This is a genomic window from Streptomyces sp. NPDC002643, assembly GCF_053592555.1.
In genome coordinates, this window is sequence record NZ_JBSFVY010000029.1 from 57275 (window position 1) to 113782 (window position 56508).

Sequence of the window (56508 nt, forward strand, 5' to 3'; positions counted from 1 at the left end):
GTCATCGGGGTCGGGGTGGAGCAGACCGAACTCCATCAGGCAGGGGGCGGTCTCCGTGTCCTCACGAGCGATACGTCCGGCGCGCAGAGCATTCGCGTAGAGGCGGCCGCCTTCCTCACACAGTTCGGTCACCGCATGGGGATGTGTCGGCTTTATTCTGTTCGTCACTAAATCTCCACCCCCCAGGGTCCTGAACATGCAGGAACATGATGCACCGATTATGTGGCCATGACGTGCCCGAATGAGCCATCGTCGTAGCGACGGGGGAAGAGGGGACCTTCAAGTGAGGACGAAGCCGACTATGCGTAAGGGATTGCTTCGCTCGGTGCTTGTCGCCGCCTTCTCCGCCGTCATGGCCTTCGGAGTGGTGAGCGCTCACTCCGCTGCGAGGGGCGACGCGCCTGCGGACAGCTTCTGGGGTGGGGCGACGGTGGGGACGGCGGACAACACCGTGCTCGCCGATAGCATCTGGCCGCTGCTTCCCGAGGACGGGACTGCTGGGGCTTGATATGACGACTCCTCCCGACGACCGTTCCTTCCGTCGTGAAATGGCCACCGCCTACCGCTCCGGCTGGCACTTCATCGACCTGGCCACCGCCGTCCCCCACAGCGGTGACTCGTTGATGGTGACCGTGTTCGGTGAGCCGGTGGTGGTGACCCGGGACGAGGACGAGGACATCCGGGCGTATCGACTTCTGCGGCGACCGCGCGGTGCGCCGCAGCCCGTTCGGTGTGCCGTCCGGTACGGAATGATCTTCGTCAATCTCGATCGGCGTGACCACCAGCTCACCGAAGAGGAGACCCCGGCCTCCGCGGCCGTCTCAGCCACCCCCCGCAGTGCCTGAAGCGATTCCCCCGTCGTTTCAATCGCTCAGGCGCTTCCCCCCAGCAGCGGCGCCACCGTGACCTGAACACGGTGGCGCCGCTGCAGGTTTACGGCGATATATCGGGACAGGGGGTGCTTTCGATCCTTGCTCGCCCCCTTGGCTGAAAACCGTCGCCCCCGGCTCGCTCGCTGCCGAGGCCGCCCGGGCCGGCGCCACCCTCAGCCCCGCCCCATCGCCGCCGTCAGTTCGATCTCGATGACCACCCGGTCCGGGTTCGGGCCCGGCATCCGGCCGTAGCGGTCCGCGTAGCGCAGTACCGCGTCCTTGACCCGGTCCGGTTCCGTGCGTACGCGCGCCCGTCCTTCGAGTGTGGCCCAGCGGCCCCCGTCCACCTGGCAGACGGCGACCGTCGCGCCCTCGGGGCCAGCGGCGAGGACATGGGCGACCTTGCGGCTGCTCTTGTTGGTGATCACGCGAGCCAGCCCGGCCTCCGGATCGTATGTAACGCCGACCGGCACCACATGGGGTGTGCCGTCGGGGCGGAGGGTCGTCAGGGTGCAGAGGTGTCGTTCGCGCCAGAAGGCGAGGTAGGGCTCGTCGGGGGCGCTCGGGTCCACGGAGTAGGCGGCCATGCCGAGCAACCTAGCCATTTCACCTCCCCTCCGCCGCCTTGAGTGGAATAGACTCAACTTTGTGTACGCTGCTCAAGTCAGTGTGAGCGAGGGCTGACCCAAGGAGGAGAACGCGAACGTGGACGCCGAGCTGACCAACAGGAGCCGGGACGCGATCAACGCGGCCAGCAACCGGGCCGTGTCCGAGGGACACCCGGATTTCACCCCCGCCCATCTGCTCCTGGCTCTGCTCCAGGGTCAGGACAACGAGAACGTCATCGACATGCTGGCCGCAGTCGAGGCCGACCAGGCAGCCGTACGCTCCGGCGCGGAGAAGGTCCTCGCCGGGCTTCCCAGCGTCACCGGTTCCACCGTGGCGCCGCCCCAGCCCAGCCGTGAACTGCTCACCGTGATCCAGGCCGCCCAGGCCAAGGCCAAGGAACTCGGCGACGAGTACGTCTCCACCGAGCACCTCCTGATCGGGATCGCGGAGAAGGGCGGCCAGGCCGGCGACGTACTCTCCCAGCAGGGGGCGAACGCCAGGAAGTTGCAGGAGGCGTTCCAGAAGGCCAGGGGAGGGCGCCGGGTGACCACACCCGATCCGGAGGGGTCGTACAAGGCCCTGGAGAAGTTCGGCACTGATTTCACCGCCGCCGCCCGGGAGGGCAAGCTCGACCCGGTCATCGGCCGGGACCAGGAGATCCGGCGGGTCGTGCAGGTGCTGTCCCGGCGTACGAAGAACAATCCCGTGCTCATCGGTGAGCCCGGAGTCGGCAAGACCGCCGTCGTGGAAGGGCTCGCCCAGCGGATTGTGAAGGGTGACGTGCCGGAGTCCCTCAAGGACAAGCGGCTCGTCTCGCTCGACCTGGGCGCGATGGTCGCCGGGGCCAAGTACCGCGGTGAGTTCGAGGAACGGCTGAAGACCGTGCTCGCCGAGATCAAGGAGTCCGACGGGCAGATCATCACCTTCATCGACGAGCTGCACACCGTTGTGGGCGCCGGTGCGGGCGGTGACTCCGCCATGGACGCCGGGAACATGCTCAAGCCCATGCTCGCCCGTGGTGAGCTGCGCATGGTCGGCGCGACCACCCTCGACGAGTACCGCGAGCGGATCGAGAAGGACCCGGCGCTGGAGCGGCGCTTCCAGCAGGTACTGGTCGCCGAGCCGAGCGTCGAGGACACCATCGCCATCCTGCGCGGACTCAAGGGCCGTTACGAGGCACACCACAAGGTCGTGATCGCGGACGCGGCGCTGGTAGCCGCCGCCACCCTCTCCGACCGGTACATCACCTCCCGCTTCCTGCCCGACAAGGCCATCGACCTCGTCGACGAGTCGGCGTCCCGGCTGCGCATGGAGATCGACTCGTCCCCCGTCGAGATCGACGAGCTGCAGCGGGCCGTGGACCGGCTCCGGATGGAGGAGCTGGCCCTCGACAAGGAGACCGACCCCGCCTCCCGCGACCGCCTCGACAAGCTGCGCCGCGACCTCGCCGACAAGGAGGAGGAACTGCGGGGCCTGACCGCCCGCTGGGAGAAGGAGAAGCAGTCCCTCAACCGCGTCGGCGAGCTGAAGGAGAAGCTCGACGAACTGCGCGGCCAGGCCGAGCGCGCCCAGCGCGACGGCGACTTCGACACCGCGTCGAAACTCCTGTACGGCGAGATCCCGTCCCTGGAACGCGATCTGGAGGCCGCCACCGAGGCCGAGGAGGCGGCCGCCAAGGGCACCATGGTCAAGGACGAGGTCGGCTCCGACGACATCGCCGACGTCGTCGCCTCCTGGACCGGCATCCCCGCGGGCCGCCTCCTGGAGGGCGAGACCCAGAAACTCCTCCGCATGGAGGACGAACTGGGCCGCCGCCTCATCGGCCAGACCGAGGCCGTACGGGCGGTGTCGGACGCCGTACGCCGCAGCCGCGCCGGTATCGCCGACCCGGACCGGCCCACCGGCTCCTTCCTCTTCCTCGGCCCGACGGGCGTCGGCAAGACGGAGCTGGCCAAGGCGCTCGCCGACTTCCTCTTCGACGACGAGCGGGCCATGGTCCGCATCGACATGTCGGAGTACAGCGAGAAGCACAGCGTTGCCCGGCTGGTCGGCGCCCCGCCCGGCTATGTCGGCTATGAGGAGGGCGGCCAGCTCACCGAGGCCGTACGCCGCCGCCCGTACTCCGTGGTCCTGCTGGACGAGGTCGAGAAGGCCCACCCCGAGGTCTTCGACATCCTGCTCCAGGTACTGGACGACGGCCGCCTCACCGACGGCCAGGGCCGCACGGTCGACTTCCGCAACACCATCCTGATCCTGACCTCCAACCTGGGCAGTCAGTACCTGGTCGACCCGGTCACCAGCGAGACGGAGAAGAAGCAGCAGGTACTGGAGGTGGTCAGGACGTCCTTCAAGCCGGAGTTCCTGAACCGCCTGGACGACCTGGTCGTCTTCTCCGCCCTCGGCAAGGCCGAACTGGAACGCATCGCCCAGCTCCAGATCGACCGCCTCGCCCGCCGCCTCGCCGAACGCCGCCTCACCCTGGAGGTCACCCCCGAGGCCCTCGCCTGGCTCGCCGACGAGGGCAACGACCCGGCCTACGGCGCCCGCCCCCTCCGCCGCCTGGTCCAGACCGCCATCGGCGACCGCCTCGCCAAGGAGATCCTGTCCGGCGAAATCAAAGACGGCGACACGGTACGGGTGGACACCTTCGAGGAGGGCCTGCTCGTGGGCCCGGCGACCGGCCCGGCCATGGACAAGAAGCTGTAGTCCGCTGACAGCGGAGTGTCTCCCCGATGGGGCAGGTTGCCCGGTAGGGGCGAAGGGAGAGAGGGTGGGTCGTGTACGTCTGGTCTCAGCGGGCCGGACGAGCCAGACGACCGTTGGAGTGTCCAAGTATGTCCATCGACCCGTCCTCGATTCCGAACTTCGGGGGCCAGCCCGAGCCGCAGCCCGGCCCGCCGCCCGGCCCCGTCGTTCCGGATCAGGACCTCGTGAAGCAGCTCCTCGACCAGATGGAGCTGAAGTACGTCGTCGACGACGAGGGCGACCTCGCGGCGCCGTGGGAGGAATTCCGCACGTACTTCATGTTCCGCGGCGAGGGCGACCAGCAGGTCTTCTCGGTGCGTACGTTCTACGACCGCCCGCACCAGATCGACGAGAAGCCGGCTCTGCTGGAGACCATCGACGACTGGAACCGCCGCACCCTGTGGCCCAAGGTCTACAGCCACACCCACGACGACGGCACGGTCCGTCTCATCGGCGAGGCGCAGCTGCTGATCGGCACCGGCGTCAGCCTGGAGCACTTCGTCTCCTCGACGGTCAGCTGGGTGCGGGCCGCCATCGAGTTCGACAAGTGGCTCGTCGAGCAGCTCGGCCTCGCCGAGGACGTCGACGACGCGGAGAAGCCCGAGGACGACGGCGAGTAGTCCCGCCCGTTCGTCCCGCACAAACGGAAGAGAGCCCGGCCGTGGCCGCCCAGCAGCACAGGGCGCCCCACGGCCGGGCTCTCGCCGTCGGTCGTCGGAGGAACCGGCTCTCGGAGGAACCGGGCTTCAGCCCGCCAGGCCGCGTAGCCGGTCGGCGGCCTCGCTGAGGATCTCGTCCTTCTTGCAGAAGGTGAAGCGGACCTGGCTCCGGCCGGCCTCGGGATCGTCGTAGAACACCGAGTTGGGGACGGCCACGACCCCGCACCGCTCGGGCAGGGCCCGGCAGAACGCGTAGCCGTCCTTCTCGCCGAAAGGCGTGATGTCGGTGGTGATGAAGTACGTGCCCTCGGGCTGATGGACCTCGAAACCGGCGGCCCGCAGTCCGTCGCCGAGCAGATCGCGCTTGCGCCTCAGCTCCGCGCGGAAGCCCTCGAAGTACGCGTCCGGCAGCCGCAGCGCCTCGGCGATCGCGTACTGGAACGGGCCCGAGCTGACGTAGGTCAGATACTGCTTCGCCGTGCGGACGGCGGTGACGAGCGGGGCGCTCGCCGTGACCCAGCCGACCTTCCAGCCGGTGAACGAGAAGGTCTTGCCCGCCGACCCGATGGTGACCGTCCGCTCCCGCATCCCGGGCAGGGCCGCGATGGGGTGGTGCGCCCCCGCGTACACGAGGTGCTCGTAGACCTCGTCCGTGACGACGAGCAGATCGTGTTCGACGGCGATCGCGGCGATCGCGCCCAGTTCCTCGGGGGTGAGCACCATCCCGGTCGGGTTGTGCGGGCTGTTGAGGAGCAGCAGCCGGGTCCGTGGGGTGATCTTGGCGCGCAGCTCGTCCAGGTCGGGGCGGAAGGAGGGCGCGCGCAGGGTCACCGGTACGCGCCGGGCGCCGGCCATCGCGATACAGGCGGCGTAGGAGTCGTAGAAGGGTTCGAAGGCGATGACCTCGTCGCCGGGCTCCACCAGGGCGAGCATGGCGGCGGCGATCGCCTCCGTCGCCCCCGCCGTGACCAGGACCTCCGTGTCGGGGTCGAAGCCCAGGCCGTAGAAGCGGCGCTGGTGGTCGCTGATGGCCGTGCGCAGCTCCGGGACGCCCTGACCCGGCGGGTACTGATTGCCGCGGCCCTCGCGCAGGGCCCGTACGGCGGCCTCGCGGATCTCCTCGGGCCCGTCGGTGTCCGGAAAGCCCTGGCCCAGATTGATCGCGCCGGTCCTGGTCGCCAGCGCGGACATCTCCGCGAAGATCGTCGTCCCGAGCCCGTCCAGCCTGCGGCTCAGCAGCGGCCTGCCGCTCATGTCTCCACCGTCCTCACCCGGGTGACCGGGGTTCCCTCGATCTCGTCCGACGCCATCCTCGCCGATCCCCGAGCGCCCTCACCCGGCCGGCGCCCGGCGCGTTGCCGCGCGTGGTCGCGCGAGGGGGCGGGTGCTGCCCGATGGTACGGCTCCCGGGTGACCGTCCCGTCGCTTGACGGGGGTGGTCCCTGTGGTGCGGCGGTGGCTCGGCCGTGGCGGTGGTCGTCTGCGGCGACGGGCGATGGCGGCGACGGGCGATCGCGGCGAGGGGCGACCGCCGCGACGGCCGAGGGTGTCGCGGACGGGGGCGCCGCGGCTCGGGGGCGCGCAGAGCATGGCGGGGTCGTCCGGGTCGGAAGAGGCGTGGCGGGGTCGTCCGGGTCGGAAGAGGCGTGGCCGGGTCGTCCGGGTCGGAAGAGCTCGGTGGTCGTCCGCGTCGAACCTCTGGAGTTCCTCAACTCTGCTTTGGGGGGTCGGAGGCGAGGGCATCCCCCCGTCACGCACGGCCCACGGGGGGTCCGTGCGGGGGGAACGAAAGGCGGGTGACGAAGATGCCGATCGAGATCTTCTACGTCTTCTTCGGGGCCGTCGTACTGATCGGCCTCGTCTCGGCGGCGGGCCGCCGCTCGCGCCGCCGCCGTCGGAGCGGCAGTTGGTGGGCCGGCAGCGGCTCGTCGCACGGCAGCGGCTCCAGCAGCTCGTGGTACTGCGGGGGAGGCGGCGGCTCGTCCTGCGGCGGGGGCTCCTCGTGCGGGGGTGGCGGCGGCTGCGGGGGCGGCGGCAGCTGACCGGTCCGGCGCGGGTCGGCCGGGAAGCTCTGGACTTGCTCAACTCTGATGCGGGCGGTCGGCGGTGAGGGCATCTTCGCGGCACGCGCATGAGCGAGGCACCCACGGGGGGTCGCCTCGGGGGGACATCCACGAGAAGCAAGCGCGGAAGCGGGCGCGAGAAGCGAGCGCGAGAGGAAAGGGAGGGGAGTCATGGACGTCGGCGTGATCATGGCGCTGGTCTTCATCGGTCTGGTGGTCTTCGTCGGAAGCCTCGCCAGGGCTCGGCGCCGTGGCAGGCGCCGCAGCTGGTGGGCGGACGGAGGGGGCTCGTCCGGTGGGTCGTCGTGCGGCGGCAGCTCGTCCTGCGGAGGCGGGTCCTCCTGCGGCGGTGGCTGCGGTGGCGGCGGGGGCGACTGATCGATGGACGGGTTGACGGATCGATGGGCGGGTTGACGGATCGATGGACGGAATGACGGACCGATGGGCGGGGTGACGGATCGATGAACGCGGAGATCGTCGTGGGCCTCGGGGTCCTGGCCGTCCTGTTGTTCGTCGGCCTCGTGGCGGTGGTCTCGGTGATCGTGCCCATCGTTCTGCTGTTCACGCGGGGTGGGGGCCGGACCTCCGGACCGGTGCCGCACAGCCGCGTCCGGCGGAACGACAGCTGGTGGGTGCGGGCCACCCGCGCCGACTGGCCCGACGGCGACAGCCACGGCCGCGCCGACTCGTCGTCGTGCGGCGGAGGTTCGTCGTCCGGGAGCGGATCGTCCTGCGGGGGCGGCTCGTCGTCCTCCTGCGGGAGCGGCAGCTGACCGCGTACAAGGCGTACACACACGTACACGTACACACGTACACACACGTACTTGAGCGAGGCACCCACGGGGGGCGCTTCGGGGGAAACGGAAAGAGGGGAGGGCGACGCTATGAACGGATGGGTCGTGCTCGGAATCATCGTGGCGATCGTGGCCGTGGTCCTGGTGGTGGTCTTCACGGCCACCCGCCGCAGCAGCGCGAACGCCACACGATCGGGACGGCGTCCGTCGAGCGGCGGACGGGGCGGCAGCGGCGGACGGGGTGGCAGCGGCGGATACGGCGGCGGCCACGTCCGGCGCAGCAGCGACACAAGCTCCGCCACCCACAGCGACACCAGTTGGTGGGTGGCCGCCGCGGCGGCGGGAACGGCCGGAGACAGCGGATCGTCCGGGGACAGCGGCTCGTCGGACGACAAGAGCTCGTCGTCCGGCGGCGGTTCGTCCTGCGGCAGCAGCTCGTCGTCGTGCGGGAGCAGCAGCGGGGGTTCCTCCTGCGGTGGCGGCTCCTCGTGCGGCGGCGGTGGGGGCGGATGCGGCGGAGGCAGCTGACAGGCGGCCGAACCTGCGGAGACGGCCGACACGGGGCGGCCGAGCTCCACGGGACCCCTCCGGGGGACCCACGGGAACTCATGGGAATCCACGGGAATCCACGGGGACTCCACAGGGGACCCGCGTCCGGACGACGTTCCGGATCGCCATCCGGAACGTCGGAGCGTGTGCGCCCGCCAGGAGTCACCCTCCTGGCGGGCGCACACCTGTGACTGCTGTGCACGCCTGAGTACGCCGGGCGTCCCCGGTTGCCCGACGGGCGCTCCCCGGGAGTCACGCGCCCGGTCCAACAGGCGTGCGGGGAGCACGTTTACGGGCGGGGCGCACGCCCGGTTGAACAGTTGAGCAGTGCAGCCCCCAGGGGATGGAAAGCAAGTCAAGTTGGGTAAAAACTCTGTGGTGGCGGCACAGTTCATGATTCCCTATAAATCGCCAACGCAGCCCCCGGACGTCCCTCCCGGCAGGCCTGACCTGGCCGACCTGGCTGACCGGACCGACTGGGACGTCGTCCTCAACTGACCTGGCTGACCGGGCCATATGTCCTATGACCCGGTGGCGACCAACCCGGTGGCGACCGGGGCGCGCCGGACCACTCCTCTTCATCTTCTTTGCGTGCTAGCGGAGCCGACCCATGCTCACGACCCTGAACACCTCCTACACCGACACGCGCGCGGCCGACCTCGCGTGGGCCCTGGGCCGCGAACCGCTGCCCGCCCTCGCCACGCTCGACCTGGAACTGACCGGCGCCAAGCTGCAGTTGAGACTGCTGGGCGCCTCCCACCAGGTGCTGCTCGACGAGGAGCGGGGCAGCCACTGTTCGGAGACGGTCGCGTGCATCCCCGGTTCCAGCACGCCACTGCCGCTCGGCGTGGCGAAGCGGGTCGGCGACTGGGAGTACGAGTTCGCGGCACGCGTGGAGGTCCTCTCGCCCGGCTCCTTCGCGGGCCGGGCCCAGGAGTTGCTGGCCCTCGTCTCCGACCACCCCCATGGCCTCGCCGGCGTCTTCCCCGGCAGCCCGCACGCCTTCACCGCGATGCTCGCGCAGCGATACGAGGGCCAAGTGCACTGGCGTACGTGGCACGCGTATCCGCAGGACGGCCAACTGGTCGCCACGAGAACGAGGGTGGGGGTCAGGGTTCCGGTGACGCTGTGAGAGTGGGGTGACTTGGAGTGGGTGGGAGTAGGGGTGAGTTGGAGTGTGCGAGACGTGGGGTGAGTTGAGGGGTGGGGTGTCTGTGGTGGGTGGGCGAGTGCGGGTCGTTCGTGGCTGGTCGCGCAGTTCCCCGCGCCCCTTAAGAACCGGGCCGCACCCGTGCTTTTAAGGGGCGCGGGGCTGTGACATTCGCGGCTCCGCCGCGTGGGCGCGAGCAACCACGGACAACCCGCACCCGCCGAACTACTCCCGAACCCCCGAGCTATTAGGCGCCCGGCGAAGCGTCGCAGACAACCCGTGTGGGTGACCCAGCGGAGCGTAACCGTGACGTAGCGTGCCAGGCGTGATCGAGCCGCACGCCCCCGCACCCCCCGGCGCCCCACCCCCCTGGCGCGGCCGGGGCCGCGGCCACGCATGGCTCCCGGTCCGCCCGGCGGTGGGCCGCTTCCTCGTCCTGGCCGGCGTCTTCGTCTGCGCCGCCTGCGGACTCGTGTACGAACTCGAACTGGTCGCCCTCGCCTCGTACTTGATCGGCGACTCGGTCACCCAGGCCTCCGTCGTCCTCTCCGTCATGGTCTTCGCGATGGGCATCGGCTCCCTCGCCGCGAAACGGCTCCGCCCCCACGCCGCCCTCGGCTTCGGCGCCATCGAGGCCGCCCTCGCCCTCGTCGGCGGCTGCAGCGCCCTCGCCCTGTACGCCGCGTTCGCCTGGACCGGCGACTGGGGCGGTATGTGGGCCGGCGGCTCCCGCTATCTCCTCGTCGCGTTCTCCCTGGCCATCGGCCTGCTCATCGGTGCCGAGGTCCCCCTGCTGATGGAGCTGATCCAACGCATCCGCAGACAGGACGCCACCGGCACCGTCGCGGATCTCTTCGCCGCCGACTACGTGGGCGCGCTGGTCGGCGGCCTCGCCTTCCCCTTCCTCCTGCTGCCCTGGCTCGGCCAGCTCACCGGCGCCCTGCTCACCGGCACGGTCAACGTCCTGGTCGGCGGCGCCCTCGTCCTCGGCCTCTTCCGGCACGACCTCGGCCGGCGCGCCCGCCGACTGCTCCTGGCCGCCAACCTCGCCGTACTCGGCCTGCTCGCCACCGCCGCCGTCCACGTCGACGACTTCGAACGCGCCGCCCGCCGCGCCGTCTACGGCAGCGACGTACGCGTGGCAGTCCAGACCGGCATCCAGGAGGTCGTCCTCACCGGCGGCACCCCCGGCCGCCCCCTCTCCCTCTACCTCGACGGCCGACTGCGCATCAGCGCCCGCGACGAGTACCGCTACCACCAGGCCCTGGTCCACCCCGCGATGACCGCGGGCCCCCACACCCGGGTCCTCGTCCTCGGCGGCGGAGACGGCCTGGCGGCCCGCGAGGTCCTGCGCCACGAGGGCGTCCGCCGGGTGGACGTCGTGGAACTCGACCCGGGCGTCGTCCGCCTGGCCCGCACGGACCCCGCCCTCTCCGCCCTCAACGGCCACGCCTATGACGACACCCGGGTCCGGGTCTTCACCGCCGACTCCTTCACCTGGCTGCGAGACGCGAGCCCTTCCACGTCGTACGGCTACGACGTGGTCATCTCCGACCTCCCCGACCCCGGCATCACGGCGAGCACCAAGCTGTACTCGCAGGAGTTCTACGGTCTGGTCCGGGCCGTCCTGGCGAAGCACGGCCGCCTCGTCGTCCACGCGGGCCCGCCGACCCCCCGCCCCCGGGTCTTCTGGACGATCGACGCCACACTCCGCGCCGCCGGCCTCCACACCACCCCCTACCGAGCCCCCGCCCCCGACAACGGCTTCGTCACCGGCCCCGACCGCACGGCCCACACCCCCCGCGCCTCCCACGACTGGGGCTTCATCCTGGCCACCCCGGCCTCCGCCCCCCACCCCCCGACCCTCGACCTCGGCCCCACCGCGACCCTCCTCCCCGACACAGCCCGCTTCAGGAACCTCCCGCCTTCGACACTGGTCCATCCGAGATACACGGACTGAACGGCGGACGGATCGCGGGCCGAGTGCCGGACCTCGACGTGGACCGAGCGCCGGACCGAGCCCTGAACCGCCCCGGACCGAGCCCGCGACCCGGCAGGTGGCCCTTGCGGGGCCCTTGGGCGGAATCCCGAACGGAACATGAGCAATACCGGGCATGTACGGGTGCGGGGCCGTGGCCGGTGGGTAGGCTCGGCTCTCATGGAGCATGAGGTGTTCGTTCCGGTTTCTGTCGATCGCCTCCGGGAGGCGTTGTCCGATCCTGAGCGGGTGGCCCGAGCGGTGCCCGGGCTCCAGCAGGACGCGGGCACCACGCCCGTGGCCGGGCGTCTGAAGGTGCGGATCGCCGGCCACACCATCACCTACCGGGGCACCCTCCACATCACCGCCGCCGACGACGGCACGTACGCCGTCCAGGCCGACGCCGCGGAGTCCCGGGGCACCGGCTCCGCGAAACTCGCCCTCACCCTCCGCCTCATCCCCGCCACCGAGGGCACCACCCTCGCCGTCACCGGCACCACCACCGCCGAGGGCCGCCTCACCGAACTGCCCGAGGACGCGGTCAGGGCGGCGGGGGAGCGGCTGATGGCGAAGTTCGCGGACAACGTGGCGAAGAGCGTGGCCGCTGAGGAGGAGGCGAAGGCCGACGCCGACGCCGCCCGCCCCGTGGCCGAAAGCCCTGGCGCCGCCGCCGACGAGAAGGCTGCCGACGGCGACGAGGAGGCTGCCGACGGCGACGAGCGGGGTGTCGCCGACGACGAGCGGGGTGTCGGTGGTCCGGGCGTCGGCGACGACGAAGCGGTGGCTTCCCTCTTCGAGGCCGAGCTTTCGCCGTCCTCCCCGGACCCGTTCGCCGAGGACGACTTCGAGGTCGGGGGAGAGCCCCCGGCGGAGGCCGCGCACGCGCGTCGGACGATGATCGGGCGCAGCGCGGAAGAGGTCGACCACGCCCCGCCACGCGGCCGCTACGCCCCGGTTCCGGCCCCCGAGACCGTATCGGCCCGTACGACCCTCCGCTGGGCGGCCCCCGCCGCGGCCCTGGTCGTGGCCTCGGCCGTCATCGTGGGCCGCGCCCTGCGCAGGCGCCGCTGAGAGCTCCGCCGCTTGCCCTCGCGGAGCATCGGCCGGTGCGGCACCAAGCCCCTGCCGGTCCGCTTCACCATCCACCGCCCGGCCGGGCCGTGAACCCGGTCTCCGGCGGGTTGCGGTGGATGGAGATGAAGAGGTCGAGCGGCGGCGCTGCCAGGTGCTGGATGGCGAGGTCGTCCCTGGCGGCCGTGGTGGCGGCCACGGCCCTGGGAACGGCCATGGCCCTGCCCGCAGCGGCGGACGGACAGAGTTCCGCATCCCCGCGTATGGGGCCAGCCACGCGCCACCGCGTGGCCGTTACTCCCCGGCCCCTACCCCCCTGCCCCCGGACGGTCTCCGGCGGCACAACCCTCCGCCGGGCGACGCTGCGGCGTACGTCGCCGCGTCGCCCGAGCGGATCAGGCGCCCAGTCCCAGGAGCGCCGTATGCAGGGGGAGCGCGGGCTCCTCGGGCAGCGCCGGGGGCTCCTCGCCGCGCCCTTCGTGGGTCGGCGGGACGGGGCGGAGGCCCTTGATGCCGTCGGCGGCCCAGGGTGCGTCGGTCGACGGGAGCGACAGCGTCATCCGACGTCCGTCGGCGAGAGTCGTTTCGAGCTTGGTCGTGTCATCCATTCCCATGGCAACCCCCTGTGTCGCGCGCATCGCACACCACGAACGTGCATCTTCGCCTTCGCCTTCGCCAGGAACGACGTACGACCAGAGCCGAAAGTTCCGCCAGAACATCAAGTCGACCACCACCACGAACGGTTGACGTCCCGTCGACGGCCGACGCACCGCACCCCACCGACCGAGAGCGCGACCCCAGTACAGTCGTCGCGTGAGTAGCGAAGAGATCACCTTGGCCGCGGCCGACGCGGAGGCCGTGTTGACGCCGGGCAACGGCGGACGCGTGGCCGGTCTACGACTCGGCGGTACCGAACTGCTGCGCCAGGGCGAGCGTTTCGGCTGTTTCCCGATGGTCCCGTGGTGCGGCCGGATCAGGGAGGGCCGCTTCCTCAGCGGCGGCACCGTCCAGCAGATGCCCCTGAACGCCCCGCCCCACGCCATCCACGGCACCACCCGCGACGGGGCCTGGAAGGTCGCGAGCCACAGCGCCTCGGCGGCCGTCCTGACGTACGACCTCGTCGCCCCCTGGCCGTACACCGGCAGGGTCACCCAGGCCGTCACGCTCACCCCGGACAGCCTCACGCTCACGATGTCCGTGGAGACGTACGACGACTCCTTCCCGGCCCAGATCGGCTGGCACCCCTGGTTCAACCGCAACCTCGGCGGCGACGACGTACGCCTGGACTTCACCGCCGCCTGGCAGGAGGAGCGCGGTGAGGACCATCTGCCCACCGGCAACCGGATCGAGCCGAAGCCCGGCCCCTGGGACGACTGCTTCGGCATGCCCGACGGTGTCGACGTCACCCTGACCTGGCCGGGGCAGCTGGAGCTGAAGGTGGCGTCGCGCGAGCAGTGGGTCGTGCTGTACGACGAGCAGGCGGAGGCGGTGTGCGTCGAACCGCAGACCGGCCCGCCCAACGGCCTCAACACCAACCCCCGCCTGGTCACCCCCATCGACCCCCTCGAAGCGACGACCACCTGGAGCTGGCGGCGGCCGTAACAGGGTCATAAGGGGCCCCTTAAGCTGGCCGTATGACTGACGTGGACGTACGTGGAACGCTGCTGCAGCAGATCAAGGACAAGGCCGTGGTGCACGGCAAGGTGACCCTGTCGTCGGGTCTGGAGGCGGACTACTACGTCGACCTGCGCCGGGTCACCCTCGACGGCGAGGCCGCCCCGCTGGTCGGGCGGGTACTGCTCGACCTGACCGCGGATCTCGACTTCGACGCGGTCGGCGGTCTCACGCTGGGCGCCGACCCGGTGGCCGGCGCCATGCTGCACGCCGCCGCCGACCGTGGCCGCCGGCTGGACGCGTTCGTCGTACGCAAGGCGGCCAAGGCGCACGGAATGCAGCGCCGGGTCGAAGGGCCGGACATCGCCGGCCGCCGGGTCCTGGTCGTCGAGGACACCTCCACCACCGGTGGCTCCCCGCTCACCGCCGTCGAGGCCGTGCGCGAGGCCGGTGCCGAGGTCGTGGCCGTCGTGACGATCGTCGACCGGGCGACGGGTGCCGCCGAGAAGATCGAACAGGGTGCCGGAGTCCCGTACCGCTACGCGTTCTCGAAGGACGAACTGGGCCTCGACTGAGCGACGGGGGCACGGGGCGACAACGGCCGGACGCCGGGCCGGGGTTGGCGAAGGGGCCGCTCAGCGGCCCGAACCCCGAGGTCAGCGGTTACCGAACAGTTCCGGACACACTGGCCGGAGCATCCGGCCGGGTCTGGAAAGATGGGGCCGACGATGATGTCGCAACCCTAGGTCAGGGCTCGTAAGCACTACGCCACCCGCACATACAAGGAGCGGACCATGCCCATCGCAACCCCCGAGGTCTACAACGAGATGCTCGACCGGGCGAAGGCAGGCAAGTTCGCCTACCCGGCCATCAACGTGACCTCGACCCAGACCCTGCACGCCGCGCTGCGCGGCTTCGCGGAGGCGGAGAGCGACGGCATCATCCAGATCTCGACCGGCGGTGCCGAGTTCCTGGGCGGCCAGCACAACAAGGACATGGTCACGGGCGCCGTCGCTCTGGCCGAGTTCGCCCACATCGTCGCCAAGAAGTACGACATCACGGTCGCCCTGCACACCGACCACTGCCCCAAGGACAAGCTGGACGGGTACGTACGGCCGCTGATCGCCGTCTCCGAGGAGCGCGTCGCGCGCGGCGAGAACCCCCTCTTCCAGTCCCACATGTGGGACGGCTCCGCCGAGACCCTCGCCGACAACCTCGCGATCGCCCAGGAGCTGCTGCGCCGCGCCGCCGCCGCGAAGATCATCCTTGAGGTGGAGATCACCCCGACCGGCGGCGAGGAGGACGGCGTCTCGCACGAGATCAACGACTCCCTCTACACGACGGTCGACGACGCGATCCGCACGGCGGAGGCCCTCGGCCTCGGCGAGAAGGGCCGCTACCTGCTCGCCGCGTCCTTCGGCAACGTCCACGGTGTGTACAAGCCGGGCAACGTCGTCCTGCGCCCCGACCTCCTGAAGGAGCTGAACGAGGGCGTCGCCGCCCGCTTCGGCAAGGAGTCCCCGTTCGACTTCGTCTTCCACGGCGGCTCCGGCTCCACGGAGGAGGAGATCCGCACCGCCCTGGAGAACGGCGTCGTCAAGATGAACATCGACACCGACACCCAGTACGCCTTCACCCGCCCGGTCGCCGCCCACATGTTCCAGAACTACGACGGCGTCCTGAAGGTCGACGGCGAGGTCGGCAACAAGAAGACCTACGACCCCCGCACCTGGGGCAAGCTGGCAGAGGCATCCATGGCCGCCCGAGTGGTCGAGGCCTGCGCCAACCTGCGCTCTTCGGGCACGAAGATCAAGTAGTACGAGTGAGCAGGGTGCCCCTGTAACTTGGCCCGCAGCTGTTCTCAGCTGCGGGCCATCCGCACATAGCTGCGGGCAATCGTGCCGCTGGGGCGGCACGGGTGGGCGCAGCGGCACCCTGTTCGCGCCGGTAAGCGAAACCCCGGCCAAGGCTCACACCACCACCGGCCCACCACCCGACTCCGGCCCACACCACCCCCGGGCGCCCCCTAAGCACCGGCAAGTCCCCCCTGGCCCAACCCCCCGGTACGCGGGATGATCCCCCCATGGCCGACGTACGGCTCGCCACCCCCCAAGGCAAGTGGCTGCTCCTCACCACGATCCTCGGCTCCAGCATGGCCCTGCTGGACTCGACGGTCGTCAACGTCGCCCTCCCCCGCATAGGCAACGACCTCGACACCGACCTGGCCGCCCTCCAATGGACGGTCAACGCGTACATGCTCACCCTGGCCGGCCTGATCCTCCTCGGCGGCGCGTTGGGCGACCGCTTCGGCCGCCGCAAGATCTTCGTCCTGGGAGTGATCTGGTTCGCCGCAGCCTCCCTCCTCTGCGGCATCGCCCCGAACGCCCCCGTCCTGATCGCCGCCCGAGCCCTGCAAGGAGTGGGCGGCGCCCTCCTCACCCCCGGCTCGCTCGCCCTCATCCAGGCGTCCTTCCACCCGGACGACAGGGCGAAGGCGGTCGGCCTGTGGTCCGGCTTCGGCGGTATCGGCGCCGCGGTCGGCCCGTTCCTGGGCGGCTGGCTGGTGGACGGCCCCGGCTGGCGCTGGGTGTTCCTCCTCAACGTCCCCCTGGCCCTGATCTGCGTACCGATCGCCGCCCGCCACGTACCGGAGTCGGCGGCCGTACAGGCCCACGGCAGGGGCTTCGACGTCCTCGGCGCCACCCTCGGCGCACTCTCCCTCGCCTTCGTCACCTACGCCCTGATCGAGGCGGGCACGGGCTCCGTCCCGGTCGCGGTGACGGCACTGCTCGGCATCGCGACGGGCTGGGCCTTCATCCACGTCGAACGCACCCGCCCCGACCCGATGATGCCACTGACGATCTTCGCGTCCCGCCAGTTCACGGCGGTCAACATCGTCACCCTGTTCGTCTACGCGGCGTTCAGCGGCTTCTTCTTCCTGGCCGCCCTCCAACTCCAGGTGGTCTCCGGCTACTCGGCCCTCGGCGCCGGTACGGCCCTGCTCCCCATCACCGTCCTGATGCTGCTGCTCTCCTCCCGCGCGGGCGCCCTCGGCGAACGCGTCGGCCCCCGAATCCCCCTCACCGTCGGCCCCCTGCTGTGCGCGGCGGGCATCCTGCTGATGCTGAGGGTGGGCGCGGACGCGTCGTACGTACGCGACGTACTCCCCGCCCTCGTTGTCCTCGGCCTCGGCATGACCACGCTGGTCGCCCCGCTCACCGCCACGGTCCTCGCCTCCGTCTCCACCGAGCACGCGGGCCTGGCCAGCGGTATCAACAACGCCGCCGCCCGCGCCGCCGGTCTCATCGCCGTGGCCGCGCTCCCGCTCATCGCCGGGATGGGCCCGGAGGCGTACCGCACCCCCGCGCGCTTCGACGAGGCGTTCGAGACGGCCATGTACGTCTGCGCCGCCGCGCTGGTGGCGGGCGCCGCCCTGGCCTTCGCCACGGTCCGCCGGCCCACCCCCGACTGTCCCCACCCCGAGTGCCACACCCACTGCGCGGTCACGGCCCCGCCCCTGGAGGGCACGCGCAACACCGAGGGCGCGGAATCCGGCCCCGCGGACCCGGAGGACCGCCCCGGTTCCAAGGACCCGTCCGGCTGACCGGGGGCTGACCAGGGGAGAGGGGCAGCCCACCCTCACCAGCCCGGCTCACGCGTGGCGAAAGGGCTCGGGCGAGGCGAAGGGGCTCACGCCTCGCGAACAGGTTCACGCCTCGCGAAGCGGTTTGCGGTAGCGGACGTACTCGCTCCGCCGCTGGAAGCCCACGCTCTCGTAGAGGTCGTAGGAGCGGTACGGATCGGCGGTCCCGGTGTACAGCCGGGCGCTGTGCGCGCCGTGCTCACGCAGGCAGCGCAAGCTGTCGACCAGCAGCGCCCGCCCCAGCCCCGGCCGTCGGGCCTCCTCCCGGACGCTCAGCTCCTCGATCTCGCCCACGGTCCCGTCCCGCCCCCGCAGCCGGCACAGCGCGACCCCGACCATCCGTTCCCGGTGCCAGGCACCCCGCCAGCACCTCGGATCGGCGGTGGCGAGAAAACGCTCGTACGACCAGACGGGCGTGAAGGCGGCATCGTCGTACGAACCCACGACGGTCCGCCACGCCGCCCGATACCGGCTCGGCCCGATCCCGCCGAGGCGGATGCCGTCCGGCAGGGCTCGGCTGTCGGGCAACCGGGCGAGGTCGGCCAGATCCAGTTCCACCAGGCTGAAGACCTGCCGGTATCCGGAGTCGAGCAGCAGCGCGGCGGCGTCCGCCTCGGAGGCCATGGCGTTGGCGCCGAGTACAGCGGTGGAAGCGGTGCCGTGCAGCCGTACGAGGTCATGGACGCGTCTCTCCGCCCACGCGAGCATCGCCGACCCGACTCCCCGCCCCCGGTGCTCGGGCAGCAGGTGCCCCCGGTGCAGATACAGCCACGTACCGTCCGGCTCCTCCCACCACCGGACCGTCACATATCCGACGACCCGACCGCCGTACTCCACCAGGAGTGGGCCCTGACGCCGATCGACTCGATCGACCCGATCGCCCGACCGCGTGCCGCACTCCTCCGCGATCTCGTCGGCCGTGGGCACCCCCTCCACCAGCGACCCCACATCGATCCCGTCCCACTCCACGCAGCCGAGCCGTACCGCGGCCATGGCGGTGTGGTCCGCGTGCCCGGCACAGGCACGGAAGCGGTATCCGGCGGGCGGTGCCGGCAGTTCGGGAGATGTGGGCCGGTCGCCGTTGCCGATGTCCGCGTCGTCGCGGCCGCTCGTACCTCTCGCACGGTTCCCGCCGCCCGCGTCGTCGGCGCCCGTCGCGTCCATGGTCGTGTACTTCCCCTCGAAGCCGTTCACACCCCCACTTTTACGTGTGCCCGCTCCCGCCGTTCACCCGCCCCCACCCCGATCCCCCGCCCTCCCGTATGGGCCAGACTGGAACCCATGACGATTCACGAGAACCTCCTCGGGGGCCCGCCCCCGACGCACCTCCCCGACGACCCGGAGCCGCGCGAACTGCTCGCGGGCGGCACGGCCCCCGCCGACGTCGCGGCGAAGTACCCCACCTCCTCCCTCGCCTGGGCCCAGCTCGCGGACGACGCGTTCGAGCGGGGCGCGGTCGTGGAGTCGTACGCCTACGCCCGTACGGGCTACCACCGCGGTCTCGACGCGCTGCGCCGCAACGGCTGGAAGGGCCACGGTCCCGTCCCCTGGGAGCACGAGCCCAACCGCGGCTTCCTGCGCGCCCTGCACGCCCTCGCGCGCGCCGCGCAGGCGGTCGGTGAGCAGGAGGAGTACGAGCGCTGCTCCCAGTTCCTGAAGGACTCCTCGCCGACGGCGGCCCAGACCCTCGGCTGATCGAGTGCCCATCCCTTACGGGTCCGCCTGGTGTGACCAGGCGGACCTTGCGGTTTCCGGGGCCATCCCCGACCATGCGGGTGGGGACCGGGGCCCCCGTGTCGGTAACGGCAGGGGCGGACCGCTACCCGGAGTACACAACAGGAGACAGCGATGTCCCAGCAGGCTCAGCCCGTCGCGGCTTCGGAGCCCGAGACTCCGCATCTCGACTTCAAGGGAACGACTCCCTACGAGGACTACGTCCGGGCGGACGTTCTCACCCACCTCCAGCACCCCCTCTCCGACGACCCGGGAGAGATGGTCTTCCTGGTGACGACCCAGGTCATGGAGTTGTGGTTCACGGTCATCGTCCATGAGTGGGAGACCGCGACCGCCGCGCTGCGCGGCGACGACATCCCGACGGCGATCGCCGCGCTGAAGCGTTCCGTGCGCGAGCTGGAGGCCCTCAACGCCTCCTGGAAGCCCCTCGGTCAGCTCACTCCGGCCCAGTTCAACTCCTACCGTGGCGCCCTCGGGGAGGGGTCCGGGTTCCAGTCGGCGATGTACCGCAGGATGGAGTTCCTGCTCGCGGAGAAGTCCGCGTCCATGCTCGTACCGCATCGGGGCGCCCCGCGCGTCCACGCCGAGCTGGAGAAGGCGCTCCACGAGCCGAGCCTCTACGACGAGGTGCTGCGGCTGCTGGCCCGCCGCGGCCACGCCATCCCCGACTCCGTCGTACGCCGTGACGTCTCCCAGCGCTATGAGCCGTCCCCCGAGGTCGAGGAGGCGTGGACGGCGATCTACGCGGGCGACGAGACCGCCGAACTCGCCCGGCTCGGCGAGGCGTTGACGGACGTCGCCGAACTCGTCTGGCGCTGGCGCAACGACCACCTCGTCGCCACCCGCCGCTCCATGGGCGCCAAGCCGGGTACGGGCGGCTCGGCCGGCGTCGCCTGGCTGGAGAAGCGCGCCCGCAAGAACGTGTTCCCCGAGCTGTGGACGGCGCGGTCGCATGTCTGAATTCTCCAAACTCCCTGAACTCCGGGTGATGGCGGAGAAGTTGGACGCCGCCGATGAACTGGCCGCCAAGCGGGCGGAGTTCGTGCTGGACGACGCGGTCTACCTGGACGGCAACTCCCTCGGCGCCCTCCCCGCGAACGTCCCCGCCCACGTCGAGGACGTCGTACGCCGCCAGTGGGGCTCCCTCCGTATCCGTTCCTGGGAGGAGAGCGGCTGGTGGACGGCCCCGGAGCGGATCGGCGACCGTATCGCTCCGCTGGTGGGCGCGGCGCCCGGCCAGATCGTGGTGGGCGACTCCACGAGCGTCAACGTGTTCAAGGCGGTTGTGGCGGCTGTGCGTATGGCGGACTCCGCGGGTGGCGGTGGCGGTGCTGGTGGCGGGGGTGAGGGTGGCGGTGGCGGTCGTAGTACGGGTGCCGGTGGTAGTCGCGTCCGGGACGAGATCCTGGTCGACGCGACGACGTTCCCGACGGACGGTTATATCGCCGAGTCCGCAGCCCGTATGACGGGTCGTACGCTCCGCCCGGTGTCCCCGTCGGAGGTCCCGTCCGCGCTGAGCGACCGTACGGCGGCGGTCCTGCTGAACCACGTCGACTACCGCACCGGCCGCCTCCACGACCTGCCCGCCCTGACGGCGGCGATCCACGAGGCGGGGGCGTACGCCGTCTGGGACCTGTGCCACAGCGCGGGCGCCCTGCCGGTCGGCCTGGACGAACACGGGGTCGACCTGGCGGTCGGCTGCACCTACAAGTACCTGAACGGCGGCCCCGGTTCACCCGCGTACCTGTACGTACGCCGGGACCACCAGCCCCATTTCGACTCCCCGCTCCCCGGCTGGAACTCCCACGCGGAGCCCTTCGGGATGAGCCCCGAGTACGAGGCGGCGACGGGTGCGGCGAGGGGCAGGGTCGGCACCCCCGACATCCTCTCCATGCTCGCCCTGGAGGCGGCGCTCGAAGTCTGGGAGGACGTCTCGATCGAGTCGGTCCGAGCGAAGTCCCTCGCCCTGACGGACTTCTTTCTGACCTGCGTCTCGACGTACGTCCCGGACGACCGGATCACATCCGTGACCCCGACCGCGCACGCGGAACGCGGCAGCCAGATCTCCCTGCGCTGCCCTGACGCGGCAGAGGTGATGAAACACCTCATCACCGAGGGTGTCATAGGCGACTTCCGCCACCCCGACACCCTCCGCTTCGGCTTCACCCCCCTGTACGTGAGCTTCGCGGACGTGGAACGGGCGGCGAGGGCATTGGCGAGAACGCTGAGGTCGCTGGGTTGAGTCGGGGGTCGCTGGGTTGAGTCGGGGGTCGCTGGGGTGGGTTGGGGGTCGCTGGGGTGGGTTGGGGGGCGCTGGGGTGGGTCAGGGGTCGCTGGCCTGAGGCCGGATCTAGGGCACGACTGCCACGCGCGCCTCTTGCTGGCTGCGGGCAGTCGTGCGGCCGGGGCAGTTGCCCGCCCAGTCGTCGTGGCTGCGGGCAGTCGTGCCGCTGGGGCGGCGCCCATCCCAAAGAGAGCGGCACCCTGTCAGCGCCGGTAAGCGAAACCCACCCCCGCCCAGCCCCGGCACCGGCCCACGCGCTGGACCACCCCCACCCAGCCCACGCACCAACGCCCCCCGTACCCCCGAGCCACAAGGCACCCCGTACCCCCGAGCCACAAGGCACCCCCGGCGCCCTCAACTCCCCGCACGTCACCGGCCTGATACCGTCCCCGCCAACGGCAGGCAACAGTTCCCCAGCCTGCCCCCTCCTAAACCCTTCCAAATCCGTTTCACCCTTGAGAGGTTGGAGCATGCCGGACGACGACGCCGCAGCCCGCGATGCCGCCGAAGAAGCATCCGCCTTCTCACACCCCCCGGTGCCCCCCGACACCACAAGGTCCTACGGCTCCCACCCGGACCAGGTGATCGACTTCTACACCCCCCGCACACCGGACACCACGGCACCCACGACCACATCCACACCCACCGCCACGGCCCCCCTGGTCGTGATCCTCCACGGCGGCGCCTGGCGCTCCCCCTACGACCGCCACCACATCACCCCCTTCGCCGACTACCTGGCCCACCGAGGCTTCGCCGTGGCCAACGTCGAGTACAGAAGGGGAAGTTCACCACCGTCCCAGTCGGGCCCCTCCGGCCCGTCCGACCCCGTCGCGGGCCGCTGGCCGGAGACATTCGACGACGTGGCCGCGGCGATGGACGCCCTCCCCGACCTCGTACGAGAGGCCCTACCCCAGGCGGACCCCCACCGCACGGTCCTGACCGGCCACTCGGCCGGAGGCCACCTGGCCCTGTGGGCGGCAGCCCGCCATGTACTCCCGCCGGACTCGCCCTGGCGAACGGCCCGCCCGGCCCCGCTGCGCGGAGTCGTCGGCCTGGCCCCCATCGCGGACTTCGCCGTAGCGGAGAAACTCGACGTCTGCGGCGGAGCGGTAACCCAACTCCTCGGCGGCCAGGACAAGTTCGCCGACAGATGCCCGTACGCCGACCCGGCCCTCCTCCTGCCGACCGGCATCGCCACGACCCTCGTCCAGGGCCGCGCGGACATCGTCGTACCGCAACCCGTGGCCGAGGCCTACGCGGACGCGGCGGCGAAGGCCGGCGAGATCGTGGGGCTGACCCTGCTGGAGGACGTGGGCCACTTCCCCCTGATCGACCCGGCGGCGGACGCGTGCGCGGTGGTCGCGGAGGAGATCGCACAACTGGCGTGGTGAGCCGGGCGACCGGCGGTACGAAACCGTCCCGGGCCAACGAAACCGTCCGGGACAACGAACCACCCCGGACAACGAACCACCCCGGACAACGAAACCGCCCCGCACAACCCGCAGTGGGCACACTCGCCAGCGGTTCAACCTCACTGATCGAACCCCTGCCGGGGATACCCGTAATACCTGAGAGCTACCTCCCAGGTGAGCTCCCAGGCGGGACGCCGACCATGCCCCCCAATTCATAGCTTCCTTCCAGAACGGCCCGACCAGCGGCCGGACCGAACTGGAAGGGGCGGGGCGACATGGGGGCAGTGACGGGTCCGGACGACCTACGACGACGAGCCGGCCGACCGGACCGCCGCAGCGGGCCGAACCGACCCAGCCGATCGAGCCGACTCAGCGCATCAAGCCGACCCAGCCGATCCAATCCACCCGGCGGTCGGAGCGGCAGCAAAAACGACCGGCGCAACCCCCTCGGCGGACAAGACAAGCGGACCGAAGACACTGGCCCCAGCCGTCTCCTCGATCCCCACCCAAGCCGTCTCCCAGGTCCCTGCCCGACCCGTCTCCTCGGCCCCCGCCCGAGCCGTCTTCTCGGCCCCCGCTCTCACCGCACTGCCGCCCGCACCTGGCCACCCCGCCTGTGCCGCACGCTTCTCGCGCTCCTCGTGGCGGTCGCGGTGATCGCTCCCGTCTCGGCCGCGGCCCAACCCCAGATCCCGGCCCCACTCCCGGCAGCCGCGTCCCTCACCCCACCCACCCGAGCAACCCTGCAGTCGACCTACGCGGCGAACAGGGCGAACGCCCAGGGCGCGGCCCGCATGGCCGAGGCCCATGGCGACCGCACCCGCGCCGAGACGGACCGTTCGATGGCGTCCTCCACCCGCCAGTTCCTGGCCTTCGACGGCAGAGGCCCGGGCCGGACGGTCGAAGTCCTCGGCGACCTGCTGACCGCACAGCACATAGCGGTACTGATCCCGGGCTCGGACACAAGCCTGGACACCTACGACCGCTTCCAGAAGGCCGCCGAGGCCCTCCGCACCGAGGCGGGCCGGGACACGGCGGTCATCGCCTGGCTCGGCTACGAGACACCGGAGACGATCAGCTCCACGGTCCTCACCCCCACCAGGGCCGACGAGGCGGCCCCGCAGCTGCGCACGTTCATACGTGAACTACGCGGCCTGGTGGGCGACTCGGCAGACCTCTCCCTGATCTGCCACTCCTACGGCTCGGTGGTGTGCGGCCGAGCCGCAGCGGGCTTGGACGGCGTGAACAACATCGTCCTGATCGGCAGCCCCGGCACGGGCGCGAACACCGCGGAGGCCCTGCACACAACGGCGCGCGTCTGGGCGGCCAGAGGCTCCGACGACTGGATCGGCCTGGTCCCCCACACCCAGGTCGACCTCTTCGACACGACGCTCGGCTTCGGCACGGACCCCACGTCGAGGGCCTTCGGCGCCCACGCTTTCGCCGCAGGCGACGCGGGCCACAGCGACTACTTCACCCCCGGCTCCCTGTCCCTGAAGAACCTGTCCCGGATAACCACCGGCACCCCCACGGAGACCCCCCATGCCTAAGCCATCCACCGCCTGCCGCAGTGAGCCATCCGCGCTCTCCCGTACCCAGTCACCCGCCCCCTCCCGTCGACTCGAAGCGGCGGTCGCCGACGGCGCCAAGCCCCCACAAGGGCCATCCGCACCCGACCCCGATACCCGCACTGGCGGTGCGGGTGGGAAACCAATCCCGGCCGAAGGCCGGGCACCCGACCACGCACCCGCACCCGAAAACCACCACCCGCGCCCCCACCCCCGTCCCCCCAACCCCCTGCATCGCGCAGCGACCCGCATAGCCACAGCCACCCCACCCACCCGAGACCGAGCCATAGACGCCCTCCGAGCCCTGGCCATCCTCGGCATAATCCTGGGCCACTGGCTGGTGACGGCCCTGGTCCCGGCCCCCACCGGCACCCTCCACACCTCCAGCCCCCTCCAGCACATGCCCTGGCTGGCCCCCATCTCCTGGCTTTTCCAAACCCTGGCTGTCTTCTTCCTGGTCGGCGGCCACGTGGCAACGAGGAGCTACGCATCGGCCCGAGCCCGAGGCACGACGTACACCCAATGGCTGGCAACCCGCCTCGGCCGCCTGTTCATACCGGTCGCGGCGGTCCTGGCCCTCTGGACGGCGGTGGCGATCACCCTCCTGGTGACGGGTACAAACCTCGCGACGATCCACACGCTGCTCAAACTGGCCCTGTCACCCCTGTGGTTCCTGCTGGTCTTCGCGGCGCTGACGGCGGCAACCCCGCTGGTGGCGCGGCTGAACCCGTTGTGGCCGTTGGCGGTGGTGCTCCACGTGGATCTCGCCCGCTTCGGCCTGGGCGCCCCGTCCTCCCTGGGCTGGATCAACCTGGCGGCAGGCTGGCTGGTCCCGTACACGCTGGGCGCGGCCTGGACGCGGGGCGAGCTGGACCGCCGTCGGGCCGGCTGGCTCCTGCTCGTGTCCGGCACCACGGCGACGGCCGCCCTGATCATGTGGGCGGGCTACCCGGCGTCGATGGTCGGGGTCCCCGGTGCAGGGGTCTCCAACCTGAACCCACCCACCCTCGCGGCCGTGACCTTCGGCCTGGCCCAGTGCGGCATCGCCCTCCTGCTGCGCGGCCCCCTCCGCCGTACGCTCACACGTCACCCCCTGGCCTGGGCGGCGGTCGCGGTCGTCAACCTCTCGGCGATGACGGTGTTCCTGTGGCACCAGACGGCGTTGATGGCGACGACGGCGGTGGGGCTGACGGCAGGTCACCTCCCCGGCCTGCACACACCCCCCGACGACCTGACCTGGGTGGCGGCCCGGCTCACCTGGCTCCCGATGTTCACCCTGGCCCTCCTCGTGTGCTGGGCGGCGTTCCACACCTACGAGACCCGCGCCCCCCGAAAGAAGAAACGGCACACAGCCGCGCCGCACCCCCGCACAACTCCCGACCCCGAATCGGCCGGACCCGAACCGGCAGGACGCACATCGGTCGGACCCGAATCGGCCGGACGCAAACCGATCGGGCGCCCCAAAATCCCGCAGCCGAGGACGGTCCCCCATGCCTAGGCTGGTCCGAGTGACCGCAGTGGAGAGACGCCTGACCACGGGTCTGCGCATGCTTCGCGCGGATCTGTTGAGCGCCGAGCACCACCCCCTGCCGCCGTCCACCTGGCTCCGCTGGCTGCCCCACGGCCTGGTCTTCCTGGTCGCGTTCGTTCTCACCCTCGGCAACATCGACCAGATGGACGACCGCTACGGCATGGGCGCCGAGTACACGCTGCTGTGCTCGCTCGCCCAGGGCGCGGCGGTGGCGCTCGCCCTGTGGTGGCCGGTTCCGGCGTGGTGGGCGTCGATGGTGGTCACGTTCGTCGTGGCCCTCGGGGTACGGGCCGATCTGTCCTCGACGCTCGCCGAGGCGGACGTCCCCTGGCCGTGGAGTCCACCCGGTCTGATCGCCCACGCGCTGATCCTCTTCCTGCTCTCCCTGCGCCTGCCCGCCCGGGTGACGGTCGAGGTACTGACGGTGACCGTGCTCATCACGTACGCCCTGGAGTGGACCGCCGGTGACGCGCCCCATTCGCAGACGAGCGTCCTGGCGACGGCCCTCTTCGTCGGCGTCGTCCTCCTCGGCAGCACGATGCGCGGCCGGCGCGAGGCCCGTACCCAACTCGTCGAGCAGGCCGGCCTCACCGCGGAGGAGCGCGCCCGCCGCACCGTGCTGGAGGAGCGCAGCCGTATCGCCCGTGAGCTGCACGACGTCGTCGCCCACCACATGTCGGTGATCTCCATCCAGGCCCAAGTGGCTCCCCATCTGGTGGAGCACCCCTCCGAGGAGCTGAGGGAGAACCTCGACGGCATCCGGCAGAACGCCCTGGAGGCCCTCACCGAACTCCGCCGGGTCCTAGGTGTCCTGCGCGCCGAGGACCCGACCACCCCCGACGACCCCCACGGCATGACACCGGCCGCCGAGGGCGCCGCCCCGCACGCCCCGCAGCCCACCCTGGACCGCCTCGACGCGCTCGTCGAGAACACCCGCGCCGCCGGACTGGACGTCACCGTCGAGATCGACGGGGAGGTGCGTCCGCTGTCACCCGGTGTGGAGCTGTCGGCGTACCGGATCGTCCAGGAGGCCCTCAGCAACGCCCTGCGGCACGCACCGGGGTCGACCGTACGGGTGGAACTGACCCACTTCCCCCGTGGCCTCCAGCTCCGCGTCATCAACTCCCGCCCCCGTCGCCCGGCCCCGCCGTCACCCGGCGCGGGCCACGGTCTGCTCGGTATGCGTGAACGCGCCGCGATGCTCGGTGGCACGCTCATGGCGACCGAGACCTCCCACGGCGGCTTCGCGGTGGTCGCCTTCCTCCCCAGAAACGGCGATCCCGCCGAAGCCCCGCCCGATCTGACCGATACTCGCTCCGGGACCGCACCGGACACGACAGGAGAAGAGACCCCATGACGAGCGGCATCATCCGCGTAGTGATCGCCGACGACCAGCAGATGGTCCGGCAGGGTTTCTCGGTGCTGCTCAACACCCAGCCCGACATCGACGTCGTCGGCCAGGCGGTGCACGGCCTCGACGCCATCGACAAGGTCGCCGAACTCGCCCCGGACGTCGTCCTGATGGACATCCGCATGCCCGAGCTGGGCGGCATCGAGGCCACCCGCCGCATCACCACCGAACACCCGCACATCAGAGTGCTGGTGCTCACCACCTTCGACCTCGACGAGTACGTGTACGAGGCCCTGCGCGCCGGCGCGTCCGGTTTCCTCCTCAAGGACGCCTCCGCCGACCAACTGGCCGAAGCGGTGAGGGTGGTGGCGTCGGGCGACGCCCTGCTCGCCCCCGGGATCACGCGTCGACTGATCGCCGAGTTCTCCCGTATGGGGACCGCACCGCGCGGCCCGTTGAAGGCACGCGTGGGCGAGCTGACCGAACGGGAGACGGAGGTGCTGGCCCTGATCGCCCAGGGCCTGTCCAACGCCGAGATCGCCGAACGCCTCGTCGTCGCCGAACAGACCGTCAAGACCCATGTGGGCCGCATCCTGGTCAAACTGGGCCTGCGCGACCGCACCCAGGCGGCCGTCTTCGCCTACGAGTCGGGCCTGGTCCGCCCCGCCGGCTACTGAGACCCCCCGCCCTGTACCCGTAGTACCTGAGAAGGACGCCGCAGGACCCTCCTCACTGGTGACGACGGTGACCCCGGCCCCGACCTACCGTTTTCCATGTGACCGAGACGACCCACACGCAGACGATGCCCCCGCCCGGCGGGCCCCAGCAGAGCAGCCCGGAGTTCAGGTTCGCCATGGACGCGTGGCGAGGACTGCGACGGGACCTGTTCCACGACGCGTTCGCCTACCGGCCCCTGCCCCCGCTGAAGCTGGACGGCCTGTTCACCAGCAGAATCACCGGCCGCGTCCGCGCGTATGTGGCCTGGACCCCGCACGCGCTCGTGACGGTGGCCGCCCTGCTGGCCATGACCATCGCGGTCTCGGCCAGTGAGCGCGGCGGCGAGTTCGGCATCTTGGTGGCCGCTGTACTCGCTGGGGCTCCGATCCTGCTGACCCTGGTCCGGCCCGTAGGCGCCTTCTGGGTGTCCCTGGCCGCGACCCCGGTCGTCGCGGCGTTCACCTCCATGTGGAGCGACTGGCCCTGGGCCCCCGGCAGCTTCGCGGCCCATCTGGTGGTGCTGACGGTCGTGGCCCTGCGCACCCGCCCCCGCATAGCCGCCTGGATGTGGGCACTGACCGCGGCGTACGGAGTGGTCTTCGAGACCCTCCTCGGCGCCGGGCACTACTCGTCGAACACGGGCCCGTTCCTGGTCGTCTCCGCGATGTCCCTGCTGGCCGCCTCCGCGCTGAACATACGGCGCACGGCCGTGCGGGAGGTGACCGCCCAGCAGACGGTGACGGCCCACGAGCGCTCCAAGCGCACCCTGCTGGAGGAGCGCACGACCATCGCCCGCGAGCTGCACGACGTGGTCGCCCATCACATGTCGGTGGTCGCCATCCAGGCCGAGGCCGCGCCCTACCGCGTGGAGAACCCACCGCCCGAGCTGGAGCAGGCCTTCGCCACGATCCGGGAGAACGCGGTGGCGGCGCTGACCGAGCTGCGCCGGGTCCTCGGGGTCGTCCGCGCCGAGGACTACGAGGCCCCGGAGGCCCCGCAGCCCACCCTCGCCGACCTCGACGGTCTGCTGGCCAATGTCCACGAGGCGGGCCTGACCGTGGAGAAGACGGTCACCGGAGCGGTACGCGAACTCCCGCAGGGCGTCGAGCTGTCGGCGTACCGCATAGTCCAGGAGGCCCTCAGCAACAGCCTGCGGCACGCACCCGGCGCGACGGCCCGTGTGGAGCTGGGCTATGTCCTGGGCGGGCTGGGCCTGCGCATAGTCAACGGCCCGTCCCCGGAGGTGACCCTGGTGAAGTCCACCCACGGGGCGGGCCACGGCATCACGGGCATGCGCGAGCGCGTCACGATGCTGAACGGCGAGATGACCACGGGCGAGACGGAAGAAGGAGGCTACGAGGTGACGGTGTTCCTGCCGGTCGCCGGCGTGAGCGAGGCCGACGCATGACCGGCACCGGGGTCGGCACCGGCACCACCACCATTCGGGTGCTGATCGCCGACGATCAGATGATGGTCCGGGAGGGGTTCTCGGTACTGCTGGGCGCGATGCCGGACATCGAGGTGGTCGGCGAGGCGGTGAACGGCCGGGACGCGGTGGACCGGGTCCGTGAACTGGACCCCGATGTCGTTCTGATGGACATCCGTATGCCCGAGCTGAACGGTATCGAGGCCACGCGGGAGATCGTGGCGGCCGGCAAGGGCGCCAAGGTGCTCGTCCTGACGACGTTCGACCTCGACGAGTATGTGTATCAGGCCCTGCGGGCGGGAGCCTCCGGTTTCCTCCTCAAGGACGCCTCGGCGCGCCAACTGGCCGACGGGGTCAGAGTGGTGGCCGCCGGTGAGGCGTTGTTGGCCCCCTCGATCACCAAGCGTCTGATCACCGAGTTCTCCAAGCTCGCCGAGCCCTCCAAGCCGTCCGCGGCGGCCCAACTGGCCTATGGGGAACTGACCGAACGAGAGACGGAGGTGCTGATCCTGATCGCCCAGGGCCTGTCCAACTCGGAGATAGCCGAACGCCTGGTGGTGGCCGAGTCCACGATCAAAACCCATGTCAGCCGGATTCTGGTCAAACTGGGCCTGCGCGACCGCACACAGGCCGCGGTCTTCGCCTACGAGGCGCGGCTGGTCACGCCAAGCTGAGGCAGCACCCGGTGTCAAGGGGTGGAGCGGGCGGTCGGCATGACCGAGCCGGTCGCCGCCGCGTCGGAGGAGCCCGAGCAGGGAGAGGTGAAGATCGGTACGGACAGGTCGTGTTCGCCTGTCGCTCCGTCGGAGAGAGCCGCCCTGGGCGGGGCGGTCGAGGCGTGCGACGAGTTCCCGTTCGCGGGCTCCCTTCGCGGGAGGGACCGACGGCGCCCAGTGCGCCGACATCCTCCCGATGCCCGAGCGAGGCCCCGGAAAGCCGGTTCAGCCGTCGGTTCTGCCGAGGTCACGGTGCAAGTCAAGCCTGTTCATCCGCCCAGGGGCGGGTTAGCGTCCGGTCATGGCAGCTGCATCCGACCTCGCGTTCGACCCGTGGAACCCCGACTTCGTGGCCGACCCCTATCCGGCCTACGCCGAGCTGAGGGCGGGCGGCCGGGTGCGGTACTTCGAGCCGACGAACCAGTGGCTCGTCCCGCATCACGCGGAGGTGTCGGCGCTGCTGCGGGACCGACGGCTGGGGCGGACGTACCAGCACAGGTTCACGCACGAGGACTTCGGCCGCAGCGCGCCGCCGGCGGAGCATGAACCGTTCCACACGCTGAACGACCACGGGATGCTCGACCTGGAACCCCCGGACCACACGAGAATCCGGCGGCTGGTATCGAAGGCGTTCACGCCCCGCACGGTCGAGCGGCTGAAGCCGTATGTGGACGGACTGGCGGACGAGTTGGTCGCCGGGTTGGTGGAGGCCGGTGGCGGTGATCTGCTGCGGGACGTGGCCGAGCCGCTGCCGGTGGCCGTGATCGCCGAGATGCTCGGCATCCCGGAGGCGGACCGGGCACCGCTGCGGCCCTGGTCGGCGGACATCTGCGGGATGTATGAGCTGAACCCGTCCGAGGAGACGGCGAAGAAGGCGGTGCGGGCGTCGGTGGAGTTCTCGGAGTACCTCCGGGAGCTGATCGCACACCGCAGGGAGCACCCCGCCGACGACCTGATCTCAGGCCTGATCGCCGCGCACGACGAAGACGACCGGCTGACCGAGCAGGAGATGATCTCGACCTGCGTCCTGCTGCTGAACGCGGGCCACGAGGCGACGGTCAACGCCACGGTCAACGGCTGGTGGTCACTGTTCCGCCACCCCGACCAGCTGGCGGCGCTGCGCGCGGACCACTCCCTGGTGCCGGCGGCGGTGGAGGAGCTGATGCGCTACGACACCCCGCTACAACTGTTCGAGCGGTGGGTGCTGGACGACATCGAGATCGACGGCACCACCATCCCGAGGGGCGCGGAGATCGCGATGCTCTTCGGCTCGGCCAACCACGACCCGGCCGTGTTCGACACCCCCGAGAAACTGGACCTGACCCGCGAGGAGAACCCGCACATCTCCTTCAGCGCCGGCATCCACTACTGCATCGGCGCCCCCCTCGCCCGTGTCGAACTGGCCGCCTCCATGCGAGCCCTTCTCGAACAGGCCCCCACCCTCGCCCCGACCACGGAACCGAAACGCAAGCCGGGCTTTGTGATCCGGGGTTTGGAAGGGCTGGACGTGACGGCGGGGTGATCACCCGTTCGGATGATCGCGCGGATGATCCGGCCCGAGGTGCGCCGACCGGCAACCAAGCTGGTGTCTGCCTACGAAGGGAGGCACCATGACGGTTATGGCGCAGCACACGTCCCAGATGTCCGTGGAGGAGTTCGAGGAACTCGCCGCGTACGTGGCCAAGAAGTTCGACGCCGTCAGGTTGGAGTTCATCAACGGACGGGTCGGGATCAAGGGCATGACGGACGGCAACCACAGCGAGGTCATCAGGTGGCTGCAGGAGAGCTTCCTCGTGGCCGGCACGGGGCTGTGGCTGTATGGAGGCGGGGAGCTGGGGCTGCGGATCGAGAGGTACCGCAAGGGGCGGGCACTGCCCGACGCCGTGCTCGCGCCCCGGGGGACGTTCACGGGCAAGGGGGACTGGGCCGACACCGCCGGTGTGGTGATGACGGTCGAGATCACCTCGTACGACTCGGACACCCACCGTCGTGATCGGGAGGAGAAGCCCGCCGGTTACGCCGACTCCGGGATTCCCTTCTACCTGCTGGTCGACCGGGACGACCACTCGGTCACGCTCTTCAGCGATCCGGCCCCCGGCGGCGGGTATCGCAGCGCTGTCAGGAAGACCTTCGGCGCGAAACTCTCCTTGCCCGACCCGCTCGGCATCGAACTCGACACCGAGGAACTGAAGCACTACGTCGACTGACCGCTCACCGGCGCCGCCCCCAAACCCACCCCACCAGCAGGCAGGCAAGCGCCGGGACGGCGGCTCCCGCCGCGAGGACCAGGGGGAGTTCGGTGACGAGGACCGTGTAGTCCATGCCCTCGCCCTCGAAGCCGCCGCGCAGATGCCGCCGCGTACGGGCCGAGGAACTCCAGATCAGCGTGGCGGTCAGCGCGCCCACCACCGAGAGCGCGCAGCCCCCGCAGGCCAGCGCACTCTGCCGGCCGCCCGGCTCGTCCTCCCCCTGCCGCAGATTCAGCAGTTCCGGCTCGTCACCCGGGCCCCACCCGTCCGGTCGCTCCACGAACGGGAAGACGCGCCCCGCTCCACCGTGGTTCTCCACGAGGAAGGGACGCGCCCTCGACCAGCAGGGCACCCGGCCGCCCGGTCACCCGGCCATCGGCCCCCTCACGTCGCGGCTCACGTCGTGATGTCCCGCCTCCGCAGCCCCGCCAACCCCCCGGCCGCCAGCAGCACGGCCAGCCCGATCAGGGTCAGTACCGGCCCCCAGTCCATCTCCCCGCCCGGCAGCTTCGGCAGATGGCCGAAGGGGGAGAGGTTCAGGACGGCCTGGGGTGCGTTGAGGGCGGGGCCGATCCAGCCGATCAGAAGGACCGCTCCGGCCACACCCCACGCCGCCATCGCCGCCCGGGGCGCGAGGCCGTAGAGGAGTACGGCGAGGCCGCCGATCACCCACACCCCGGCCACCTGCACCAGACAGGCGCCCAGGATCGGCCCCACGTCCTTGCCGTGACCGGCGGCGAAACCGAGGCCGGTGAGGAGCATGAGCCAGACCGAGCCGCCGAAGGCGATGGCCAGATGGCCGCCCGCCCAGCGCAGCCGGCCCACGGCGTTCGCGAGCACCGGCTCGGCCCGCCCCGAGGTCTCCTCGCCATGCAGCCGGAGTACCGCGCTCACCACGTACAGCGCGGCGAACAGGCCCATCATGCCGATCATCGAGGCGAGGAACGCGTTGGTCAGACCGGTCTGGCCGCCCATGCGTTCGAAGACCTGTCGGGCGTTGTCGTTGTCGCCGACGAGGTCGGCCACGCCCTCCACCAGTCCGCCGTAGACGACTCCGGTGAGGAAGAAGCCGATGCTCCAGCCCAGTACGCCGCCCCGCTGCAGCCGCCAGGCCAGCGCGCCCGCCGTGGCCAGCCGGCCGTTCGCCGGGCCCGGCCGGGTCGGCAGGAAGCTCATGCCGACATCACGGCGCCCGGCGAGGACATACGCCACCGCGCCCTGGGCCAGCGTCGCCGCCACGAACAGCAGCAGCACCCACCACCGCTCATCCGCGAACGAACGCTCGTTTTCGAGCCACCCCAGCGGCGACACCCACGTCAAAAAAGACGAACCTTCGTTCGCGGAAGCATCCCCCGCCGCCCGCAACACGAACGCCGCCCCCAGCAGCCCCGCCGTCAGCCCCCGGGCCAGCCGCGCGCTCTCGGTGAACTGCGCGACCACCGCCGCCATCGTCGCGAACACCATCCCGACGCCCGCGAGCCCCAGCCCGAACGCCAGCGCGCTCCCCGCCCCGTACGGCGCGAGCCCGGCGGTGACCAGCAGGGCGAGTACACCGTTGGCGATCGCGGCCGTCAGCAGCGCGGCGGTCAGCGAGGCCCGACGACCGACCGTCCCGGACGCCACCATCTCCTGGCGCCCGCTCTCCTCCTCGTCCCGGGTGTGCCGGATGACGACGAGGAGGCTCATCGCGGCGGCCAGCGCCCCCGCGTACACACCGACCCGCCACGCCGTCAGCGCGCCCAGCGAGTCGTCGAACACCGGGCCGATCAGCGCGCGCAGCGAGGCGTTCGTACCCATCTGCCGCATCAGATCGGCGCGTTCGGCGGCGGTGGCGTAGAGGCCCTTCAGGCTGTTCGGCATGGAGAGGACCATCAGGCCGATCACCGCGACCCAGACCGGCACCATGACCCGGTCGCGCCGCAGGGCGAACCTCAACAGGGTTCCCGTACCGGCCAGTTGACGGCTCCCGCCGGGCCGGGCGGCGAACGGTGTGGGTGCGGTGGGTGCCGTCCGGGCGGTGGTGGTGCTCATCGCGCGACCGCCCCTTCCCGCCCGTCCCGCACATCACCCTGTACGGCACCCTGCGCATCGCCCTGTACGTCATCGCGCACATCGTCCTGGTAGTGCCGCAGGAAGAGTTCCTCCAGAGTCGGAGGCGTCGAGGTGAGGGACCGTACGCCCGACTCGCTGAGCGAACGCAGCACGGCGTCGAGCTTGTCGGTGTCGACCTGGAGGCGGACGCGGTTGCCCTGGATGTCGAGGTCGTGGACGCCGGTGAGACGGGAGAGGCCGCCTGGCGGGGCGGCGAGTTCGGCGGTGACGCTGGTGCGGGTCAGATGGCGCAGATCGGCGAGGGTGCCGCTCTCCACGGTGACGCCCTTGCGGATGATGCTGACGCGGTCGCAGAGTTCCTCGACCTCGCTGAGGATGTGCGAGGAGAGCAGGACCGTACGGCCCCGGTCGCGTTCCTCGTGGACGCACCGCTGGAAGACCTCCTCCATCAACGGGTCGAGGCCGGAGGTCGGTTCGTCGAGGATGAGCAGGTCGACGTCGGAGGCGAAGGCGGCGACGAGGGCGACCTTCTGCCGGTTGCCCTTCGAGTAGGTGCGCCCCTTCTTGGTGGGGTCGAGTTCGAACCGTTCGATCAGATCGGCGCGGCGCCGCGCGTCCAGCCCTCCCCGCAACCGTCCGAACAGGTCGATGACCTCACCGCCGGAGAGGTTGCGCCAGAGGGTCACATCGCCGGGGACGTACGCGATCCGGCGGTGCACCTCGACCGCGTCGGCCCACGGGTCGCGGCCGAGCACCTGGGCGGCGCCCGCGTCGGCGCGCAGCAGGCCGAGCAGTACGCGGATGGTGGTGGACTTTCCGGCTCCGTTGGGTCCGAGGAAGCCGTGGACCTCGCCGGTCTCGACGGTCAGGTCGAGCCCGTCCAGTGCGTGGGTCCGTCCGAAGGACTTGTGGAGTCCTGAGACGGTGATCGCCTTCGTCATGCTTCAGAACGTACGCTTCTTTCAGAAAATTGTGAAGTTAAGGAAGCGTATAAAACGCCGGTAGACTCGATGGCGGTGGCCGACCGGGGCTGACCAGGGGAGATGATGCGGTGATGACGGAATCGAGGGCCGAGGTGGACATGTCCGGCCGGGGCCCGGAGCCGGTCTCCCGTGATCGGGACCCGGAGTCGATCTCTCATGGCCGGGACCCGGAGCTGGTCTCCCGTTTTGTCGAGCACTTCGCGGCGCAGTTGGTGGAGGCCGGGGTGCCGAGGATGCCGGCCCGGGTGTTCGCCGCGCTGCTCGCCTCCGACACCGGCGCGCTGACCTCGGTCGAGCTGGGCGAACAGCTCCGGATCAGCCCCGCCGCCGTCTCCGGTGCCGTCCGCTATCTCGCCCAGGTGCACCTGGTGTCACGCGAACGCGAGCCCGGCTCCCGCCGTGAGCGCTACCGCGTCCACAGCGACCAGTGGTACGAGGCCCTCACCAACCGCGAGGCCATCCTCAAGCGCTGGCAGGACGGCCTGCGCGAGGGTGTCGCCAGCCTCGGCGCCGACACCCCGGCCGGCCGCCGTCTCGCCGAGACGCTCGCCTTCTTCGAGTTCGTCGAGGGAGAGGTCGCGGCGATGATGGATCGCTGGCGCGCTTACCGGGACAAGGAGTTCCGGCAGGGGTGAGGCCCGGCCGCCGTACGCTGGGTCGAGGGGGCGCGTAGGCGCGTACGGCGGGGCGCGGCGGTGTCAGTCCCCGGTGGGAGCCGTGGTGAGACGCCAAAGCGAAGTGATCTCCGTGGCGCGGGCGGCGTGGAAGGGGTCGGTGGTGTCCTTCGTACGCGGATGGCGCGGCCGGGTGTCGATCCTGTCCACCACGCGCAGGCCCGCCGCCGCGATGCCGTCCAGCAGTTGGCCGCGGGTCCGCAGGCCGAGCCGTTCGGCCAGGTCCGACAGGACGAGCCAGCCTTCGCCGCCCGGCGCGAGATGCGCGGGAAGCCCGGCCAGGAACGCGCGGAGCATGGTGCCGTCGGGGTCGTAGACGCCTTGCTCCAAGGCGGAGTTGGGCCGGACGGGAAGCCAGGGCGGGTTGCATACGACGAGGTCCGCGCGTCCGTCGGGGAAGAGGGCGGGGCCCGTCACGTCGACGCGCCCGGTCAGGCCCAGCCGCCGGGCGTTCTCCCGCGCGCAGGCCAGGGCGCGGGGGCTGATGTCGGTGGCCACGACACGGTCGACACCGCGCCGGGCCAGCACGGCCGCGAGCACTCCCGTCCCCGTACCGAGGTCGAACGCGGTACGGCACCCTGCGCGACCCGGTGCCGGTGCGAGCGGGAGTACGGGGAGCGGCGCCCGCGCGACGAGGTCGACGTACTCGCCCCTGACCGGGGAGAACACGCCGTAGTGCGGATGGACGCGAGCGCCGAGGGCCGGTACCTCCACACCCTTCATACGCCACTGATGCGCTCCGACCACGCCCAGCAGCTCGGTGAGCGAGACGGCCATCGGCCCGGCCGGAGGGCCGTACGCCTCGGCGCACGCCCGGCGCACATCGGGGGCTCGGCGCAGGTCCAGGCGGTAGTCGTCCTCCAGCAGAACGAGGAGCCTGCCCAGCATCCGGGCCCGGTGACCACGGGCCCGGCGGTGCAGCAGGAAGGAGTCCGCCGGGTCGTCATCTCGCCGGGGAGGCCGTTTGCCGATGTGCGGGTCGGTATGCCGCTCGGTGTGCTGGTGGATGTGCCGGTCGACACGGCGGGCCATCGCGCTCAGCAGTTGCCGGGCGTTGGGGAAGTCGCCCCGTCAGAGCAGGGCGGTGCCTGCGCGGGCCAGCCGGTGAGCGGTGTCGGCCTTCATACGGTCGTCCGCGCCGACGACCCGGCCGGGCGGCGGAGCCGCGCTCTCGGAATGCCAGCGGGCGGAACAGAGGGTGTTCGTCTCCGCGTCGGCCCATTGGATGGTGGGCACGGAGGTGGGGGAGAGGCGCTTGGGCGCGGGCGTGGACATGGCGTACTCCTCGTGAGTGGACGTGCGGGGGCACGAAGAGCACTTCGACGAGGAGCACGGGAAACGGCCGGTGCGGCGGCACGGGTTTTCGGCCGGGCAGGTGGCACTGCCGCCGTGCCTGGGACGGGTGGCGTTACCGCCGTGTCAGGGCAGGCCGGCCTACCGCTCGCGCGTCGAAGTGCGAGCGCAGGAGTCGCCGAGAACCATGCCGAGCGTCATGACCAGCCCTTCCGGAGAGACGTCATACGAGGCTCGCACGGCTGCCGCTCCTCGGGCAACTCGGCCTGACGGCCTCCTACTTGCCCAACTTGCCGCCACCCGGCCCAATTTGCCGCCACCCGGCCCAATTTGCCGCCGCCCGGCCCTGCTTGCCGCAGTCCGGCCCCGCTTGCCGCCGCCTGCCGCTACTTGGCGCCGCCGTCCGTACGACTGGCCAGCCGCTCATAGCGCTGCCGGGCGGCCTGCGGGGTCTGGAGCCCCAGCCCGAAGGCGATCTCCGGCCAGGTCATCCCGCGCCCCCGGGCCATCTCCAGCAGCCCGACCTCCAGTTCGTCCATCTCGCCCCGGGCGAGGGGGATCAGGGTGAGCGCGGCGGTGATGTCGGCGCGGTCGACCTCCGGTTCGCCGTCGGTCGGCAGCGCGGCCCCGCTGAGCAGGAACGACACCAGGCGGATCGCCTCGTGCGGGGCGAGGACATGGGGGTGGTTCTGCCGCCGGCGCTGCTCGTCGGTAGCCGCGTGCCGCTCGGCGATCCGGAACAGCGAGGTGTATGTGCGCTGGGCCCGCGCCTCGTCGGCGCTGGGAGGGGTGAAGGGGGCGCCGGGGGCGGTGAAGTCGGTGTCGGGTTCGTTCGGCTGCGGAGAATTCGGCTGTGGGGAAGTGGACGACATACAGCCAGCATCCGATGCAAACAATCTGTTGTCAACGAAATATTCATACGCACTCGAAGCCAACGCATCCGCGTTGACCTGCGGACCGACGCGCCAACCGCCTTGGGATGATGACCCCATGACCCACACGAGTGACTCCGCCGACTCGGCGATACGGGCCGCGGACACGGCGGAAGCCCTCTTCAACGGCCCCCTGTCCAACGGCGTCGAGGCGGAGCCGGCCACCGTCCTGACGTACCCCGGCGGAGCGGACCGCATCGCCCGTCGCGAGGCGTTCCGCCCCGTGTACGAGGCGATCGTGGCGCGTATCGGTGCCCCCACCCTCCTCGGCGGCGCGACCAGGGGCCCGAGCGTGCGCTGGTGCACCCGCGAACGAGTCCTGCTGTTGTCCGGCGACCACACCCACGTCGAACTGAAATTGCACGACGCCGACCGGTTCGACCAGGACGAATGGTCGGCCTTCGACCGTACGGACCTCGGGCGGAAGGGCGAGCCGCACGGCTTCGACCGACTGCCGTACATCTGGCAACTCGACCGCAAGGGCCCCGGATTCGCGAGCTCGTGGACGTACAACGGGGTGATCGTCGCGAGCGGTTGGGACCACGCGACCACCGGCCTCGAACTGATGCTGGCCGCGTGGGTGGAGCAGATTCCCGTGCAGGCCCCGGGGGACTGGATCGGCTTCAACCTCTGGACGGCCCGCGACTGGCGCCGCGACATGATCGTGGCGTACGAGGACGCCCACCTGTCCGTCGGCATCCACGACCGAGGCACCGAACAGACCGAGGAACACCAGGCCCGGATGCGTGAACGCGGCTGGCAGACCCTGGAGGACCACCAGTGGTGGCGCACGAAGGTGCCGGAGACCGACCCCGACGGCCCCCGCCGGATCGCCGAACTCGCCATCGCCGAGTGCCGCGCCCGCAAGGCCACCGGCCCCAACGAACTACGCGCCCACGACATCAGCGCGGGCGACAACGGCGAACTCTGGCTCACCGGCCTGGGCCTCCCGACCCACCCCTCCCGAGGCGAACACTTCTGACTCGCTCCGGCCTGCCCGGGTCACAGCGTGGCGGTGTCCCAGACTGTCGCGTTGCCTTGTTGCCGGACGATCCAGATTCCGCTGCCCTGTGGGGTTTCCACCGAGCGGGCCTTGAGATCTTCGAGATCGACCTCCTGCGGCCACCGGGTTCCCTCGATGGACCAGCGGACGCCGTAGAGGTCGATGCCGTTCAGGTCGGCGGTGCGCAGGTCGGAGGCCGTGAAGTCGTTGAGGAACCGGTCGAGTGACTCTTCGTCGAGAGGGGGCAGTTTCCGGCCGAGTCCGATTTCGAGGGCCTGGCGCACCGCTTCGGCGCGGTTGCGTACCACGGTGTTGATTTCGTCGAGGTCACAGGCGAGGGCGAGGACGAGGTCGTTGAGGAGGGCACCGGCATGGTCGAGCCCCGGGGCGAGGGCGCGGGTGAGGCCGTGGGCATGGGCGCGGGAGCGGGAGACGGTGAGGTAGTGGTCCAGGTACTGGGCGTGTTCGTGGGACACGGCGCGGGCGCGGATGAGCGCGCGCTCACGGGCACGTGTGCGCGTGCGGGAGCGGAGGGCGAGGTCGAGGGCGAGGGAGAGGCCGAGGGCGCGGTCGCGGGCAGTGTCGAGTGTCTGGTGCAGGTCGACGGGGAGGTCGCGGGCATGGGTGGCGCCGAGGGCGTCGTCGAGGTCGAGGGCAATGTCGAGGGCGTAGCTGAGTCGGAGCTCAAGGGCGTGTGCGCGGTCGCGCGCCGAGGCAATGGCCGAAGCAAGGGCACGAGCCGAGGCAAGGTCGCGGCCGGCCCTCACAACGCCAGGGTGGACCCGCAGTCGCATACGGGTCTGCGGGTCGACGGATGACAGGGGCTGTCCGGCATACGGGGACTCCGCCCTCGCGGTAGCCCCCTGCGGCCGGTCCTCCGGCGCGGGCGACGCCGAGGGAAGCACCTCCCGCAGACCCGCCGCCACATCGAGGACGCCATCGAGATCGTCGACCATCGCGGCCGTGCGCGACCCGAGCAGGACCTCCCGCAGACCGGCTTCGACATCGAGGACGCCATCGAGGTCGTTCATCAGGGCGCGCTGCCGGGCGAGCCAACGCTCCGCGGTCTCGTCGGGGCCGTCCGCCATGCTGTTGCTGATCACTGCTCCTCCCCCTCCTCGACGTTCCCGGCGATGGCGCGGCGGGCCTTCCTGAGGCTGGCGCGTACCGCCTCGGGGGTCATCCCGAGTTCTTCGGCGATCTCGGTGGGCGTGAATTCGCTGATGGTCCAGGCAAGGACCTGCCGTTGCCGGTGCGGCAGTCGCCTCACCTGCCGCAGTACGTCGTGACAGGCTTCCCAGTCCGCGACCGCGTCCCGTCGGAGCAGTGGCGAAGGCTGCTGGGGCGGTGGATCGACCGGCTCCTCCCGGACTTCGACGACATGCCGGATGTAGGCGCGTGACGCGACTTTATGGACCCAGGCCCGGGGTGTACGGAGCCCGGTCCACCGGCGGTACGCGCGGGCCATCGTGTCCTGGGCGATGTCCGCGGCGTCCGGCAGCGACGCGCCGTGATTGACCAGGAAGCCGACCAGGCCGCGGACGGTCTCGCGGTAGAAGGCCGAGAACTCCCTGTCCACGGCGAGACGTTCACGTCGGGTCCGGCCGAACGCGTCGAGGTCGGTCTCGGGCGCCGCCAACTCCGCTGCCTCGGCACCGGTTTCGTCCGCCGGCTCACGGGTGCTCACGCCGAACCATCCTCCGTACCGATGGACGTACGGGGTGAATCCGTCCCGGCAACGGCGCGGGTGATCTCCACCCGAAGCCGTTGCCCGTCGTTCCGCTGCTCATCGACCTTCAGGCACCCTCCGCCGACGACCGCGTCAACGGTACTGGCGAGGTACTGGCGTTGCACCCGTTCCCGCCGCACACGCCAGCGCAGCCGCAGCCACAGGCTGAGGACGGCACTCACCTGGGCGACGACGATCGAGACGATGGTGACGACGACCGTGGCCGTGTCCATGACGCTCTCCTCTCACGCGCGGGTGCCAGGACCAGCGGCCCGGCCCCGACACAAGGGAGAGCCCGGAAACGGCGGTTCCGTGAACTCCGGCGTCAAGAAAGCCGAGGAGCACTGCCGTTCGGGTATTCACCGACTCGGCGGAGCCGCCACGCCAGCCACGCCAGCGATGCCGGCCACACCCACCACACCCACCACACCCACCGCACCCGCCACGTCAGTCGTCTCAGTCCCCTCCGCCGCCCCCACCCCCGCAGCTGAACCCGCCGCCCGAACCGCTGTCGGAAGTGGAACTCGAACCGCAGTCCGAAGCGGAATCGGTGCCGGTGCCGGTGCCGGAGTCGTAGTCGTAGTCGTGCTCGAAGTCGTGGTCCAGGGCCTTGCCCATGCGGCGGAGGGCGCGGACCAGGGCGGACGGGATCGGCTGGGCGTCGGTGGTGTCGCGTCGGACGCGGCCGCGGGGGAGGGCCGCGGGGCCGGCGAAGACGTATGCGGGGAGGGTGCCGGTCCGTTCGGCCGACCGTAGTCGGCGTTTGCCGGCGCGGGTCGTTCGGTGCCGGGAGGCTGTCACCAGGCCCTGACCGGCCAGGCGGCGGGCGATCTCCTCCGCCTCCGGCGAGCGGCGCACGGCGGTGTGCGTGGCGGCGACGGTCCGGCTGCGGCGGCAGAATTCGAACGCGACGTGCTCCACCGGACGCAGGGGCGGCTGCCCGCCAACCGCGCGGACCCGCACCGCCCTTACCCGCGCGCCCTTCACCGTCACCAACTCGCGCCCCGCCAGCACGATCAGCGCGCAGTCGGCCACCCGATGGGCCCCACCCGCCAGGAACGCGGCCTCGTACAGGCCCAGCGCCCGGCCGTCGTCCCCGGCCGCCGCCCTGCTGCTCCTGCTCCTGCTCCGCCGAAACCCGATCCGCATCCGGGCCACCCCCTTCGAACACCCCCGCTTGCCCGCAGTGTCACCGGCCGGAACCACCCATAACCTCCCAACCACCCACTTCAGAGCAGCATTTGAGCTTTCCGCCCACGTCGGTTCCGGGGGTGCGGATCGCCGCACTCACCTGAACGGGTGAAACCGTGCATACCGCCACATAGGTCGGGCAGGCTGCCGTGTCAGCTTTCGCCGACCTCCACTGGGAATCCCCCGCATGCGCCGTCTCGCCGTCCTGCCCGCCGTCTTCGCCGTCCTCCTCGCCACCGCGCCGCCCGCCGTCCCCGCCGCCGTACCGCCGGGGTACGTGTACTTCTGGCGGGAGCCCAACCAGATGGGCGCCGGGGGAGCGTGGGACTACGCGCCGCCCGGCTACAAGGAGGCGGCGGACCGTGTGAAGCGCCACGCGTACTCCTTCGACTCCCACGCCCGCGCCAGCGTCTTCGCGATCAGCCACCCGCCCGGCGGCGGCTGCCTCTACCGGGAGATCCGCCCGGACGACTACGACAACAACTGGACGGCCTGGGCCACGAAGATCGACGGAGTCAGCGACACGAGGATGGGCTGCGAGCCGGGCTGATCCGGCGGCACCGGTTCATCGGCCACCAGTCATCAGCCCACCTCCTCCCCGAACCTCGGATGCGCCTCCTCTTTCGCCCCAGCCCCGGGCCCCGCCCCCGCTCCGGCCCTCACCCCTACCCCCGTGCGGCAGCGGCCCTCACCCTGGCCTGCGGACTGCTGCTCCTCCCCCTCACCGGCTGTACCACGACAACTGTCCCGCCCGACCTCTCGCCCGACGACGTCATCAAGGTCGCGACCCAGCGCCTCACCGACGACTGCCTTCTGCGGCAGGGGCTCACGCCGCCGCGGCCGGGGCAGAGTCCGCCGCCGGGTGATGAGCGGGAACGGGTCGACGCGGCGTTGTTCGGGGCGGGGCGGCCGGAGTTGTCGTTGAGGCTGACCACCGGGCATGTCGTCAGCGCCCATACCGACGGGTGTCTGGCAGCCGCCCAGCGGCGTCTCTACGGCGACCAACGCCGCTGGTTCCGCGCGTCGGTGGTCGTCAACAACCTCCGCCCCGAGGCCGCCCACACCCACCGCACCCTCGCCGAGGTCCGCGCCGACCGCCGAGCCGAACTCACCGACTGGCGCCGGCTGCGGTCCCACGCCCTCGCCCAGGCCACAGCCGTACTGGAGACCGGCTGACCCCTCCGACCCCGGCCGACCCCACTCGACGACCCACCCAGCACGAACCGATCAATACCGATCCAGACAGACCCGACCCGAACCGATCACCCCCGAAGGGAATCGCACCGAAAATGAACCGCCTCACCGCCCTGCTCTCCGCCGGACTCCTCACCCTCGGAGCCGTGCTGGCCACCGGCGCCGCCGCCGAGGCCGCCCCCTGCGGCAGCGGCAACTTCTGTGTGTGGACGGACGCCAACTACACCGGCATGAAGATCGAGTGGACCGGCGACGACCGCTGGTGGGAGAGCAACATCGCCGACGAGGACTCCTCGTGGGCCAACCACGGGATCTCCGGCCCCGGCGTCAAGGACCACGTCAAGGTGTACTCCAGCGCGCACCTCGGCGGCCATATGACCATCTGCCTCACCCCCGGCCAGGAGGTCGCCTACAACGGCGCCGCCAACGACAAGGGCGACTCCCACACCTGGGCGATGAGCTGCTGACCCCGTGAAGGGTGGGGCGTCCGGCCTCGACCGCCGGGCGCCCCGCCACCCCCGGTCCCGCCCTCACCGTCCCGGCCTCACCGTCCCGCCCTCACCTCGGCAACAACAACCCCCACGCCCCCTCCAGCACCGTCCACGTACGCGTGCGTACGGGTCCGGCGAGCAGGGAATCCGTGCGGTACCGGAAGTCCGCGCCGGAGACCGTCACCGACCGGCCGACCGCGTGCAGCGGCGAGGCCTCGGTCCCCAGCGACACCGGCCGTACCTCCACATCGGCCTTGCCGCCCGCGCCGGTGGCGATGGCCACGGTCTCCACCGGCTGGTCCAGGTCGACGAGCACCACCCCATCCACCTCCACCCGCAGCCGGGAGGGGCCGACCCCGGCCGCCGAGGTGACCCGTATACGGGCGGGCCGCAGGGGCCGCGAGCCCCGCACGGGCCGCGAAGGCCGCGTGGACAACGTACGGACGAGGGACTGCGGCCAGCTGCGCAGCCAGGCCGACGGCCCACCGCCCGCCCCACCCACCGCTCCACCCGCTCTGCCGCCCTTGTCCTCCGAACGACCGTTCCCGCCGCCCCTGTCCTGCGACCGGCCCTCCCCACAGCCGTCCCCGGCACCGGCGCTCACCCCGGGCCCGATCCCGATCCCGCTCCCAGCGCCGACCCCGGTCCCGACCCCGCTCCCGGCCCCGATTCCGCTCCCGGCCCCGATCCCGGTCCCCGACCCCACGTCCTCACCGGCACCCGCCGACCCGGGCCCCGACCCCGGAGCCGGACCCGCTCCCCACCCCGACCCCCTCCACGTCGCCACGCCCTCATCCCCGTCGCCTTCCCACTCCCTCTCCTCCTCGCCGTCCCCCTCCGCCTCCGCCTCCAGCGCGGTGGCCCCCGCGAGGGCCGGAATGCGGAGGCGGCCCAGTACCACCCCGTCGCTCTCGTCGACGAGCAGATCGAGCCGGCGCTCGGTGCCGTCGAGGGCCGTGCGGGCGGCGGTCACCGGGTTCGTCGGAACGCCCAGGGTCCGGGCGAGGCCCAGGGCCACACCCACCGGGACCATGGACAGGGCGCACGCACCCAGCTCGCGCCCGCGGTGCAATTGAGCCACGGTCCGCAGCAGCGCGCGGTCGTCGCCGACCACCACCGGCCGCCGGGAACCGCGTCGCGCAAGGGCCCGGGAGAATTCCTCGGGACCGTCCGGAAGACAGATCTTCGTACTCGCCGCACCCGCGCTGAGCACGTCTTTCGCGATCCGTACCGCCTCACCGTCCGTGTGACGGGCGAGGGGGTCGATGACCACGAGGAGCTGGTCGCCAGTCGCCACCTCGGTCCTGCCTCGCTTCCTCGGGTAGCATCTTTGTGCAAGAGCCCCTTGCGCTATTGCGCCAGGGGCTTCGTCTATTCCGGGGCACCCGGGTCCAACAGTGTGCGACCAACGACGGTCGCGCGGTGCACGCGGCGGCCACTCCGTCACCGCGTACGCCCCCGACCTTGGACATGCCCCGCCCGGAAGGGGTGTACGCGCGTGCCCGCACTTGTGCTGCTCGGTGCTCAGTGGGGTGACGAGGGTAAAGGGAAGGCCACCGACCTGCTCGGCGGCTCGGTCGACTACGTGGTCCGCTACCAGGGCGGCAACAACGCTGGCCACACGGTGGTCGTCGGCGACCAGAAGTATGCCCTTCACCTTCTCCCCTCCGGCATCCTCACACCGGAGTGCACTCCGGTCATCGGCAACGGCGTCGTCGTCGACCCGTCGGTCCTGCTCTCCGAGCTGAGCGGTCTGAACGAGCGTGGCGTCGACACGTCCAAGCTCCTGATCAGCGGAAACGCGCACATCATCACTCCGTACAACGTGACGACGGACAAGGTGACGGAGCGTTTCCTCGGGAAGCGGAAGATCGGTACGACGGGGCGCGGCATTGGGCCGACCTACGCCGACAAGATCAACCGTGTCGGTATCCGCGTCCAGGACCTCTACGACGAGTCGATCCTCACGCAGAAGGTCGAGGCGGCCCTCGACATCAAGAACCAGGTCCTCACCAAGCTCTACAACCGGCGCGCGATCGCCGTCGAGCAGGTCGTCGAGGAGCTGCTGGGCTACGCCGACAAGCTCGCCCCGTTCGTCGCCGACACGGTCCTGGTCCTCAACCAGGCCCTCGACGACAACAAGGTCGTCCTCTTCGAGGGCGGTCAGGGCACGCTCCTGGACATCGACCACGGGACGTATCCCTTCGTCACGTCCTCCAACCCCACCGCGGGCGGTGCGTGCACGGGCGCCGGTGTCGGCCCCACGAAGATCAGCCGTGTCATCGGCATCCTCAAGGCGTACACGACCCGCGTCGGCGCCGGCCCGTTCCCGACGGAGCTGTTCGACGAGGACGGCGAGGCGCTGCGCCGCATCGGCGGTGAGCGGGGTGTGACCACCGGCCGTGACCGTCGCTGCGGCTGGTTCGACGCCGTGATCGCCCGTTACGCGACCCGTGTCAACGGCCTGACGGACTTCTTCCTCACCAAGCTCGACGTCCTCACCGGCTGGGAGCAGATCCCGGTCTGTGTGGCCTACGAGATCGACGGCAAGCGCGTGGAGGAACTCCCCTACTCGCAGTCCGACTTCCACCACGCCAAGCCGGTCTACGAGACCCTTCCGGGCTGGTCGGAGGACATCACCCAGGCGAAGTCCTTCTCCGACCTCCCCAAGAACGCCCAGAACTACGTCAAGGCGCTGGAGGACATGTCCGGCGCCCCGATCTCCGCGATCGGCGTGGGCCCGGGCCGTGACGAGACGATCGAGATCAACTCGTTCATCTAGTCCGGCGTGTTCATGAACCCGGGCGAGCCGCGGAAGCGGCTCGCCCGGCCGGGGTGACGCTCGCGATGCGGTCGCGCAGGTGCTCGATGTAGCGGTGCAGGTTCTTCGCGGCCGTGTCCGTGTCGGGATAGCGGGCGGCGAACTGCAGGCCCTCGTGGAGACGGGTCGTCCAGGCGCAGACCTGGTCGCCGTACGAGACCCGGATCAGGCCGTAGGTCCGCAGCTCCCGCCAGCGCTCGGAGAGCGGTGTGCCCCGGGTGTCCACGTACGACACGATCGAGTACAGGTCCGGGGAGGTCGGGCGGAAGTCCTCGCCCAGGAGGTGCAGGACCCGCTGGACGGGCATACGGGACAGGGGGCGGTTCTCGCGGAGTGCCGCGCGGACCATTCTCAGGACCGCGTCGAAGTGCGGGGCCTCGCCCACCGGGATCTCGATCGGGGCGCCGCCCACGTACCAGCCCACCGAGTCCGACCAGCGGGACTTCACCCGGGTGTGGAAGGGGACCACCGTGCGGTAGACCTGCTGACCGCCGATCTCGTGCACGGCCAGGGCCGTGGCCGCCAGGATGCCGACCTGGCTGCCGCCGTACGGTCGGCAGTACGCCTCGAAGGCCGACGCCTCCGTGTCGTCGGCCAGCGTCTCGGTGACGAGGCGCTGGGTGGGCAGGGGGCCACCGGAGTCGTTCAAGCCCAGGTCCACGGGGAAGCTGGGCAGTCTGCCGTCGCAGCGGCGGATGAACGACCGCCAGCGCGAGACGATCTCGTGGGTGGCGTCGATGCCGTCCGCGTCCAGGCGTTCCGCCGCGCAGAAGTCCAGATAGCTCGCCGCGGGGGAGGCGTCCAGGGGGCGGCCCGCGCGTACGGCCTCGTACAGCTCGTGGATCTCGGCCGGGATGCGATGGACCGAGTACGCGTCCACGTTGCTGTGGTCGAAGGCGAGGTACACGCCGGCGCCGTCGGGCCGGGTGACCGCCGTGTAGATGTAGTTCGGCCAGGTGAGGGCGTTGGCGACCGTGTCGAAACGGTCCTGTAGATAGCGGGTCAGGGTCAGGGGGTCGGTGAAGTCGCCCTTGTCCTCCCGGTGGAGGGCCATCGCCCCGGGGTCCAGGGTGAAGCGGCGCAGTTCGTCCTCCTGCCAGCGGAAGCCGCTGCGCAGCGTCTCGTGGCGCAGGGTCCAGCAGCGCAGCGCCTCCTGGAGGGCGTCCAGGTCGACCGGGCCGGGGATGTCGAACGCCGTGCCCAGCCAGGTCGGTACGAACAGGCCGTCCTCGTGCACCGTGCGGGCGGTACGGACATGCGCCTCCTGCAGATACGCCGGGGGGCGGGGGTCGTCCGGCGTTCTGGACGCGGTCGCGACGGACGTCGGGTGCAGGGTCCACTCCACGAGGCGGCCGGGGCGGATCTCACAGCGCTGGATGTCGGTCACGCGCACGGGGCTCTCCGATCGGTGGCAGACGGCGATGTCACTTGCGATGCCACTTCTCGTTGCCAACGAGCGGATGATCCGAAGGGAACGCCCCGTTCCGGCTCAGCTGAAGACGATCATCGAGCCTTGGGCAAGGCTTCTGGTCGCCGCCGCGTGGAGGCCCAGCCAGACATGGCGTTCACGGGCGAAGGGGCTGGGGTCGTACGGCGCCGGAACGGCCGGTTCCTCCAACTCCGTGGGCTGGAGCGGCGCTTCGGGCCGAGCCGGGGGGTTCGCCGGGTCTATGCCGATCGACGGGGCCACGAACTCCAGTTCCCTCAGCAGGGCGTGGGAGGAGCCCAACGGGCCGCCCCCGGCGAGGAGTTCGTCGCTGGACAGCGGCGCCGGGAAGTCGACCGGGACATAGACACCGGCGTGGTCGTAGTGCCAGACCAGATGCGACTGCTGGGCCGTGCCCTCGAACATCTCCAGCAACTGCTCGTAGTCCCCGCCCAACTCGTCCACGGGCGTCACCGGGAGCCCGCACACCTGGAGCAGATAGGCCCGGCGAAGGAAATGCAGCGCGTCGTAGTCGAAACCCGCGACCGGGGCGACATCTCCGGTCATCCCCGGCATGTACTGGAACACCGGCACCGGTGGCAGCCCGGCCTCGCCCAGCACCTCGTTGTAGAGCGCGAGTTCCTCGGCGAAGGGATTGTCGGGCGTGTGGCACAACACGTCGACGAGCGGGACCAGCCAGAGGTCACAGGCCAAAGGAGAACTCCTCGCGTCATCCGGCACGCACACGCACGGTAGGGATACGTTCGCGTACGGCACACAGTGGTCAGGGAAGCGTAATGGCTGGGGGCCGCATCGGTCCCCGTCGTGCAGGTCCCGCAGTCCCCGTAGTACAGGTCCCGCAGTCTCCGTCAGGAGGTCCTTCAGCCCCCGTCGTGCAGGTCCCATACCCATGCACCGGCCATCCATCTCCCTTCCTTCCCGACCAGCTTGTTCACCGTCTCCCGGAGCTGGTCGTCGTTCGTCTGCGGGACGAGGACCAGCGCGCCCGCGTGCCAGTACGCGAAGTCCCGGCGGGCCTGGGCCTGCCAGTTCACCCCGATCACCGGCAGCTCGCCGCCGTAGCGGACGTCCCTCAGGAGGTTGGAGGTGTGGCGGGGGACGGCGCCGTAGATACCGGTGCGGTCCTCGCCGAAGGGGCCGTTGAAGTAGCCGCCGGGCATCCGGAAGCCGAAGTCGGCGGTGGTCTGCCAGTGCAGCGCCTCCGCGTTGCCGGCGTCCGGCAGGGGCACGGGGACCAGGGTCTCGCCGGCCTCGACATCGACGTACGCCTTCCACGTCCCGTCCGCGATGAACGCCGGGACCTCTCTGCGCTCCTCCGACGTCAGCGGGGCCGGGACGATCGGCAGCAGGGCGAGGGTGATCGCCAGAAAGCCGGTGTAGAGGGTGGTGGTTCTTTGCGCGGCCGCGAGGCGTTCCCAGGCGAGGGCCAGCAGCATGCCCAGTACCGGGGCGCAGATCATCGCCACCCGGGCCTCGATGACCGACTCGAACAGGGGCCGTTCCGCGAGGAGCGCCCAGGGGCCGGGGACCACCAGGTCCGTCTGCGGGAGGCGGAACTCCTTGCCGAGGGAGAGGACGGCGGCGGCCAGGGCGGTGAAGCCGAGCGCCTTCACCAGGGGGCGTTCCCAGAGGCGTACGACGATGCCGAGGGCCAGGAGGACCAGGGGCCAGCCGTAGAAGGCGTTCTGCTCGGTGGGGTTGAGGGAGAGCGCGTCGGCGCGTTCGCGGTCGCCGGCGAGGAGGGAGCGTTCGGCGAAGGAGAGCAGGGCGAGGGGGCTGTTGGCGGTGTTGTCGCCGTGCGCGATGTCCTTGTAGCTCTGGGGGCCGAGGAACTGCCAGGACAGCGGGACGGCGACGAGGGGGAGCGCCACCAGCGCCGCGACGCCCAGCCCCTTCAGCAGGGGGCGCCAGACCTCGCGGGCCACGTCCGGGCGTACGACCGCGTACGCGGTGGCGAAGAGCAGCATGCCCATCGCGGCCAGCAGCAGGGGTTCCTCGCCGAGGAAGATCTGGTAGGCGGCCATCAGGCCGAGGACGACACCGTCGCGTCGTACGGAGCGTGTCCCGTCGCCGGGGTGCGGGGAGCCGCCCGTACCCGTACCCGTACCGGTCCCGCCGCCCGTGCACAGCCGCAGCGCCCGGTCGATGATCAGCGGCAGCATGAACAGGACGATGAAGTTGGGGTGGGCGTTGGCGTGGCTGACCATCGGGGGCGCGAACGCGGCGAGGGTCGCGCCCGCGAAGGCCGCGCCCCGGTGGCGTACGAGCCATTTGACGAGCAGCCAGTACCAGGTGGCGGCGGTCGCGGCCAGCCCCAGGGTCATCACCAGGGAGAGGGTGACCGCCGGGCCGAGGGTGAGGGTGAGCGGGGCGAGGGGGACGGAAAGGCCCAGCATGACGGTGTTGGCCATGAGGTTGACGCCGTCGGGGAAGCCCTGGAAGTCGGTGAAGAGGGGGTTGCGGAGATGGCGGAGGTTGTCGGCCGTCACCGCGAAGAACCACTCCCACTGGTTCTGGTCCTGGAGGGAGTCCGGGAGATAGCGGCCGTCCGGGTCCGCCCAGCGGCCGGAGTACAGGGCGACGGAGAAGAGCAGGAAGAGGCTGAGGGCGAGGAGGTCGGTGGGGCGCAGGCCGCGCGTTTTCAGGGCGGCGAGTTCGGCGAGGACGCGGGGGTAGTCGGTGGGGCGGATCTTCGAGCCGGGCTGGTGCGACCAGTGGACGGGGACCTCGGCGACGGGCCAGCCCGAGCGGTGGAAGTGCCGCAGGATCTCCACATCGATGCCGAAGCCGTCGAGCCGGGAGGCGCCGAAGGCCTCGCGGGCGTAGTCGCCGTCGAAGAGCTTGAACCCGCACTGGGTGTCGCGGATACCGGGCACGACGAGCCGGCGTATCAGCAGGTTCCCGGCGCGGCCGAGGGTCTCGCGCACCCGGTGCTGACGCCGCCCGATGCTGGCGCCCGGGGCCTCGCGGGAGCCGATCGCGGCACGGTTGCCGTCGGTCAGGGCCTTGTCCAGGCGCTCCAACTCGTCGATGGGGGCGGCGAGATCGGCGTCCGTGAGCAGCACCCGACGCCCGTACGAGGCGCGGACGCCGAGCCGCAGCGCGTGCCCCTTGCCCCGGTTGGCCGGGCCGCCGCTGATCAGCTGGACGCGTGAGTCACGGGCGGTGTAGGCGGCGACCACGTCCCGCGTACCGTCCGTCGAGCCGTCGTCGACGACGATGATCTCCCAGGTGGCGACGGCGTCGGTCGCGGCGAGATGGGCGATGACCGCGTCGAGGGTCGGGGCGAGCCGGGCTTCCTCGTTGTAGGCGGGGATGACGACGGAGAGGTCGACGCTCACGCGGGGGCCGACGGTGGTGGCGGGCAGCCCGGAGAGCGTGGTCATGCGTCGGCCGGGGGTTCCACCCGGGGGCCCTCCGGCTGTTCCTTCGACTGCCCCTTCGGCTGTTCCATCAGCTGTTCCACGAGGGTGAGGGAGTGGGTGTCGTACTCGGCGACGATCTGCCGGGCGGCGGACGGGTCACGGCGGGTGAGGGCGTCGACGAGATCGGTGTGACGGGCCCACAGCCGGCCCCGGAGGTCGCCCGCGCGGCGCAGATGCTGCACCGCGCACACCCAGGACCGCACACGCAGCCGGTGCAGGAAGTCCGTGAGGTACGGGTTGCCGAACAGGGACGTCAACTCACGCCAGAACCGCAGGTCGTAGCCGACGACGATGTCCAGGTCACCGGCGGTCGCGGCCCGCCGCGCCTCCTCGCCGCGCCGCCGCACCCCGGCGAGCGAGGCGGCCGTACGGGGGTCGACCCTGCGGCCGCCGATCCGGCGGAACATGCCGTCGGTGACGAGGATGCGGGCCTCGACCATGCTCCGGTAGTCGGCCGCCGAGTACTCGTGGACCTCGAAACCCCGGTGCTGTACGGCGTCCAGCAGACCCTGCGCGGACAGGTCGACAAGGGCCTCGCGCACGGGCGTCGCGGAGACCCCGTACTGCTCGGCGATCTCCTTGACCGTGAACTCCTGCCCGGGCTTCAGTCTCCCGGCCAGCACCTCGTCACGGAGCGCGTCCGCGAGCTGCTGTCGCAGGGTGCTACGGGTCACGGCGCCGTTGCCGCCGCCCTTGCCGCCGCCGGTGCCGGGCATCGTGGTCTGGGTCCCCCATCCGCGTACGCGTACGCATTCCTGTGCGTGCTCTCTGTGTTCTCTTACGAGCACGTCACCTTACGCGTTCGGGTTCCGGCGAAGGTGTTTTGGTTCGGTCGACCGGACGGATGTGCCGCTTGGGGGACGACCGACATGAATCGGCCACGGGGATGGGGGTCTTGCCGGGGTTCCTGAGGGGGCGTCGGGGGGATGGGATTGGTGCTGGTGCTGGTGCTGGTGCTGGTGCTGGTGCTGGTGCTGGTGCTGGTGCTGGTGCTGGTGCTGGTGCTGGTGCTGGTGTTGGGCGTGGTGGGTCGGGGCGGTGTTGTGGTGATGGGAGATGACGATGGGTGTGAGCATTCGGGCCGCTGACGAGCGGGACGTCGTGGGTCTGGCCGAACTGATCGAGGAGATCGAGCGGTTCTATGGGGCAACGGAGATCCAACCGTTCGAGGAGCGCCGGTCCCAGGTCGAGGAGGCCCTGTTCGGGTCACCGCCCCTCGCGTCCGCTCTCGTGGTCGAGGAGGAGGACGGTGGCGGCCTTGTCGGCCTTGCCGCCTACTCCTTTCTCTGGCCGGCCGCGGGTTCCTCCCACTCGCTCTTCCTCAAGGAGCTGTACGTCCGTGACTCGCTCCGGCGGCAGGGTGTCGGCGCCCGGCTCATGGGTGAACTGCGCGCCCTGGCCGCGGCCCGGCCCGGCTGCGGCCGTGTGGAGTGGATGACGGACCGTGACAGCACGGGCGCCCGGGCCTTCTACAAGTCGCTGGGGTTCTCGGAGTTCGACGGGAAGATCGTTTATCGGGTGGATACGGGGGTGGTCTGAGATCACTCCGTGTACTCGTCCGCCACCCCCAACGCCGCGTCCAGTGCGGCCAGGCCCTCCTTCGCCTCCGCCTCCGTGATGTTGCACGGCGGGACGATGTGGGTGCGGTTCATGTGGGTGAAGGGCCAGAGGCCGTGGGACTTGGCCGCGTTGGCGAAGGCGAGCATGGGGGCGTTGGCGGTCCCGGTCGCGTTGTAGGGGACCAGGGGTTCACGGGTTTCTCTGTTCTTCACCAGCTCCAGGGCCCAGAACATGCCCATGCCGCGTACCTCGCCCACCGAGGGGTGGCGGGTGGCCAGTTCGCGTAGGGCCGGTTCGATGACCGTCGTGCCGACGTGGGCCGCGTGGTCGATGATTCCCTCCTCCGCCATCGTGGTGATCGTGGCCACCGCCGCCGCGCAGGCCAGGGGGTGGCCGGAGTAGGTGAGGCCGCCGGGGTAGGGGCGCCTGGCGAAGGTCTCGGCGATGGCCGGGGAGATCGCTACGCCGCCCAGCGGTACGTATCCCGAGTTCACGCCCTTCGCGAAGGTCATCAGGTCGGGGACGACATCGAAGTGGTCCGCCGCGAACCACTTGCCCGTGCGGCCGAAGCCCGCCATGACCTCGTCGAGGACGAGGACGATGCCGTGGTCGTCGCAGAGGGCGCGGACGCCGGCCAGGTAGCCGGGGGGCGGGGGCATGATTCCGGCCGTGCCCGGGATGGTCTCCAGGATGATCGCGGCTATCGTCTGCGGGCCCTCGAAGGCGATCGTCGTTTCGAGGTGTTCCAGGGCGCGGGCGCACTCCTGTTCCTCCGTCTCCGCGTGGAAGCGGGAGCGGTAGAGGTACGGGGCCCAGAAGTGCACAACCCCGGCCGTGGCGGTGTCCGAGGGCCAGCGGCGCGGGTCGCCGGTGAGGTTCACCGCCTGCTGGGTGCCGCCGTGGTACGAGCGGTACGCGGCGAGGACCTTGGGGCGGCCGGTGTGCAGCCGGGCCATGCGGACCGCGTGCTCGACCGCGTCCGCGCCCCCGTTGGTGAAGAAGATCTTGTCCAGGTCGCCCGGCGTCCGCTCCGCGATCAGCCGCGCCGCCTCCGACCGCGCCTCGACCGCGAACGCCGGCGCGAACGTCGTCATCGTCGCCGCCTGCTCCTGGATGGCCGCGACGACCTTGGGGTGCTGGTAGCCGATGTTCGTGTAGACGAGGCCGCTGGTGAAGTCGAGGTAGCGGTTGCCGTCGTAGTCCCAGAAGTAGGACCCCTTCGCCCCGGCGACGGGGAGCGGGTCGATGAGTTCCTGCGCGGACCAGGAGTGGAAGACATGGGCCCGGTCCGCTGCCTTCACCGCGGCGCCGACCTGGGGATTTGGGTGACGGGGAGGAGAGTTGAGAGGCGTGATGGGGGCCATGGGGGTGAGGCTAGGGGCGTGGGGAGCGCGGGCGATATCGGCGACCTGTCTGTGGGTGGGGCGGGAACGCGACAGGTTGTCGCTGTGTTCTCGCCGACGGGCGCCGATCCATCGTCTTCGGACGCCGATCCATCGTCTTCGGGCGCCGACTCATCGTCTTCGGGCGCCGCGTCAGTGCCTCCGGCTCTGCGTCACCGTCTTCGGCCGCTGTCTTATGGCTTCCGGCCGTCGCCCCGCGCCCCTCCTGTCCTGCCTTAGCGCCTTTGGCCGCTGCCTCAGTGCCTCCGGCTTTGCGTTACCGTCTTCGGCCGCTGTCTTATGGCTTCCGGCCGTCGCCCCGCGCCCCTCCTGTCCTGCCTCAGCGCCTTCGGCCGCTGCCTCAGCGCTTCCGGCCGCCGCTCCATCCCGCCCCGGCTGCCGTCTTGTCGCTGCCGCGGCCGTCATCCCCGTGCCTCCGGCTCTGCCTCATCGTCTTCGGGCGCCGCCTCAGCGCCTCCGGCTCTGCGTTACCGTCTTCGGCCGCCGTCTTATGACTTCCGGCCGCCGCCCCCGCGACTCTCCGGCCCTGCCTCAACGCTTCCGGCCGCCGCCTCGGCGCTTTTGGCCGCCGTCCCCGTGCCTCCGGCCTCCGTCTCACCGCCTCTGGCCGCCGTTCCACCCTGCTCCGGTCCGCCCTTTTGCCGCTGTCGGCCGCCGCCCCGCTGTGCCTCCGGCCTCCGTCTCACCCCCTCCGGCCGCCGCCGCCCCGCGCCTCCGGCCGCCGCTCCCCCCACCCCTCCCGCTGTTACGGAACCGTAGACACCGGCCCAGCCGACTCCCCCGTACGACCGCATTACGATCGGTCCGTTGTGCGCGCAAAGTGCGTGTACATGGGGGAAAGCTCGGGGGAAGGCGGGGGCGGTAGCCATGGAGAAGCTTGGGCCTGGAGATCCGCAGAGGATCGGGGCGTACCGGCTGCTCGCACGGCTGGGTGCCGGCGGGATGGGGAACGTGTACCTCGCCCGGTCCGACCGCGGCCGTACCGTCGCCGTGAAGCTCGTCCGGCGGGAACTGGCCGTGCAGGAGGAGTTCCGGGCGCGGTTCCGGCAGGAGGTGGCGGCGGCGCGGCAGGTCGGCGGGTACTGGACCGCGCCGGTCCTCGACGCCGACACCGAGGCCGAGATCCCCTGGGTCGCCACCGGGTACGTCGCCGGGCCCTCCCTCCAGGCCGTGGTCGGGCGGGATCACGGGGCGCTGCCCGAGCGGTCGGTGCGGATTCTCGCCGCCGGGCTCGCGCACGCGCTGGAGGACATCCACGCCGCCGGGCTCATCCATCGCGACCTCAAGCCGTCCAATGTGCTGATCACCATCGACGGCCCCCGGGTCATCGACTTCGGGATCGCCCGCGCGCTGGAGACGGTCACCGACGGTGGACTCACCCGGACCGGCGCGGTCATCGGATCGCCGGGGTTCATGGCACCCGAGCAGGTGCGCGGCGATCGCATCACCCCGGCCTGCGACGTCTTCTGCCTCGGGTCGGTCCTCTCCTACGCCGCCACCGGCAACCTCCCCTTCGGTTCCGCCAACTCCGGCGTCCACGCCCTGATGTTCCGCATCGCCCAGGAGGAACCCGAC

The 56508-nt window shown here is 71.0% G+C and carries 55 protein-coding genes and 1 pseudogene (2 of these 56 only partly in view); 35 read left to right on the forward strand and 21 right to left on the reverse strand.

All coding sequences use genetic code 11. The annotated features are described in order from the left end of the window. A protein-coding gene (locus ACWD4G_RS34335; RefSeq protein WP_451300498.1) for a helix-turn-helix transcriptional regulator crosses the window boundary here: on the reverse strand, positions 1-198 show its start. Its footprint begins 810 nt before the window's first position; 198 of the gene's 1008 nt are visible here — the first part of the coding sequence; it begins with the start codon at positions 196-198; the stop codon falls past the left edge of the window. A gap of 311 nt (positions 199-509) precedes the next feature. Between ACWD4G_RS34335 and ACWD4G_RS34340 the strand changes: the two genes are divergently transcribed. Further along, positions 510-845, forward strand: coding sequence for a hypothetical protein (locus ACWD4G_RS34340; RefSeq protein ID WP_451300500.1), 336 nt, complete (start codon positions 510-512; stop codon positions 843-845). 200 nt (positions 846-1045) lie between these two features. On the opposite strand, the gene ACWD4G_RS34345 is transcribed toward ACWD4G_RS34340, so the two are convergent. Next, positions 1046-1459 carry a pyridoxamine 5'-phosphate oxidase family protein gene (locus ACWD4G_RS34345; protein ID WP_451300610.1) on the reverse strand — a complete coding sequence of 138 codons (414 nt, stop codon included), beginning with the start codon at positions 1457-1459 and terminating at the stop codon, positions 1046-1048. Positions 1460-1577: 118 nt separating this feature from the next. On the opposite strand from ACWD4G_RS34345, the gene clpB reads away from it, so the two are divergent. Together clpB and ACWD4G_RS34355 are read left to right on the forward strand one after the other, a co-directional pair. Then, entirely contained in the window at positions 1578-4187 is a 2610-nt protein-coding gene (gene clpB / locus ACWD4G_RS34350; protein WP_451300502.1) for an ATP-dependent chaperone ClpB, read from the forward strand. Positions 4188-4315: 128 nt separating this feature from the next. Next, positions 4316-4846 carry a YbjN domain-containing protein gene (locus tag ACWD4G_RS34355; protein ID WP_451300504.1) on the forward strand — a complete coding sequence of 177 codons (531 nt, stop codon included), beginning with the start codon at positions 4316-4318 and terminating at the stop codon, positions 4844-4846. 126 nt (positions 4847-4972) lie between these two features. Here ACWD4G_RS34355 and ACWD4G_RS34360 read toward each other — a convergent pair whose 3' ends face one another. Beyond that, positions 4973-6139 carry a pyridoxal phosphate-dependent aminotransferase gene (locus tag ACWD4G_RS34360; RefSeq protein WP_451300505.1) on the reverse strand — a complete coding sequence of 389 codons (1167 nt, stop codon included), beginning with the start codon at positions 6137-6139 and terminating at the stop codon, positions 4973-4975. Between the two features lie 542 nt (positions 6140-6681). Here ACWD4G_RS34360 and ACWD4G_RS34365 point away from each other — a divergent pair. From ACWD4G_RS34365 to ACWD4G_RS34395, 7 genes are all read left to right on the forward strand, one after another. Next, positions 6682-6927, forward strand: a complete 246-nt coding sequence (locus ACWD4G_RS34365) for a hypothetical protein (protein WP_451300507.1) — start codon at positions 6682-6684, stop codon at positions 6925-6927. A 192-nt stretch (positions 6928-7119) separates the two neighbouring features. Further along, positions 7120-7326 (forward strand): hypothetical protein, encoded by a 207-nt coding sequence (locus ACWD4G_RS34370; protein WP_451300509.1) that lies wholly within the window; start codon positions 7120-7122, stop codon positions 7324-7326. A gap of 83 nt (positions 7327-7409) precedes the next feature. Continuing rightward, positions 7410-7721 carry a hypothetical protein gene (locus ACWD4G_RS34375; protein WP_451300511.1) on the forward strand — a complete coding sequence of 104 codons (312 nt, stop codon included), beginning with the start codon at positions 7410-7412 and terminating at the stop codon, positions 7719-7721. 111 nt (positions 7722-7832) lie between these two features. Next, the gene (locus ACWD4G_RS34380) at positions 7833-8270 is read left to right on the forward strand and encodes a hypothetical protein (protein WP_451300513.1); all 438 of its coding nucleotides are present in this window, start codon (positions 7833-7835) and stop codon (positions 8268-8270) included. Between the two features lie 631 nt (positions 8271-8901). Continuing rightward, positions 8902-9423 (forward strand): DUF2617 family protein, encoded by a 522-nt coding sequence (locus ACWD4G_RS34385; RefSeq protein ID WP_451300515.1) that lies wholly within the window; start codon positions 8902-8904, stop codon positions 9421-9423. Positions 9424-9766: 343 nt separating this feature from the next. Continuing rightward, entirely contained in the window at positions 9767-11401 is a 1635-nt protein-coding gene (locus ACWD4G_RS34390; RefSeq protein ID WP_451300517.1) for a polyamine aminopropyltransferase, read from the forward strand. Positions 11402-11599: 198 nt separating this feature from the next. Next, positions 11600-12490, forward strand: a complete 891-nt coding sequence (locus tag ACWD4G_RS34395; RefSeq protein WP_451300519.1) for an SRPBCC family protein — start codon at positions 11600-11602, stop codon at positions 12488-12490. Between the two features lie 64 nt (positions 12491-12554). Here ACWD4G_RS34395 and ACWD4G_RS34400 read toward each other — a convergent pair whose 3' ends face one another. Both ACWD4G_RS34400 and ACWD4G_RS34405 read right to left on the reverse strand, forming a co-directional pair. Continuing rightward, positions 12555-12707, reverse strand: coding sequence for a hypothetical protein (locus tag ACWD4G_RS34400; RefSeq protein ID WP_451300521.1), 153 nt, complete (start codon positions 12705-12707; stop codon positions 12555-12557). A 178-nt stretch (positions 12708-12885) separates the two neighbouring features. Further along, positions 12886-13104: a hypothetical protein gene (locus ACWD4G_RS34405; RefSeq protein WP_451300523.1), complete on the reverse strand. Its 219-nt coding sequence runs from the start codon at positions 13102-13104 to the stop codon at positions 12886-12888. Between the two features lie 199 nt (positions 13105-13303). Between ACWD4G_RS34405 and ACWD4G_RS34410 the strand changes: the two genes are divergently transcribed. From ACWD4G_RS34410 to ACWD4G_RS34425, 4 genes are all read left to right on the forward strand, one after another. Next, positions 13304-14092 carry an aldose epimerase family protein gene (locus tag ACWD4G_RS34410; protein ID WP_451300525.1) on the forward strand — a complete coding sequence of 263 codons (789 nt, stop codon included), beginning with the start codon at positions 13304-13306 and terminating at the stop codon, positions 14090-14092. A 32-nt stretch (positions 14093-14124) separates the two neighbouring features. After that, entirely contained in the window at positions 14125-14679 is a 555-nt protein-coding gene (gene pyrE / locus ACWD4G_RS34415) for an orotate phosphoribosyltransferase (RefSeq protein WP_451300527.1), read from the forward strand. A 219-nt stretch (positions 14680-14898) separates the two neighbouring features. Continuing rightward, on the forward strand, positions 14899-15921 hold the full coding sequence (gene fbaA, locus ACWD4G_RS34420) for a class II fructose-bisphosphate aldolase (RefSeq protein ID WP_451300529.1): 1023 nt from the start codon (positions 14899-14901) through the stop codon (positions 15919-15921). A gap of 266 nt (positions 15922-16187) precedes the next feature. Continuing rightward, entirely contained in the window at positions 16188-17708 is a 1521-nt protein-coding gene (locus ACWD4G_RS34425; protein WP_451300531.1) for an MFS transporter, read from the forward strand. Positions 17709-17813: 105 nt separating this feature from the next. Here the strand turns inward: ACWD4G_RS34425 and ACWD4G_RS34430 are convergent, their stop codons facing one another. Continuing rightward, positions 17814-18941 (reverse strand): GNAT family N-acetyltransferase, encoded by a 1128-nt coding sequence (locus ACWD4G_RS34430; RefSeq protein WP_451300533.1) that lies wholly within the window; start codon positions 18939-18941, stop codon positions 17814-17816. 87 nt (positions 18942-19028) lie between these two features. On the opposite strand from ACWD4G_RS34430, the gene ACWD4G_RS34435 reads away from it, so the two are divergent. The 12 genes from ACWD4G_RS34435 (at position 19029) to ACWD4G_RS34490 (ending at position 32693) form a co-directional block, all read left to right on the forward strand. Continuing rightward, positions 19029-19442, forward strand: coding sequence for a DUF3151 domain-containing protein (locus ACWD4G_RS34435; RefSeq protein ID WP_451300535.1), 414 nt, complete (start codon positions 19029-19031; stop codon positions 19440-19442). A gap of 153 nt (positions 19443-19595) precedes the next feature. Next, entirely contained in the window at positions 19596-20441 is an 846-nt protein-coding gene (locus ACWD4G_RS34440; protein ID WP_451300537.1) for a tryptophan 2,3-dioxygenase family protein, read from the forward strand. Then, positions 20434-21723, forward strand: a complete 1290-nt coding sequence (kynU, locus tag ACWD4G_RS34445) for a kynureninase (RefSeq protein WP_451300539.1) — start codon at positions 20434-20436, stop codon at positions 21721-21723. The genes ACWD4G_RS34440 and kynU overlap by 8 nt, the downstream gene beginning before the upstream one ends. A 512-nt stretch (positions 21724-22235) precedes the next feature. Beyond that, positions 22236-23156, forward strand: a complete 921-nt coding sequence (locus ACWD4G_RS34450; protein ID WP_451300541.1) for an alpha/beta hydrolase — start codon at positions 22236-22238, stop codon at positions 23154-23156. A 662-nt stretch (positions 23157-23818) separates the two neighbouring features. Continuing rightward, positions 23819-24727, forward strand: coding sequence for an alpha/beta hydrolase (locus tag ACWD4G_RS34455; protein WP_451300543.1), 909 nt, complete (start codon positions 23819-23821; stop codon positions 24725-24727). A 247-nt stretch (positions 24728-24974) separates the two neighbouring features. After that, on the forward strand, positions 24975-26243 hold the full coding sequence (locus tag ACWD4G_RS34460) for an acyltransferase family protein (protein ID WP_451300612.1): 1269 nt from the start codon (positions 24975-24977) through the stop codon (positions 26241-26243). Continuing rightward, positions 26236-27633 (forward strand): sensor histidine kinase, encoded by a 1398-nt coding sequence (locus tag ACWD4G_RS34465; protein WP_451300545.1) that lies wholly within the window; start codon positions 26236-26238, stop codon positions 27631-27633. Before ACWD4G_RS34460 ends, ACWD4G_RS34465 begins: the two co-directional genes overlap by 8 nt. After that, positions 27630-28304, forward strand: a complete 675-nt coding sequence (locus ACWD4G_RS34470; RefSeq protein ID WP_451300547.1) for a response regulator — start codon at positions 27630-27632, stop codon at positions 28302-28304. Before ACWD4G_RS34465 ends, ACWD4G_RS34470 begins: the two co-directional genes overlap by 4 nt. Before the next feature lie 98 nt (positions 28305-28402). Further along, positions 28403-29752 (forward strand): sensor histidine kinase, encoded by a 1350-nt coding sequence (locus ACWD4G_RS34475; RefSeq protein WP_451300549.1) that lies wholly within the window; start codon positions 28403-28405, stop codon positions 29750-29752. Further along, on the forward strand, positions 29749-30444 hold the full coding sequence (locus ACWD4G_RS34480) for a response regulator (protein ID WP_451300551.1): 696 nt from the start codon (positions 29749-29751) through the stop codon (positions 30442-30444). Before ACWD4G_RS34475 ends, ACWD4G_RS34480 begins: the two co-directional genes overlap by 4 nt. A 343-nt stretch (positions 30445-30787) precedes the next feature. Further along, complete coding sequence (locus tag ACWD4G_RS34485; RefSeq protein WP_451300553.1) at positions 30788-32008, forward strand: cytochrome P450; 1221 nt, start codon at positions 30788-30790, stop codon at positions 32006-32008. An 88-nt stretch (positions 32009-32096) separates the two neighbouring features. Continuing rightward, entirely contained in the window at positions 32097-32693 is a 597-nt protein-coding gene (locus ACWD4G_RS34490; protein WP_451300555.1) for a Uma2 family endonuclease, read from the forward strand. A 4-nt stretch (positions 32694-32697) separates the two neighbouring features. Here ACWD4G_RS34490 and ACWD4G_RS34495 read toward each other — a convergent pair whose 3' ends face one another. The 3 genes from ACWD4G_RS34495 to ACWD4G_RS34505 form a co-directional block, all read right to left on the reverse strand. After that, complete coding sequence (locus tag ACWD4G_RS34495; RefSeq protein WP_451300557.1) at positions 32698-33054, reverse strand: hypothetical protein; 357 nt, start codon at positions 33052-33054, stop codon at positions 32698-32700. A gap of 77 nt (positions 33055-33131) precedes the next feature. Continuing rightward, positions 33132-34766: an ABC transporter permease gene (locus tag ACWD4G_RS34500; RefSeq protein WP_451300559.1), complete on the reverse strand. Its 1635-nt coding sequence runs from the start codon at positions 34764-34766 to the stop codon at positions 33132-33134. Further along, complete coding sequence (locus ACWD4G_RS34505) at positions 34763-35728, reverse strand: ABC transporter ATP-binding protein (RefSeq protein ID WP_451300561.1); 966 nt, start codon at positions 35726-35728, stop codon at positions 34763-34765. The genes ACWD4G_RS34500 and ACWD4G_RS34505 overlap by 4 nt, the downstream gene beginning before the upstream one ends. 140 nt (positions 35729-35868) lie before the next feature. On the opposite strand from ACWD4G_RS34505, the gene ACWD4G_RS34510 reads away from it, so the two are divergent. Next, a complete protein-coding gene (locus tag ACWD4G_RS34510; RefSeq protein WP_451300614.1) occupies positions 35869-36405 on the forward strand; it encodes a GbsR/MarR family transcriptional regulator in 537 nt (178 codons plus the stop codon). Between the two features lie 63 nt (positions 36406-36468). Here ACWD4G_RS34510 and ACWD4G_RS34515 read toward each other — a convergent pair. Both ACWD4G_RS34515 and ACWD4G_RS34520 read right to left on the reverse strand, forming a co-directional pair. Further along, positions 36469-37719 (reverse strand): annotated as a pseudogene (locus ACWD4G_RS34515) (methyltransferase). Positions 37720-38123: 404 nt separating this feature from the next. Continuing rightward, the gene (locus ACWD4G_RS34520) at positions 38124-38609 is read right to left on the reverse strand and encodes a DNA-binding protein (protein ID WP_451300563.1); all 486 of its coding nucleotides are present in this window, start codon (positions 38607-38609) and stop codon (positions 38124-38126) included. Positions 38610-38727: 118 nt separating this feature from the next. Between ACWD4G_RS34520 and ACWD4G_RS34525 the strand changes: the two genes are divergently transcribed. Next, positions 38728-39651 carry a hypothetical protein gene (locus tag ACWD4G_RS34525; protein WP_451300565.1) on the forward strand — a complete coding sequence of 308 codons (924 nt, stop codon included), beginning with the start codon at positions 38728-38730 and terminating at the stop codon, positions 39649-39651. Positions 39652-39671: 20 nt separating this feature from the next. Here ACWD4G_RS34525 and ACWD4G_RS34530 read toward each other — a convergent pair whose 3' ends face one another. The 4 genes from ACWD4G_RS34530 to ACWD4G_RS34545 all read right to left on the reverse strand — a co-directional run bounded on the left by ACWD4G_RS34530 (position 39672) and on the right by ACWD4G_RS34545 (position 42550). Then, positions 39672-40775 carry a hypothetical protein gene (locus ACWD4G_RS34530; protein ID WP_451300567.1) on the reverse strand — a complete coding sequence of 368 codons (1104 nt, stop codon included), beginning with the start codon at positions 40773-40775 and terminating at the stop codon, positions 39672-39674. Continuing rightward, the gene (locus ACWD4G_RS34535) at positions 40772-41359 is read right to left on the reverse strand and encodes an RNA polymerase sigma factor (protein ID WP_451300569.1); all 588 of its coding nucleotides are present in this window, start codon (positions 41357-41359) and stop codon (positions 40772-40774) included. The genes ACWD4G_RS34530 and ACWD4G_RS34535 overlap by 4 nt, the downstream gene beginning before the upstream one ends. Further along, a complete protein-coding gene (locus tag ACWD4G_RS34540) occupies positions 41356-41634 on the reverse strand; it encodes a hypothetical protein (protein WP_451300571.1) in 279 nt (92 codons plus the stop codon). The genes ACWD4G_RS34535 and ACWD4G_RS34540 overlap by 4 nt, the downstream gene beginning before the upstream one ends. Before the next feature lie 223 nt (positions 41635-41857). After that, a complete protein-coding gene (locus tag ACWD4G_RS34545) occupies positions 41858-42550 on the reverse strand; it encodes a TIGR04222 domain-containing membrane protein (protein ID WP_451300573.1) in 693 nt (230 codons plus the stop codon). A gap of 229 nt (positions 42551-42779) precedes the next feature. Here ACWD4G_RS34545 and ACWD4G_RS34550 point away from each other — a divergent pair, with 229 nt between their 5' ends. The 3 genes from ACWD4G_RS34550 to ACWD4G_RS34560 all read left to right on the forward strand — a co-directional run bounded on the left by ACWD4G_RS34550 (position 42780) and on the right by ACWD4G_RS34560 (position 44253). Continuing rightward, complete coding sequence (locus ACWD4G_RS34550; RefSeq protein WP_451300575.1) at positions 42780-43142, forward strand: hypothetical protein; 363 nt, start codon at positions 42780-42782, stop codon at positions 43140-43142. Between the two features lie 59 nt (positions 43143-43201). Continuing rightward, a complete protein-coding gene (locus tag ACWD4G_RS34555; protein WP_451300577.1) occupies positions 43202-43768 on the forward strand; it encodes a hypothetical protein in 567 nt (188 codons plus the stop codon). Between the two features lie 113 nt (positions 43769-43881). Then, positions 43882-44253 carry a peptidase inhibitor family I36 protein gene (locus ACWD4G_RS34560; protein ID WP_451300579.1) on the forward strand — a complete coding sequence of 124 codons (372 nt, stop codon included), beginning with the start codon at positions 43882-43884 and terminating at the stop codon, positions 44251-44253. Positions 44254-44344: 91 nt separating this feature from the next. Here the strand turns inward: ACWD4G_RS34560 and ACWD4G_RS34565 are convergent, their stop codons facing one another. Next, positions 44345-45574, reverse strand: coding sequence for a diacylglycerol kinase (locus ACWD4G_RS34565; protein ID WP_451300581.1), 1230 nt, complete (start codon positions 45572-45574; stop codon positions 44345-44347). 201 nt (positions 45575-45775) lie between these two features. Between ACWD4G_RS34565 and ACWD4G_RS34570 the strand changes: the two genes are divergently transcribed. Beyond that, positions 45776-47059, forward strand: a complete 1284-nt coding sequence (locus ACWD4G_RS34570; RefSeq protein WP_451300583.1) for an adenylosuccinate synthase — start codon at positions 45776-45778, stop codon at positions 47057-47059. A gap of 10 nt (positions 47060-47069) precedes the next feature. Here the strand turns inward: ACWD4G_RS34570 and ACWD4G_RS34575 are convergent, their stop codons facing one another. The 4 genes from ACWD4G_RS34575 to ACWD4G_RS34590 all read right to left on the reverse strand — a co-directional run bounded on the left by ACWD4G_RS34575 (position 47070) and on the right by ACWD4G_RS34590 (position 52686). Further along, on the reverse strand, positions 47070-48491 hold the full coding sequence (locus ACWD4G_RS34575) for a condensation domain-containing protein (RefSeq protein WP_451300585.1): 1422 nt from the start codon (positions 48489-48491) through the stop codon (positions 47070-47072). A gap of 96 nt (positions 48492-48587) precedes the next feature. After that, the gene (locus ACWD4G_RS34580; protein ID WP_451300587.1) at positions 48588-49238 is read right to left on the reverse strand and encodes a hypothetical protein; all 651 of its coding nucleotides are present in this window, start codon (positions 49236-49238) and stop codon (positions 48588-48590) included. Positions 49239-49405: 167 nt separating this feature from the next. Continuing rightward, on the reverse strand, positions 49406-51931 hold the full coding sequence (locus ACWD4G_RS34585; protein WP_451300589.1) for a dolichyl-phosphate beta-glucosyltransferase: 2526 nt from the start codon (positions 51929-51931) through the stop codon (positions 49406-49408). Then, complete coding sequence (locus ACWD4G_RS34590; protein ID WP_451300591.1) at positions 51928-52686, reverse strand: GntR family transcriptional regulator; 759 nt, start codon at positions 52684-52686, stop codon at positions 51928-51930. The genes ACWD4G_RS34585 and ACWD4G_RS34590 overlap by 4 nt, the downstream gene beginning before the upstream one ends. A 210-nt stretch (positions 52687-52896) precedes the next feature. On the opposite strand from ACWD4G_RS34590, the gene ACWD4G_RS34595 reads away from it, so the two are divergent. Continuing rightward, positions 52897-53058 carry a hypothetical protein gene (locus tag ACWD4G_RS34595; protein ID WP_451300593.1) on the forward strand — a complete coding sequence of 54 codons (162 nt, stop codon included), beginning with the start codon at positions 52897-52899 and terminating at the stop codon, positions 53056-53058. Continuing rightward, positions 53033-53509, forward strand: a complete 477-nt coding sequence (gene haaN / locus ACWD4G_RS34600) for a cyclophane-containing RiPP N-acetyltransferase HaaN (RefSeq protein ID WP_451300595.1) — start codon at positions 53033-53035, stop codon at positions 53507-53509. The genes ACWD4G_RS34595 and haaN overlap by 26 nt, the downstream gene beginning before the upstream one ends. Before the next feature lie 2 nt (positions 53510-53511). On the opposite strand, the gene ACWD4G_RS34605 is transcribed toward haaN, so the two are convergent. Continuing rightward, positions 53512-54894: an aminotransferase class III-fold pyridoxal phosphate-dependent enzyme gene (locus tag ACWD4G_RS34605; RefSeq protein WP_451300597.1), complete on the reverse strand. Its 1383-nt coding sequence runs from the start codon at positions 54892-54894 to the stop codon at positions 53512-53514. 906 nt (positions 54895-55800) lie between these two features. Here ACWD4G_RS34605 and ACWD4G_RS34610 point away from each other — a divergent pair. Further along, positions 55801-56508, forward strand: the 5' end (the start) of a protein-coding gene (locus ACWD4G_RS34610; RefSeq protein ID WP_451300599.1) for a protein kinase domain-containing protein. 1593 nt of this gene lie beyond the right edge of the window; only the first 708 of its 2301 coding nucleotides appear in the window; it begins with the start codon at positions 55801-55803; the stop codon falls past the right edge of the window.

Coding starts and splice junctions, on each gene's coding strand:
- ACWD4G_RS34585 (WP_451300589.1), bottom strand. CDS start 51,931: ATGACCACGCTCTCCGGGCTGCCCGCCACCACCGTCGGCCCCCGCGTG.
- ACWD4G_RS34520 (WP_451300563.1), bottom strand. CDS start 38,609: ATGTCGTCCACTTCCCCACAGCCGAATTCTCCGCAGCCGAACGAACCC.
- fbaA (WP_451300529.1), top strand. CDS start 14,899: ATGCCCATCGCAACCCCCGAGGTCTACAACGAGATGCTCGACCGGGCG.
- ACWD4G_RS34465 (WP_451300545.1), top strand. CDS start 26,236: ATGCCTAGGCTGGTCCGAGTGACCGCAGTGGAGAGACGCCTGACCACG.
- ACWD4G_RS34425 (WP_451300531.1), top strand. CDS start 16,188: ATGGCCGACGTACGGCTCGCCACCCCCCAAGGCAAGTGGCTGCTCCTC.
- ACWD4G_RS34510 (WP_451300614.1), top strand. CDS start 35,869: ATGTCCGGCCGGGGCCCGGAGCCGGTCTCCCGTGATCGGGACCCGGAG.
- ACWD4G_RS34490 (WP_451300555.1), top strand. CDS start 32,097: ATGACGGTTATGGCGCAGCACACGTCCCAGATGTCCGTGGAGGAGTTC.
- ACWD4G_RS34560 (WP_451300579.1), top strand. CDS start 43,882: ATGAACCGCCTCACCGCCCTGCTCTCCGCCGGACTCCTCACCCTCGGA.
- ACWD4G_RS34375 (WP_451300511.1), top strand. CDS start 7,410: ATGAACGCGGAGATCGTCGTGGGCCTCGGGGTCCTGGCCGTCCTGTTG.
- ACWD4G_RS34480 (WP_451300551.1), top strand. CDS start 29,749: ATGACCGGCACCGGGGTCGGCACCGGCACCACCACCATTCGGGTGCTG.
- ACWD4G_RS34605 (WP_451300597.1), bottom strand. CDS start 54,894: ATGGCCCCCATCACGCCTCTCAACTCTCCTCCCCGTCACCCAAATCCC.
- ACWD4G_RS34360 (WP_451300505.1), bottom strand. CDS start 6,139: ATGAGCGGCAGGCCGCTGCTGAGCCGCAGGCTGGACGGGCTCGGGACG.
- ACWD4G_RS34380 (WP_451300513.1), top strand. CDS start 7,833: ATGAACGGATGGGTCGTGCTCGGAATCATCGTGGCGATCGTGGCCGTG.
- pyrE (WP_451300527.1), top strand. CDS start 14,125: ATGACTGACGTGGACGTACGTGGAACGCTGCTGCAGCAGATCAAGGAC.
- ACWD4G_RS34355 (WP_451300504.1), top strand. CDS start 4,316: ATGTCCATCGACCCGTCCTCGATTCCGAACTTCGGGGGCCAGCCCGAG.
- ACWD4G_RS34555 (WP_451300577.1), top strand. CDS start 43,202: ATGCGCCTCCTCTTTCGCCCCAGCCCCGGGCCCCGCCCCCGCTCCGGC.
- haaN (WP_451300595.1), top strand. CDS start 53,033: ATGGGTGTGAGCATTCGGGCCGCTGACGAGCGGGACGTCGTGGGTCTG.
- ACWD4G_RS34470 (WP_451300547.1), top strand. CDS start 27,630: ATGACGAGCGGCATCATCCGCGTAGTGATCGCCGACGACCAGCAGATG.
- ACWD4G_RS34500 (WP_451300559.1), bottom strand. CDS start 34,766: ATGAGCACCACCACCGCCCGGACGGCACCCACCGCACCCACACCGTTC.
- ACWD4G_RS34540 (WP_451300571.1), bottom strand. CDS start 41,634: ATGGACACGGCCACGGTCGTCGTCACCATCGTCTCGATCGTCGTCGCC.
- ACWD4G_RS34400 (WP_451300521.1), bottom strand. CDS start 12,707: ATGGCCGTTCCCAGGGCCGTGGCCGCCACCACGGCCGCCAGGGACGAC.
- ACWD4G_RS34550 (WP_451300575.1), top strand. CDS start 42,780: ATGCGCCGTCTCGCCGTCCTGCCCGCCGTCTTCGCCGTCCTCCTCGCC.
- ACWD4G_RS34525 (WP_451300565.1), top strand. CDS start 38,728: ATGACCCACACGAGTGACTCCGCCGACTCGGCGATACGGGCCGCGGAC.
- ACWD4G_RS34405 (WP_451300523.1), bottom strand. CDS start 13,104: ATGGGAATGGATGACACGACCAAGCTCGAAACGACTCTCGCCGACGGA.
- ACWD4G_RS34440 (WP_451300537.1), top strand. CDS start 19,596: ATGTCCCAGCAGGCTCAGCCCGTCGCGGCTTCGGAGCCCGAGACTCCG.
- ACWD4G_RS34505 (WP_451300561.1), bottom strand. CDS start 35,728: ATGACGAAGGCGATCACCGTCTCAGGACTCCACAAGTCCTTCGGACGG.
- ACWD4G_RS34485 (WP_451300553.1), top strand. CDS start 30,788: ATGGCAGCTGCATCCGACCTCGCGTTCGACCCGTGGAACCCCGACTTC.
- ACWD4G_RS34450 (WP_451300541.1), top strand. CDS start 22,236: ATGCCGGACGACGACGCCGCAGCCCGCGATGCCGCCGAAGAAGCATCC.
- ACWD4G_RS34545 (WP_451300573.1), bottom strand. CDS start 42,550: ATGCGGATCGGGTTTCGGCGGAGCAGGAGCAGGAGCAGCAGGGCGGCG.
- ACWD4G_RS34395 (WP_451300519.1), top strand. CDS start 11,600: ATGGAGCATGAGGTGTTCGTTCCGGTTTCTGTCGATCGCCTCCGGGAG.
- ACWD4G_RS34385 (WP_451300515.1), top strand. CDS start 8,902: ATGCTCACGACCCTGAACACCTCCTACACCGACACGCGCGCGGCCGAC.
- ACWD4G_RS34435 (WP_451300535.1), top strand. CDS start 19,029: ATGACGATTCACGAGAACCTCCTCGGGGGCCCGCCCCCGACGCACCTC.
- ACWD4G_RS34595 (WP_451300593.1), top strand. CDS start 52,897: ATGGGATTGGTGCTGGTGCTGGTGCTGGTGCTGGTGCTGGTGCTGGTG.
- kynU (WP_451300539.1), top strand. CDS start 20,434: ATGTCTGAATTCTCCAAACTCCCTGAACTCCGGGTGATGGCGGAGAAG.
- ACWD4G_RS34345 (WP_451300610.1), bottom strand. CDS start 1,459: ATGGCCGCCTACTCCGTGGACCCGAGCGCCCCCGACGAGCCCTACCTC.
- ACWD4G_RS34340 (WP_451300500.1), top strand. CDS start 510: ATGACGACTCCTCCCGACGACCGTTCCTTCCGTCGTGAAATGGCCACC.
- ACWD4G_RS34370 (WP_451300509.1), top strand. CDS start 7,120: ATGGACGTCGGCGTGATCATGGCGCTGGTCTTCATCGGTCTGGTGGTC.
- ACWD4G_RS34590 (WP_451300591.1), bottom strand. CDS start 52,686: ATGCCCGGCACCGGCGGCGGCAAGGGCGGCGGCAACGGCGCCGTGACC.